This is a genomic window from Mesorhizobium captivum, assembly GCF_033977165.1.
In the GTDB taxonomy this organism is placed as follows: domain Bacteria; phylum Pseudomonadota; class Alphaproteobacteria; order Rhizobiales; family Rhizobiaceae; genus Mesorhizobium; species Mesorhizobium captivum.
This window is the reverse complement of the sequence record NZ_JAVIJB010000014.1, coordinates 114,916-156,620: the sequence shown is the minus strand read 5'-3', so window position 1 is coordinate 156,620 and position 41,705 is coordinate 114,916. Positions and strand designations below refer to the sequence as shown.

Below are 41,705 nucleotides of genomic sequence, written 5' to 3'. Positions count from 1 at the left end.
GAGCGCGACGTCCGGCTCGTGATCTCTACCTCACCGCACGGGCCCATCCCGCGCAGCGGGTTCGTTCTCCGGCCCCATTTCGGTCGTTTTGAGCCTTGCCCACGTGAGCAACGCTCAACCTTCATTTTTGAAGCTCGTTCGCCGGAAACTGGCGTTTCGCACTGCTTTACCCGAAAATCTGCGGAATCTGGCGGCATGGTTTTGCCTAAACTCCGATTCTCAGCGCTTACGCCGCTCGGCCCTGAAGGACTTCAGGTAAGCCAAGTGTAGGGCTAACTACCTGCTACGCAATGAGAAATTGGCGCACCCGACAAGATTCGAACTTGTGACCTCTGCCTTCGGAGGGCAGCGCTCTATCCAGCTGAGCTACGGGTGCTTCCCGGGAAACCGGAAAACGAACCAACCGGTGAGCCGGCCAGCCACGGCTTCTTAGCGGAAGCCGGGGCGAGCTTCAACGGCCAATTGGCGATTGTGCGGCGCTCCCCCTCTCCGTCTCGGCTTCGCCGAGCTACCTCTCCCCACTTTGTGGGAGCGAGGAACCCAAACTCCTAGCTCCTCATCCCTCCACCTCGCTCTTCGCCACCCTGCGCTGCACCCCGCGCGTCGTCCGCTTCTGCTTCTTCGCGGTCAGCTCGTGCATGGCGTCGAGCTGCATTTGCTGCATTTCGGCCAGCCGCTGCCACTGGCGCGAGATCAGGTAATCGAGCTTCTCGTGCAGGTGCCGCACCTCCAGCTCCGCCTTGAGGTTCACCCGGTAGTCGTTGAAGGAGCGCAGCCGGTCTTTGGCTTCCTGCCGCTTCTGGCTCATCATGATCACCGGCGCCTGGATGGCGGCGATGCAGGAGAGCATCAGGTTGAGCAGGATGAACGGGTAGGGGTCGAAGGCGCCGCCCACCGCGCCCTCGGCGAGGTTCAGGCCGATCCAGATCAGGAGCACGGCCGCGAACGAGATCAGGAACCACCAGCTGCCGCCGAACTCGGCCATCGAGTCGGAGACGCGGTCGGCGAAGGAGCGGTGCTCCTCGAACTCCTCTTCCGAGTTTTCGGAGATCGTGTCTTGTCTCGCGATCGATTCCACCACCTGGCGGTCGAGCTCGGAGAATTCGCCGTGCTCCTGCTGCAGCAATTCCTCCATGTAGCGCATGCGGTAGCGGGCGAGCTCGGCGCGGCTGACGCGCGCGCCGCGCGGCAGGTCCGGATGGTCGGCGCGGATGCGGTCGGCGAGGCTGGGCCTGAGATCGTCGATGCGCACCAGGTCGCGCTTGCGGAACTTTCTGCCGCTGATCGCCGACGGCTTCTTCTTCGGCTTGACCCTGCCGGGCACGTGCGGTTCCGAATCCGGCACCTCCGGCGCTTCGAGGATCTCGTCCGCCGCCTCGTGCGCGTCCTCCGCTAAGGTGTGCGCCTCGAAATATTCGCCGCCGCTTTCGTTCTCGTCGTCGGCTTGCTTCTGCGCCTTGGGGTCGCCGGCCATATTCGGTGCTCCTCTTTTCGGCTTTCCGATACGATACGCCAAGCCGGCGCGGCATATCCATCGCGACTGTGAAGGTCGTGTGACGGAACAAGTTCTTGTGATTGGCTGGATGGGGGCGTGCCTCTTCGCCGGCCTCTAACTGCAATCGCCTATGGCGGCGCAGGCCCCCGCTCCGTCTCGGCGCTGCGCGCCGATCCACCTCTCCCCCGCTTCCGCGGGGGCGAGGAAACCAGGCTTGCGAAGGTCGCGGCCTTCGCGATTGGCGTTTCCTCGCCCCCATGAAATGGGGGAGAGGTGGATCGGCGAAGCCGAGACGGAGCGGGGGACCGCCGTTCGCGATTGTCCGCCGCTTCCGCCATGGGTCTCGGGGAGCCTTTATCGAGCTGCGCATGGGCCTGGAGCAATCGTCTCCGCCGCCTGGCCTTGATCCGGATCAAGCTGCCCTCTGTGGTTGGCCTGCTAGCAAAACTATATCCGCTTCAGGCCTGATCGCAGGCTCCCGCCACCAAGGGCGCGCATCGCCCCGCAGAACAGGGATCGCCACCATGTACAAGCACATCCTGATCGCCACCGACGGTTCGGAGCTCGCCGGCAAGGGCGTCGCCCATGGCCTGGAGCTGGCCAAGGGCCTCGGCGCCACCGTCACCTTCGTCACCGTCTCCGAGCCGTTCCCGGCGCTGGCCTGGGGCGGCGCCATGGCCGGCTATGTCGCCGCCGACGAGCTCACCAATTACCAGGAAAGCGCGCGCAAATATGCCCGCGAGGTGCTGGACAAATGCAAGGCCGAGGCCGACGCGCTCGGCGTCAGCGCGAAGACCCTGCATGTCGAGAACAAGGCGCCCGCCGAGGCCATCCTCGACACCGCCCGCGCGGAAGGCTGCGACTTGATCGTCATGGCCTCGCATGGCCGCAGAGGATTCGGCCGGCTGGTGCTCGGCAGCCAGACGGCGGAAGTGGTGTCGCTGACGCAGATTCCGGTGCTGGTGGTTCGGTAAGGGGGTAGTTCGTCACCCTAGGGTCTGCGCGCGTCGCTTCGCTCCTTGCTCCGCCCTAGGATGACGAGGCCAATAGGTCGCGGCGCACAGGCACAGCCCCTCGAGACCTGCTACTGCGCCGGCAAACCCGGCAACGACGAATCGGGCGCCGCCAAACCAGGCGACGGCAGCCCCGGAAGCGCCGAACCGGCAGGCTCCTGCCCGGCATACATCAGCCTTGGCTGTGCATCCGCCGTCATAGGCCCCAGACTCCTTTGGATCAGCGCCTCGACATGGTCGTTGCGCTGGCGCGCGCTTTGGGCGCCCATCACCACCACGATCAGATGCCTGCCGTCGGCATTGTAGGAGGTGACGATGTTGTAGCCGGAGGCGCGGATATAGCCGGTCTTGATGCCGTCGATGCCGCGCACCCGGCCGAGCATGTCGTTGTGGCCGCGCACCAGGCGGCCGCGGAACATGAAGTCGCTTTCGGAGAAATAGTGGAAATGCTGCGGGAAGCGGTGCTCGAGCGCGATGCCCAGCACCGCCATGTCGCGCGCGCTGGTCACCTGGCCGGCGTCGGGCAGGCCGCAGGCGTTGTGGAAAATGGTGCTCGCCATGCCGAGCTGACGCGCCTTGGCGGTCATCATGGCGGCGAACTGGTCCTCGCTGCCGCCGCCGAGATATTCGCCCACCGCCACCGCCACGTCGTTCGCCGACTTCACCACCATGGCGCGGATGGCGGAATCGATGTCGATCGTCTCGCCGCGCCTAAAACGCAGTTTTGTCGGCGGCTGCGAGGCGGCGTGATCGGAGACCGGGATCTGCGTTTCCTTGGTCACCCGGCCCGAGTCCAGCGCCTCGAACAGCATGTAGAGCGTCATCATCTTGGTCAGCGACGCCGGATAACGCTGCGCCGTCGAGTTGACCTCGAACAAAGTCTTGCCGGTCGAGGCGTCGACCACGATCGCCGCGTATTTCTGCGGCGCGGCCGGGACAGTGAGCACGCTTTCCGGCGGCGCCGCGGTGGTGCAGCCGGCGACGACCACCAAAAAGGCAAGCGCGGCGATCAGTTTCTGGAGGAGCGGAAGGGGACGCGGAGTGGACAAGACTGTTCTTAAGCTGTTGCTGAGATGCCGGGGAAGCTAACGTAACGCACCTGCCGCGTCCATTTGGTTAATGGGCGTAACAAGGCCTTTGCCCAGGTTTCGGAGGCTTGCGCTGCCGGCGACGCTGCCAATCTCCCCCCTTGCGGGGGAGATGCCCGGCAGGGCAGAGGGGGGTGCTGTCCCGCCGGCGTGGCCGCCATGTCCTTAGACGAAGCCCTGATTGACGTTGCTCATGCTGCAGTGCCGCGATCCTTCACACCCCCCTTTGTCCTGCCGGACATCTCCCCCGCAAGGGGGGAGATTGGATGCTGCCTAGGCTTTCGCCAATCGCCGGCGTTGTAGGGCGCGATTTCGACCCGCTTTGCCATCCCCACCCCCTTGCCGCTATGGTGCTTGCGGCTTGGACTTGGGGGGATCGGCATGTCGGAAATCGCCACGGGCACGACCCCGCTGCTGAGGGCCTCGCTCAGCCGCACCGGCAAATGGGCGGGCGGCGTCGCTTTCGTCAGCGGCGCGGTGTCGGATGTGCTGAACCCGCTCGGGCCCTTTGCCGCCTATATCGCGCTGGTCGCCTCGGTCGCAGCCGCGATCATCGCCGTCGCCATGGTGCTGCGCCTGGTGCTGGCGGCCAGGGCCATGCCGGCGCTGATCTTCGCAACAAGCGCCGCGGCGATCGCCGGCGGCGTCTATGGCGTCCAGCAGGAGACCAACTCGCAGAACGGCGTGATCGCCACGCTGGTGCCGGCGGTGGCGCAATTGCAGCAGTCGCTGGGTATCGTCTCGGAGAAGGTGGCGAAGATCGAGCAGACGGTCACGCAGACGCAGAAAACCGTCGAGGCGGTCAAGAAGTCGACCGACACCGTGGCGCAAAAGACCGACCAGATCGCCTCGGCCCAGCAGCAACAGACCGCTCAGGGCGCCGAGACGCAGAAGACGGTCGAGGCGGTCAAGCAGACTATGGATACGCTCGCCGAAGGCCAAAAACAGCAGCAGGCGCAGGCCGAGAAATTGCAGGCGACCACCGAGCAGATCGCCGCCTCCATCGACACGATCGCCAAGGGCTTTGCCCAGCTCGCCCCGCAGGGCGGCGCGATCGCCGATCCAAAGCGTCCCGACGAGTTTTATCACAATGCCCGCGTCTACGAGCTGGCCGGCGACATGCTCAATGCCCGCCGAGCCTATCTCGCCTTTGCCGGCTTCGATGTCGACGCCATCGATCCCTACACGCGCTTCGCCACGCTGCTGAGAGTCCAGGACGGCAAGGCCGGCGCCCGCGAAGTGTTAGGCACGCTCGCCGAAAAGGCCAGGGCGCCGTCGATCAAGCTCGTCCACCTGCTCCAGTTCGACGATGCCCAGCGGCTCGGTAAGTTGAACGCCTTCATAGCGGCCAATCCGGATTATGCGCCGGCTTACTTCCTCGAGGCGCAGGAATTTTCGGAGGATCGTCTCGGCAGCCAGACGCTGGCCGACAAGCGCAGCGAAGCTGAGGCGCTGACCAAATTCGTTTCCTATGAGAAGATGGCGGCCTGCTCAAATATTTCGTCGACCAGACCCAATTGGCCGACTGGCTCGACCGCAGCCGAACCCGGCTGGCAGCACTTGGCGACGTGCTCGACCCCTCGCGCTTCGTGCCGACGCTGACGCCGACGCGCTCGAATGCCGGCTGGTCGATGACGATTTCGCTGCCCGAGCCGGCCACCGCGATTTCCTGGCGGCTCGGCGACAGCGGCCCGTTCACCGACACCGGCTTGCTCGCGACCAACGACCAGCGCACCGGCAAGCCGATGCCCAATCCGAGCTTCGAGCTGCCGGACAGCACCGCGGCAACCAACATCGCGATCAAATATCTCGACACCAGGGGCCGCGAGACCGGCCCGTTCGCCATCCGCTTCGATCCGGATTCAGCGCTCCAGCAGGGCAACAAGCAGATCCTCGACCAGTTCTGGACGTCGTGGATCGCCTTCGATGCCAGCGGCAACCACGGCCTGGTCTATTTCACGCAGATGCTCTCCTTCCGCTGCGCCATCGGGCAAGTCCGTTACAGCCTGAACGGCACCGCGCTCGACAAAGAGATCAAGATGCCGCCTTGCGACGCCAAGGACCCATACGCCATCCCCGCCGACTACCAGCCCTACTTCAAGGTGAGGGACGACGTGAAATCGATGGCGGTGCAGGTAACCTACACGGATGGCACGAAGTCGCCGGTGCGGGAGTATAAGCGGCAGTAGGAGCTCCCACCCTCCCCTTGTGGGGAGGGTCGATCCGCCTAGCGGATCGGGGTGGGGTCGAAAGGATTCTTTTGTTTGAACCCCCACCCCGTCGAGCGGTCTCCGCGTTGCTCCGACCGCTCGCCGACCTACCCCACAAGGGGGAGGGTGGGCGCTGACGCAAAATGCCATTCACCGAGCTTGCATCCTCTGCATGGGTCAGGCTTTGCTGCCTACCTGTAAGAGATTCGAGGCAGAGCCATGGACACCGTCGCGATCAACGCAAAGGACATCTCGGTCTCGCTCGATCTCGCCGTCGGCCATATCGCCGCCATGGAGATCGAGGCCGACGGCCGCCGCTTGAAGCCGCTGCACCGCGCGCCCTGGGTCGGTTCGCCACGCGAAGAACTGCCGGAAAATCTCCCTGAAGGCACGGTGCGTCTGTCCGGCGATTTCCTCTGCGCGCCGTTTTCCACCAGCGATGTCGAGGCAGCACCCCTGCATGGCTGGACGGCCAACAGCGAGTGGGATGTCGTCGAAAACGGCGCCATCGCCGGCGGCTGGCGGGCCGTCTTCCGGCTCCGCCGCAAGGTGATGGGCGCCGCCGTCGACAAGATCTTCACGCTGCGCGACAACCATCCCTTCCTCTACCAGGAGCACGTCTTTTCCGGCGGTACCGGCGCCATTTCCGTCGCGCATCATCCGATGACGGCGATGCGGGATGGTGGACGGCTCGCCTTTTCGCCGAAGCGCCTGGCTGTGACGCCGGCCACTCCGCTGGAGCCAGATCCGGCGCGCGGCCGGTTTCGCCTGGCCTATCCCGCCCGCTCCACCGATCTGACCCATTTCCCGATCGCGGCCAGCGGCACCGCCGATCTCACCGACTACCGCATGGAGGCTAGGGGCGAGGATTTCATCACGCTGGTCGAGGCCGATCATGACGGGCCGGGCTGGACGGCACTAGCGCGGCGCGCCGAGCAGGATCTGGTGCTGGTGCTGAAGAATCCGGCCGAGCTGCCGGTCACCATGCTGTGGTTCAGCAATGGCGGCCGCGACTACGCGCCCTGGAGCGGCCGCCATGTCGGGGTGCTCGGCATCGAGGACGGCCGCGCCGCGGTCGGCCATGCTGCTTCGCTCGGCGACAACTGGCTGAAGCACGAAGGCGTGGCGACGGCCTTCGCCCTCGCCGAAGGGCGCAGCGTCTCCTTCCGCCATGTCATCGGCGCGGTTCCGTTGGCCGATGCCGAGCCGCCGGCCAATCTCGAATCGGCGCCCGACCGGCTGCGCATCCTTGCCGCGGGCGGGGCCACGCGGGAGGTGCCGTTCGATGGCGACTTCTTGCGCATTGGCCGCTCGGTTCCGGCGTGAGGGGTTCGGGCCAGAGCGCCCGAGAGTTCGTCATTCCAGGGCGGAGCAAGGAGCGAAGCGACGCGCGCAGACCACAGGATGACGATGTCGAATGTCGCGACCGCCCTCAAGGGTGTGCGATAGAACCCTTGGCGATAGGGATCATTGTTTGAAATTTCCGCCGACAGCCGCCAAGATGCGGCCGGAGTCGCTAGCAAAGAGGCGCTGATGTCTGACTTGGCCCATATCACTGCCGCCATCTTCAAGCGCGCTGGCAAAGCCAAGCGTTTCGTAGTTGCCATCGCCGGCCCGCCGGGAGCCGGCAAGTCAACGATATCGGGCAGGCTGCATGAATTGCTGCCGGAAGGCACGTCGGAAGTCGTGCCGATGGACGGCTTCCATTTTGACGACATCATCCTCAACCGGCGCGGCCTGCGCGCGCGAAAAGGGGCGCCGGAAACCTTCGACTTCGCCGGCTTCGAGACACTGTTGAAGCGCATCCGCTCCGGCGAACCGGACATTGCCATTCCGGTCTTCGACCGCAACATGGAACTGTCGCGCGCGGCGGCCGAAGTGATCGACGCCGACACCAAGTTCATTCTTGTCGAGGGCAACTATCTCCTCCTCGACGAGGAGCCGTGGTCGCGGCTGGCGCCTTTGTTCGACTTCACCATCTTCGTCGACGCGCCGCGCAATGAGCTCGAGCGCCGCCTGATGGAGCGCTGGCGCGGGCATGGCAAATCCGACGAGGACGCCAGCGCCTGGATCGCCTCCAACGATATGCCGAACATCGAGCGCGTGCTGGCGCGCCGCCGGGAGGCCGATCTGGTGCTTGGTTAACCTGCTCAATTTTCACTATTTTTGGACGGGAACCTTAAGAGTTTCGCGCCGTTATGGCCGTACCGGCGTAAGGGAACCGTCTGATGGCAACCAAGACCAGAAAACCCGCGCCCGCGAGAAGCAGGGCCAATCAATCCAGAACAACGCAATCGAAGGCCGGCGCCGCCGAGGCGACGGCCGCCGAGCGCACCAAGGACGCCAAGCCGACATTCGGCAAGGCGGCGCCCAGGAAAGTGGTGCCGGGCGCGTCGCACAAGGTCGGCGCAAAACCCGTGAAGCCGCATAAGCCGGCGGCGGCGAGGTCCGGCCCGGTTCGCACCGTTGCAAGCGTTGCGGCCGGCGCGGTGGTCGCCACCGCTCGGCTTGCCGCGTCTGTTTTCGGCCGGGGCGGCGCTAAAACCAAAGCCAAATAGAGCGAAATAATGCATGTCGCCCAGAAGTGTGCAGCGGTTCTGGGACAACGACATGCATCAAAACAAAGGCTTAAAGCGCGTCGCCTGAATCCGTTTCAGCGCGACGCGCGCTTTAGCTCCTCGCCGGAATGGTGAGACCCCGCTGCACGGCCGGCCGTGCAAGGCCGCGCTCCAGCCATGCCGCGACGGTCGGGAAATCGTCGAAGCCGACGAGGTCGCGCGCTTCGTAGAAACCGATCAGGTTGCGCACCCAGCCGAGCATCGAGACATCGGCGATGGTGTAGTCGTCATCCATGATCCATTCCCGGCCTTTCAGCCGCGTTTCGAGGACGCCGATCAGCCGCCGCGATTCGTCGCGATAGCGCTCCAGCGGCCGCTTGTCGGCGATCTCGCGCCCGGCGAATTTGTTGAAGAAGCCGACCTGCCCGAAGATCGGGCCGATCGCGGCCATCTGGAAGAACACCCACTGGATCGTCTCGTAGCGCCGGATCGGATCGGACGGAATGAGCTTGCCGGTCTTGTCGCTGAGGTAAAGCAGGATGGCGCCGGATTCGAACAGCCCGATCGGCTTTCCGTCGGGCCCGTTCGGGTCGATAATCGCCGGTATCTTGCCGTTCGGGTTGAGCGACAGGAATTCCGGCGTCCAGCTCTCATTCTTGCCGATATCAACGTAGTGCGGCTCGTAGGGCAGGCCGATCTCTTCCAGCGCGATCGAAATCTTCACGCCGTTGGGCGTCGCAGAGGAATAGAGCTGCAGGCGGTCGGGGCGCTTGGCCGGCCAGCGCTTGGCGATCGGAAAGGCGGACAGGTCGGTCATCGGAGGCTCCGGATGCGGATTGGCGCCGGGCGGCGCTCGTGGCGGGTGGGCAAGAATTAGGATCGTGATCCGCCTGGATCAATAGGCCGGCAATCGGCCCGCCGTGCACGGACGGTCAACCCAAGCAATCCGCCGGAAGTGCATTCCGATGGATGCCTGTTCGTCTCAGATCGCTTTGAAGGCCAGCACCGCATTGGTGCCGCCGAAGGCGAAACTGTTGCTGAGCGCGGCGCGCACCTTGCGCTCGCGCGCCACGTTCGGCGTCACGTCGAGATCGCATTCCGGGTCGGGCTCGCGGTAATTGGCGGTCGGCGGCACGATGCCGTCGCGGATCGCCATCACGCAGGCGATCATCTCCAGCCCGCCCGATGCGCCGAGGCAATGCGCGTGCATCGACTTGGTCGAGGAGACCGAGAGCGCGCGCGCATGCTCGCCGAAGACGCGCTTGATCGCCGCCGTCTCGATCTGGTCGTTGGCCTTGGTGCCGGTGCCGTGCGCGTTGAGATAGTCGACGTCCTCGGGATTGAGTCCGGCATCGACCAGGCAGAAGCGCATCGCCGCCTCCGGCCCCTCGACCGTAGGAGCGACGATGTCGGAGGCGTCGGCGGAAAGCCCGGCGCCGGCGATCTCGGCGAGGATGGTGGCGCCGCGCGCCATGGCATGGTCGTAGCTTTCCAGCACCGCCATGCCGGCGCCTTCGCCGAGCGACAGGCCCTGGCGGTCGGCCGAGAACGGCCGGCAGGTATCGGGCGAAAGCACCCTCAGCGCTTCCCAGCCCTTGAGCACGCCCCATACCAGCGGCGCTTCGGTCCCGCCGGCGACCATGACGTCGGCGCGGCCGAGTCGGATTTGGTCGACCGCAGAGGCAATGGCGTGATTGGCCGACGCACAGGCCGAGGTAGCACCGAACACCGGGCCGCGCAGGCCGAGATTCATGCTGACCTGGCCGGCGGCCGCGCCCGGCATCACCTTCGGCACGGTGAAGATGGCGGCACGGTTGCGTCCATCGATCAGGATCGCGCGGTAATTTTCCTCGATCGTTTCGAAGCCGGCGACGCCGATGCCGACGACGGCGCCCATCCTGTAGGTGTTGTCGGCATGGGCGACCAGCCCCGACTGTTGCATCGCCTCCCGCGCCGCGATCACCGCCAGCAGGCTGAAGCGGTCCATCGACACAACCTGCTTGCGGTCGATGCCGTGATCGGGCAGCGCTTTGATTTCGCTGCCGACCTTGACCTTCAGGTCATGCAGCGAAGGGTTGTCGATCGGGCCGATTGCCGAGCGGCCCTCGCGCATGGCGCTCCATATGGCCGGCACATCGTTGCCGAGCCCGCATATTCCGCCAATGCCGGTGATGACGACGCGTTTCAGCATGCAATCAGGCTTTTTTCGCGATCAGATCGCGAACCGCCTCGACCATGTCGCCGACGTTCTTGAGGTTGCTCCAGGCATCGACCGTGTTCATCTCGATCTCGATGCCGTACTTCTCCTCGAGATCGAAGATGATCTCGGTCAGCTCCAGCGAATGGATGCCAAGCGTGTTGAGATCGGTGCTGGTGGTGATTTCGTCGCCGCCAGTCTCGGCATGGGCCTTGATCTTTTCGATGATTTCGGTCGTCAGCTGGTCAGCCATTCGGTTCCTTCCCCTGTCGTTTTCCGACGCCAACTGATCAGCGCCCCTTCGTCCCCGGATTCGCAAACGCCGTCATCCTTACCTCTCCAGGCATCGCGTGACCGCTCCAAGGTGGCTCCCTCTATAGAAACCGAAACGATGTCAAGCAACAAGCTATATATCGACAAAGCCACCGGAGTGCTTAACGTTGGCGCCGTGGACATGATCGACGATACCCTGGTTCCCCCGCCTGCCGCCCAACGTGTTGCCGGGCGAGGCAGGCTTTTCTGCGGCAGAACAGGCGGCCGGACCAGCATTCGGCGCCTCTACCAGGACGGATCGGCCAAGATTCGCATGCCGGCGGTACATGGCGAGCCGCTCGAGGCCGTGCTGATCAACACGGCCGGCGGATTGACCGGCGGCGACCGGCTTGGCTGGGAGATCAAGGTCGGCGAGGGCGCCTCGGTCTCGATCACCACCCAGGCGTGCGAAAAAATCTATCGCGCCGCATCCGATCGCGCCGAAACGAAGGTCAGCCTGGATGTCGGCGCGGGCGGCCGGATTGCCTGGCTGCCGCAGGAAACCATCGTTTTCGACCAGGCGGCCTTCGCCAGAACGCTCGATGTGGAGCTTGCGGCGGACGCCGAGGTGCTTTTGCTGGAAGCCACGCTTTTCGGCCGGCTGGCGATGGGCGAACGGACGGTCCGGGGCAATTTCCACGACCGCTGGCGGGTTTGGCAGGACGGCAGGCTTATCCATGCCGAGGATTTTCGCGTTGGGCCGGATATTGCAGCCGGCCTCCAGCGCCCGGCTGTGGCCGGCGGCTCAAGCGCAGTTGCAACCATGCTTCTCGTCTCTCCGCGTGCGGAAACCCTGCTGGAGCCGGTCCGCGCGATCATCGGCGACCCGATGATCTGTGGTCCCTCTATCAGTCACCGGGGCGGCGTCAGTTTCTGGAGCGTCGGGCAATCTGGCAAGCTTCTTGCGAGGCTCACCGCCGGCGACGGCTACCAGCTCCGCAAGCGTCTGGTTCCGCTCGTCGAGCTGCTCAACGGGCAGGCTGGTCTGCCCAAATTATGGTCACTCTGACCTTCGAATACTTCGATCATGGATACTGGGAAACCGCATGAATCTGACGCCGCGTGAAAAAGACAAGCTGCTGATTGCCATGGCGGCGATGGTGGCGCGCAAGCGGCTGGAGCGCGGCGTCAGGCTCAATCACCCCGAGGCGATCGCTTTAATCACCGACTTCGTCGTCGAAGGCGCGCGCGACGGCCGCTCGGTGGCCGAGCTTATGGAGGCCGGAGCGCATGTCGTCACCCGCGCTGAGGTCATGGACGGCATTGCCGAGATGATCCACGACGTCCAGGTCGAGGCGACGTTTCCCGACGGCACCAAGCTGGTGACCGTGCACGAACCGATCAGGTGAGGCCCATAAGGCGAAGAGAGGACCGATGCTGGAACTCAGGCCCAATTGCGAATGCTGCGACAAGGATCTGCCGCCCGAGGCGGCGGATGCGCGGATATGCACGTTCGAATGCACCTTCTGCGCCGACTGCCTGGAAAACGTGCTCGACGGCCTCTGCCCGAACTGCGGCGGCAATTTTGCGCCGCGGCCGATCCGGCCGGCGGCAAAGCTGGAGAAATATCCGGCCTCGACCAACCGTGTGCTCAAGGCCGAGGGGTGCGGCCCCCGCAAGGCCGCGTAACCATTTGCTAGATTGGAAGGCAGACCCATGATCTCCGCATCCACGAAACGCAACACACTCGCCGCGATCCTTTTTCTGGCCGCCGCGATGCCGGCCTATGCCCATGTCGGGGCCGGCACGACCTCTTCCTTCACGGCTGGCTTCATGCACCCGCTGTCCGGCCTCGACCATATGACGGTGATGATCGCGGTCGGTCTGTGGGCGGCGATGAAAGGCGGCAGGGCGGTGTGGGCATGGCCGCTCGCCTTCGTCGGCGTGATGCTGGCTGGCGCAACTTTTGGCATGCTGCAGGTGCCGGTGCCCTTCGTCGAACCGGGTATCCTCGCTTCGGTCGTGGCGTTCGGGCTGCTGGTCGCGCTGGCGGTCGATCTGCCGGTCTCGGCGGGCGTGGCCATCATCGGCCTGTTCGCCCTGTTCCATGGCCATGCGCATGGCACCGAAGTGCCGGAGAATGCCGGCGGGCTCGAACATATGGCGGGCTTCGCCGTCGCCACGGCCCTTCTTCATGCCGTCGGCATCGCGGCAGCGCTCGGGCTTGGGCTGCGCTTCCGGAGCATGATACGCGCCGCAGGCGCCGCCTGCGCGGCGGTCGGCGTCGGCCTTGCCTTCGGCATGCTGTGAGGCCGCGATGATCCCGGGCGAAATCATCACGGCAAAGGGCGAGATCGAACTGAACGAGGGCCTGCCGACGGTCACGCTCAAGGTCGCCAACAGCGGCGACCGTCCGATCCAGGTCGGCAGCCATTATCATTTCTTCGAGACCAACGAGGCTCTGAAATTCGACCGCGAGCGCGCCCGCGGCATGCGGCTCGACATCGCCGCCGGCACCGCCATGCGCTTCGAGCCGGGCCAGGAACGCGACGTCACGCTGGTGCCGCTCGGCGGCAAGCGCGAGGTCTATGGATTCCAGCAGAAGGTGATGGGCAAGCTGTGAGGTCTGGCGGCGGGCTCAAATCATTTTGGAGGCTTGGCGGCCGCGTAGATGACGATCTTGCCCGGATTGTCGAATTCGACGGCAAGCACGTCCTCGGCGAGCACGCGGCGCGAATCGATCGCATTGAACAGCAACGCGTTCGCCTCGATCTCCTGCCGCAGTTCCGCGACGTCGTCCTGATGCTGCTTCACCTTGTTCTCGATCGCCGGCGGCGGTCCGCCCTCGCTGCGCGCGGCATCCGTCAGGAACACGATGTCGACAGTGTCGAGCTTGGTCGTCTTGCGCACCGTGCCGATATTCTCGCGCGTGCGGTCGATCGCCGTAATGACTTTGCCGGCTTGCGTCTTCGACAGCGCCTCCTCCTGCCTGACGTCGGAATCGACGATCGTCGCAGCCGGCTTGTTGCTATCCAGCGGCTGCGCCGGGAACGCGGCGTGCGGGGCGGCGGCTATCATAAGCGCGGCCGCGGCCGTAGCTGGAAAAGGTATTTTGACGCCGCCCGTCATCGCTCGCTCCTGGCTGAATTTCCTGTGGGGCGAAAAGAGCGAAACGTCTCTTGCGAGCCGGAAGTTCCCTCAGGCTTGCCGCCGGCGGGCCTGGAACCGGCCCGCCAGGCGGCGCAATCAGCTTGCCTTCTTGGTGATCAGGGTCAGCGCGCCATTGGGCTGCAGGCTGGCGGCGATCACTTGCGCCGAGCTTATTCCTTTGGCCTCGAGCGCGGACTTCACCTTGGGCGTCGCGTCGATCGATTTGCGCAATGTCTGCAGGCCGGCGTCGCCGCGTTGCGCCACGATCTGGTTGACCTGCGTTTGCGTATCCTTGGGAAGTTCGGTGATGTCGACGATGTTGACGCTCTCGATGGTCGGCGGCTTGGGGGTAGCGGGAGCAGGCGCGGCCGGCGCCGGGCTTGGCTGAGGCGCGGGCTGCTGCTGGGCGCTCGCAGCGCCCGCCATCATCAAGGCGGCGGTCGCCGCGAGAAATATCGTCTTGCGCATGGATGTTCCTTCCATCGGGTTGGCAAACGGTGGTTTTGGGCTGACTCGGCCACCTCAACCGCCAAATGGGATCGGAAGGTGTCGCCGGGCGGGTCATTGCGTGACCATTGGATGGCGAGAATGTGCGGCCGGCCTTCAATCAACCTTCATTTCGGGAGCAATCGCTGATGGCTAGAATTTCACGCGCCGCCTATGCGCAGATGTATGGCCCGACCGTCGGCGACAAGGTGCGGCTGGCCGACACCGAGCTCTTCATCGAGGTCGAGAAGGATTTCACCGTGCATGGTGAGGAGGTGAAGTTCGGTGGCGGCAAGGTCATCCGCGACGGGATGGGCCAGAGCCAGGTTTCTCGCGCGCAAGGCGCCGTCGACACAGTCATCACCAACGCGCTGGTCGTCGATGCGCTGACCGGCATCCTCAAGGCCGATATCGGCCTGAAGGACGGCCGCATCGCGGCCATAGGCAAGGCCGGCAATCCCGATACGCAAGATGGCGTCACCATCATCATCGGGCCAGGAACCGAGATCATCGCCGGCGAGGGCAAGATCCTGACCGCCGGCGGCTTCGACGCGCATATCCACTTCATCTGCCCGCAGCAGATCGAGGAAGCGCTGATGAGCGGCATCACCACCATGCTCGGCGGCGGCACCGGTCCGGCCCACGGCACTTTGGCCACCACCTGCACGCCCGGCCCCTGGCACATGGCGCGCATGATCCAGTCCTTCGACGCCTTCCCGATGAATATCGGCCTGTCCGGCAAGGGCAACGCCTCGCGGCCGGCAGCGCTGGAAGAGATGGTGCTGGGCGGCGCCTGCTCCCTGAAGCTGCATGAGGACTGGGGCACGACGCCGGCCGCGATCGACTGCTGCCTGTCGGTCGCCGACGACTACGACGTGCAGGTGATGATCCACACCGACACGCTGAACGAGTCCGGCTTCGTCGAGAACACGGTGGCAGCCATCAAGGGCCGCACTATCCATGCCTTCCACACCGAGGGCGCCGGCGGCGGCCACGCGCCCGACATCATCAAGGTCTGCGGCCTGCCCAACGTCATCCCGTCATCGACCAATCCGACCCGGCCTTACACCGTCAACACCTTGGCCGAGCATCTCGACATGCTGATGGTCTGCCATCATCTGTCGCCGTCGATCCCCGAGGACATCGCCTTCGCCGAAAGCCGCATCCGCAAGGAGACGATCGCGGCCGAGGACATCTTGCACGACATCGGCGCCTTTTCGATCATCTCCTCCGACAGCCAGGCCATGGGCCGCGTCGGCGAGGTGGCGATCCGCTGCTGGCAGACCGCCGACAAGATGAAGCGCCAGCGCGGTTCGCTGCCGCAGGAAACCGGTGAAAACGATAATTTCCGCGTTCGCCGCTACATCGCCAAATACACGATCAATCCGGCCATCGCGCACGGCCTGTCGAAGGAGATCGGCTCGGTGACGGCGGGAAAGCGCGCCGATCTGGTGCTTTGGAACCCGGCCTTCTTCGGCGTCAAGCCGGAGATGGTGCTGGTCGGCGGCTCGATCGCCGCCGCCCCCATGGGCGACCCCAACGCCTCGATCCCGACGCCGCAGCCGATGCACTACCGGCCGATGTTCGGCGCCTATGGCAAGGCGTTGACCAACTCCTCGGTCACCTTCGTCTCGAAGGCCGCCTTCGACACCGGCCTGCAAGGCAGGCTCGGCGTCGACAAGGCGATGGTCGCGGTCGAGAACACGCGCGGCGGCATCGGCAAGCATTCGATGGTGCTCAACGACGCGACGCCGCATGTCGAGGTCGATCCCGAAACCTATGAGGTGCGCGCCGACGGCGAGCTTCTGACCTGCGAGCCGGCGACGGTGCTGCCGATGGCGCAAAGGTATTTTCTGTTTTAGGCGCGATTGCGCCTTTCGGTGAGAGGGCAAATTCCGTTGCGGCTGGAGTGTGGACCCTGCACTATGCGGTTGAGCAACTGCATAGCGGACAACCATGCCCACCGAAATCGCCTCTCCCCACGACATCTTTCCGCATATCCGCATCGTCATGGGCATGGTGATCGGCCTTGGCGTCACTCGGCTCTTGTCCGGGTTTGCCCGCATCGTCCAGCATCCTGGCCAATACAAGCTCTATCCCGTGCATCTGGCCTGGGTCGGCTCGGTTCTGCTGATGCTGGTGCATTTCTGGTGGTGGGAGTTCGGGCTCTACGCCATCGAAAACTGGACCTTCGGCAAGTATCTTTTCATCATCTTCTACGCCATCACGCTGTTCCTGCTCTGCGCGCTGCTGTTTCCGGACTCAATGCTCGATTACACCAGCTACGAGGACTATTTCTATTCGCGCCGGGCCTGGTTCTTCGGCCTGCTTGGCGCGACCTATCTGCTCGACGTGATCGACACGCTGCTCAAGGGGCCGGAGCATTTCGCCCGCTTCGGCATCGAATATCTGTTTCGCACGCCGGTGTTCGTCGCGCTCTGCATCGAGGCGATATTGGTCAGCGACCGCCGCTTCCACATCGCCTTCGTCGCGGCGGCCCTCATCTACCAGATATCGTTCATCCTGCGGCTCTTCGACACGATCGTCTGAGCGGCATTGGGTGGATTGCTGCGATGGTCTAGGGTCCAAGGAAAAGGCAGGGTTCAACCATGTACAAAGCCGTCGGATCGCGAGGCTCCCGCGTCAGCCGCGTGCTCTGGATGCTCGAGGAGCTCGAACAGCCCTATGAGTTCGTCGAGATCAAGCTGCGCTCGCCGGAGGCCTATGCGCTGAACCCTTCCGGCAAAGTGCCGATCCTGATCGACGGCGAGCTGAAGATCACGGATTCGGCGGCGATCTGCGTCTATCTCGCCGACAAGCATTCCGATAGGAATATGGGCGCCGATCCGGGCCTCGCCGGCCGCGCCGAGATGGATTCCTGGATGCATTTCGCCCAGAGCGAGCTTGAAGCGCCGCTGTGGAACAAGCTGCGCCACCGCTTCCTGCTGCCCAAGGAGCTGCGGGTCGATGTCGGCCCTGCCGTCGCGCATGATTTCGCTTCCGAGGTGAAGGCGCTGGACCGACGGCTCGGCGACAAGCCCTTTGCGCTCGGCAACCGTTTTTCCGCGGTCGACGTCCTGCTCGGCGACATGGGCGGCTGGGCGCGCGCCGGCAGGTTTCCGATCGAGTCCGATCGGGTCAACGCCTATTTCGATCGTGTTCTGCAGCGCCCGGCCCGAGCCCGTGCGCAGGCGAATGGAGGAGCCTTCACATGAAGCTCAACATCAATACCGATTTCACCAAGTTTCCGCGCGCCGTCTCGGTACTCCCGGCCGGCGAGGCATCGGCAGCCGCAGCCTACGACAAGGCAGTGCTGGCCCATGACGAACGGCATCTGCGCCGCCGTGCGATAGAGACGGCGGCAGGCGGCAGGGTGCTGGTCGACCTGCCCGAGCCGGTGGCTCTCGGCAATGGCGACCGGCTGGTGCTGGAAGATGGCCGGCAGCTCGAGATCGTCGCCGCCCCGGAAGAGGTCTACGACATCCGCGCCCGCGACGCCGTGCATCTGGCCGAGCTTGCCTGGCATATCGGCAACCGCCATCTCGCGGCGGCGATCGAGGCGGACCGCATCCTCATCCTGCGCGACCATGTCATCAAGGCGATGCTGGAAGGGCTGGGCGCCACGGTCAACGAGGTGCTAGAACCGTTCACTCCGGTGCGCGGCGCCTACTCCGGCCATGGCCACGACCATGACCATCATGGCCACGGCCATCACGATCACGACCATCACGATCATGATCATCACCATCATGACCATGACCACCACCACCATGACTGACCAGCCGTCGCCCATAGCGCTGCTGCGGCTGATGACCTGGCTGTCGCCGTCCTTTCCGGTCGGCGGTTTTTCCTACAGCCATGGCCTCGAACGCGCCGTGCATGAAGGACTGATCGCCGATCGCCAGGATCTCGCCGGCTGGCTGGAGACGCTGGTCGAGATGGGTTCCGGCTGGAACGATGCCGTGCTGTTCGCCGAAAGCTGGCGGCGCGCGCGTGACGGCGGCGATCTCGCGGAAGTCGCCGCGCTTGCCGAGGCGTTCGCCGGGTCGCAGGAGCGGCACATGGAAACCATGCTGCAGGGCGCTGCCTTCCTCAAGGCGGCTTCCGCCTGGCCGTGTCCCGCGCTGGAGCGCTTGCCGGCCGACTGCGCCTACTGCGTTGCCGTCGGCGCCGTTGCCGGGAGCAACGGCATCGGCCTCGCGGAGGCGCTGTCTGCCTCCCTGCAGGCCTTCTTCTCCAACCTCGTGCAGGCCGCGATCCGGCTCGGTGTGATAGGGCAGGTCGACGCAACGGCATTGTTAGCCGGTTTTGAGTCTTTGACTCTTGCGACGGCCGACCGCGCCGCGAATTCTTCGCTCGACGATCTCGGCGGCGCAGCCTCGATGTCCGACATCATGGCGATGAAGCACGAAACCCAATATTCGCGTCTGTTCCGTTCATGACCATCCTTGCCTTCGCCCTCTCTTTCGTCCTGCTCCTGATCACCACGCTGCACGTCTATTGGGGCATCGGCGGCATCTGGCCGGGCAGGGATGCAAAATCCTGCGCTCACGCCGTCGTCGGCTTTCGCGGCGTCGACGAAATGCCCTCGCCGGTCGCGAGCTTTGCGGTCGGTGGGTGCCTGGCTCTTGCTACACTGTGGCCGCTGGCGCTTGAAGGCGTCTTCGCGGCGCCCTTTCCAAAGGAAGGGCTGGCAGCCACCGCATTGCTCTTCGGCCTCGTCTTCCTTAGCCGCGGTGTCGCCGGCTTCACGCCCTGGTGGCGCCGGCTGACGCCGGAGCAGCCCTTCGCTCGGCTCGACCAAAGCCTCTATTCGCCGCTCTGCCTGCTTATCGGGGCGAGCTTCGCCATCCTTGCCATCACGGAGTTTCCGGCATGACATCGAAAAACGGTCCCCTTCGCATCGGCATCGGCGGCCCTGTCGGCTCCGGCAAGACGACGCTGACCGAAAAGCTCTGCAAGGCGCTGCGCGGCGACTTCTCGATCGCCGTCGTCACCAACGACATCTACACCAAGGAAGACGCCATGATGCTGGCCCGCCTGCAGGCGTTGCCGGAGGAGCGCATCGTCGGCGTCGAGACCGGCGGCTGCCCGCACACCGCCATCCGTGAAGACGCCTCGATCAACCTGCGGGCGATTGCCGAGCTGAACAAGAAGTTTCCCGACCTCGACATCGTCTTCATCGAATCCGGCGGCGACAATCTTGCCGCCACCTTCTCGCCGGACCTTGCCGATCTCACCCTCTATGTCATCTCGGTCTGCCAGGGCGAGGAAATACCGAGGAAGGGCGGCCCGGCCATCACCCGCTCCGATTTCCTGATCATCAACAAGAGCGATCTCGCGCCCTATGTGAACGTCAACCTCGACGTGATGGATCGGGACGCCACCCGCATGCGCGGCAAGCGGCCGTTCGGCTTCACCGATCTGTCGCGCGGCAAGGGCCTCAAGGAGGTGATCGACTTCATCGTCGAGCATGGCGGGCTGCAATCGGCGCGGCCCGCGGCCTGACCGATCGTTTGGCCTGACCCACCAGTTTACGGTTGCTGGCCACGGCCATGCACGGCATTCTGGAGCAATTCCAGGAAAAGTGCGTAGCGGTTTTCCGTCCGGAATCGCGTAACGGCAGAACCGCCAAAACCGGAGGATTTTCGATGAGCGTCGCCCGCTTGCAGAAGGAAACCCTGACCAATCTTCCTTACTATGAGGAGCGGGTCGATCTCGCCGCCGCCTTCCGCTGGACGGCGCGGCTCAATATGCACGAGGCGGTGGCCAATCACTTTTCGCTGTCGGTCAACGAGGACGGCACCAAATTCCTGATGAACCCCAACCAGGTGCATTTCTCGCGCATAAAGGCGAGCGACCTGCTTTTGATCGACGCCAACGATCCCGACACGCTATCCGGTCCCAACGCGCCCGACCCGACCGCCTGGGGCCTGCACGGCGCCATCCACCGCAACGTGCCGCATGCGCGCTGCGCCATGCATGTGCATTCCATCCACGCCACCGTGCTTGCCTCGCTGGCCGACTCGACGCTGCCGCCGATCGATCAGAACTCGGCCATGTTCTTCAACCGCCATGTCGTCGACGCTCACTATGGTGGGCTGGCTTTCGAGGAGGAGGGCGAGCGCTGCTCGCAGCTTCTGACCGACCCCAAGGTCAAGGTGATGGTGATGGGCAATCACGGCGTGATGGTTGTCGGCGACACCGTTGCCGACACTTTCAACCGCATGTTCTATTTCGAGCGCGCCGCAGAAACCTACATCAAGGCACTTTGGACGGGGAGGCCGCTGCGCACGCTCTCCGATGCGATTGCCGAAAAGGCGGCAAGCGAGATGGACGACTATCCCGGCCAGGCCGAGCGCCATCTTTCCGAACTCAAGGCGATCCTCGACGAGGAAGAGCCGGTCTACAGGAACTGAGACTTTTTTTCCTTCTCCCCGTTACTATACGGGGAGAAGGTGCCCGAAGGGCGGATGAGGGGCAGCGCCGACGTCTGCGGTTAGCTCAGAGCCCCAATTGCGCCCGCAATTCCTCGGCGCTATTGATCACGATCGCGCCGGGCGGTCCTTCCATTGGCGCCTCCGGCCAGAAGATCGTCTTCATGCCCGCAGCCAGCCCGGCCATGGCGCCGGTGTGGCTGTCGTCGATCGCAATGGCGTCGGCCGGATCGACGCCGGCGAGATACGCGGCGCGCAGGAACGGTTCCGCATGCGGCTTGCCTAGCCGCACGTCGTTGCGGCTGACCGTGTGCATGCCGGGATAGACGAGACCGACCGCGCCGAGATTGGCGTCGACGATCAGCCGGTCGGAATTGGAGACCACCGCCTGCTCGACGCCCAATGCCCGCAATTCGTTGAACACCTCGATCGCGCCCAGGCGCGGCTTCAGCGTCTCGGCCATCGGCAGGTAGTGATCGTACTTGCGCACGATCCAGTCGTCGAACGGCAGGGAGAGGCTGAACTCGTCGCGCAGCATCTCATAGACCGGCCATGCCGCGATGCCGAGCACGCGCTCGTGCAGGTTGGTCGGCGGCGCGATGCCGACGCTGCGCAGGGCCGCCACCAGCGCTGCCTCATGCAGCGGCTCGCTGTCGACCAGCGTGCCGTCCATGTCCCAGAAAACCGCTTTCGGCGTCATACAAGGCTCCTTTTGCCGATCCCCTTAATGCGTTTGCACGCCGAGATAAACCGCCTCGCAGGCAAATGGCTACGGAATTGGTCAAATCATGGCAGATAGTCATCGCAGGCAATTGCTCTTTCGATAGACAATTGCGCATAGCCGCTTTCGCTGTAATCTATAGCGCCCGCCCATGCGGGCTGGGGAGGCAGGATGTGAACTCGCGACAGGAAACCGGCAACACCAGATTGGACGACGCCGCGCGCGCCGGCTGGCTCTATTACGTCGCCGGCAACACGCAGGACCAGATTGCCGCCAAGCTGGGCATTTCCCGGCAGACGGCGCAGCGGCTGGTGTCACTGGCGATGTCGGAAGGCCTAATCAAGGTCCGCGTCGATCATCCGATCGCCAACTGCCTCGACCTTGCCGCGCGCCTGAAATCGCGCTTCGCGCTCGATCTGGTCGAAGTGGTGCCGAGCGATCCGACCTCGTCCTCGACGACGACCGGTATCGCCGAGGCCGCCGCGGCCGAGATCGAGCGGCGGCTGCGCTCGGCTGCGCCCATCGTCATGGCGATCGGCACCGGGCGCACGCTGAAGGCGGCGATCGAGCAGCTGCCACCGATGGAGTGTCCGCAGCACAAGGTCGTCTCGCTCACCGGCAACATCTCGCCCGACGGTTCGGCCGCTTTCTACAACGTCATCTTCACCATGGCTGACCGCGTCAAGGCTCGCTCCTTCCCGATGCCGCTGCCGGTCATCGCCTCCTCGCCGGAAGAGCGCGACATGCTGCTCAGCCAGCCGATGATCCAACCGACGCTGGCGCTCGCCGCGGAAGCGGACGTCACCTTCGTCGGCATCGGCGATCTTGGCCCGAAGGCGCCGCTCTATGAGGACGGCTTCATCTCGGAAGGAGACCTGAAAGCGCTGCAGAAGGCCGGCGGCGTCGCCGAGATCGTCGGCTGGGTGTTCGACCGCGAAGGCCGCATGATCGAAGGCATCACCAATGACCGCGTCTCGTCGGCGGCGCTGCCGTCGCGCGAGAAATCGCTGGTCATCGCGCTTGCCATGGGCGATCGAAAGCTGCCGGGCATCCTCGCCGCAGTGAACCGGCGGCTTGTCAACGGCCTCATCACCGATGAGCGGACGGCCGCGGCACTTCTCCGCGCCGCATGACCGGAGCCGGAGGCCCGGAAGGATTGATGTGTCGCGATTAGAGTCGCTCGCCGATAAAAGAGAGCCGGGCTATTCGTAGCGTTCGCGCGGATCGTTGCCGTCGAGGAAACCCATGTCCCGCTGCAGATGCGGCGACAATTCCCGGACATCGACATAACCGCGCTTGCGGCTGGCGAGCCATGAAAATTCCCGCGCCAGCAGCGAAATCCAATTGCGTGCCGGGGTCGAAACGAATTTTTCCTGAATCGTGGTCATGATCGTCAGCCTTCGCCATGCTTGAACTGTATTGATCTTCGACCCCAAATATCGGGCTGATTGGCAGGTGCTTCCAATCAAACGTCGATCATGACCCATAAGGAGGCCTTATGCCCGATCTGAGCTCCCGGCAGAATGTCCAACTCCCGCCGCTGCAGGCGATCCGAGTCTTCGAGGCTGTGGCCAGGCACCTCTCCTTCACAAAGGCCGCCGAGGAGCTCGGCATGACCCAGGCCGCCGCGAGTTATCAGATCAAGCTGCTCGAGGAGCGCATCGGCGCCCCGCTGTTCCTGCGCCGGCCCAAGCAGATCGAGCTGACCGAGCCCGGCAAGCGCCTGGCGCCGGCCGTCAGCGAGGCGTTTGCGCTGTTGAGCGGCGCCTACTCGGCCGCCCGAGCCGGAGCAGATGGCATGCTTTGCGTTTCCACCTTGCTTACCTTCGCTTCCAATTGGCTGGCGCAGCACCTGGGCTCTTTCCAGGTCGCTCATCCCTCGCTTGCCGTGCGTGTCGATACCTCGAATCGTGTCGTCGATTTCGCCCGCGAGGATATCGACATCGCCATCCGTTCCGGCGGCGGCAAATGGCCGGGCGTGGAAACGCATATGTTGTTCAGGGCCGACTTCACCCCGGTGCTCAGCCCCAGGCTTGCCGCCAGCATCGGCGGCGTCAAGGAGCCGGCCGACCTGCTCAAGCTGCCGATCCTCGATCCGGGCGACATCTGGTGGCAGGAATGGTTCGCGCTTGCCGGTCTGCCGGCGGAAGAGCTTGCCAGCCGCCCCGGTACCAGCATGGGTGCGCAGGCCTATGAGGCTAATGCCGCTATGGCCGGCCACGGCGTGGCGATCCTGACCAGGGCCCTGTTCAAGAACGAACTCGCCGACGGCAGGCTGATCCAGCCCTTCGACTTGGTCGGCGACGACGGCCATGCCTACTGGCTGGTCTATCCCACGGCCCGGCGCAACGTGCCGAAGATCCGTGCCTTCCGCGACTGGATCCTCGCCGAGATCGCCTGCCAGTAGACCGGCGTCCCTCAATCTCCGTTCCGAATGACCTGACCGCGTTCCCCGGCAGGGTCACGTTGCGTCATTTCTGCTGCGCTGCAGCATCGATTCCGGCTTGACATAATTCACGCAAAGTGAGTAATTGCCCACAGCCAAGGCAAATGCTCATCTTGGTTTATGGGAGGAATTGATGAAACTTCGCACGCTCACCCTGGGCCTATTGTCGGCCAGCGCCCTTGCATTCGCCGCGCATGCCGAATCCATCACCATCGCCACCGTCAACAATGGCGACATGGTCCGCATGCAGAAGCTGACGGACGACTTCACCAAGGCTAACCCCGACATCAAGCTCAACTGGGTCACCCTGGAAGAGAACGTTCTGCGCGAGCGCGTCACCACCGATATCGCCACCAAGGGCGGCCAGTACGACGTGATGACCATCGGCACCTATGAGGTTCCGATCTGGGCCAAGCAGAGCTGGCTCTTGCCGCTCGACAAGCTCGGCGACGACTACGACGTCAAGGACATCATCCCGGCCATCGCCGGCGGTCTCTCGGTCGACGGCAAGCTCTATGCCGCGCCCTTCTACGGCGAGAGCTCCTTCGTCATGTACCGCAAGGACCTGATGGAGAAGGCCGGCCTCAAGATGCCCGACGCCCCGACCTGGGACTTCATCAAGCAGGCCGCCGACAAGATGACCGACCGCGCCAACGGCGTGAACGGCGTCTGTCTGCGCGGCAAGGCCGGCTGGGGCGAGAACATGGCCTTCCTCACCGCCATGTCGAACTCCTTCGGCGCGCGCTGGTTCGACGAGAACTGGAAGCCGCAATTCGACCAGCCGGAATGGAAGAACACGCTGCAGTTCTATGTCGACCTGATGAAGGCCGACGGTCCCGAGGGCGCTTCGTCCAACGGTTTCAATGAGAACCTGGCGCTCTTCCAGCAGGGCAAATGCGGCATGTGGATCGACGCTACCGTCGCCGCCTCCTTCGTCTCCGATCCGAAGGCCTCGCAGGTTGCCGACAAGGTCGGCTATGCGCTGGCGCCCGACACCGGTCTCGGCAAGCGCGGCAACTGGCTGTGGGCATGGTCGCTGGCCGTTCCCGCCGGCACGCAGAAGGCCGATGCCGCCGAGAAGTTCGTGTCGTGGGCAACCAGCAAGCACTATGCCGAACTGGTTGCCTCGAAGGAAGGCTGGGCCAATGTTCCGCCGGGAACGCGCTCGTCGCTCTACGCCAATCCGGAGTATCAGAAGGCCGCTCCCTTCGCGAAGATGACATTGGACTCCATCAACGCCGCCGATCCGACGCATCCGACCGTCAAGCCGGTGCCCTATGTCGGCGTGCAGTTCGTGGCCATTCCTGAATTCCAGGGCCTCGGCACCACCGTCGGCCAGCTCTTCTCGGCCGCCCTCGCCGGCCAGTCGAGCGTCGACGATGCGCTGAAGCAGGCGCAGGACGCGGCGACCGCCGCGATGACCGAAGGCGGCTATATCCAGTAAGGCTCCTCCCGGTGCCGAACGCCGGTAGCGCATCATGACCGGCACTGGCCGCCCGAAACCCAGTTCGGGCGGCCACCTTTGCAATCAGGAAATTTGGCACGACTCTGAAATCCGGCCGACTATTGGAGGGTGACCGTCATGGCTACTCAGCAAACCCGTTCGCTTGCCCGTTTCATGATGGCGCCATCGGTGATCCTGCTGTTCATCTGGATGATCGTGCCGCTGGTCTTTACGATCTGGTTCTCGTTCCTCCAGTACAACCCGCTCAATCCGATCCGCGACGGGTTCGTCTGGTTCTCCAATTACAAGCTCTTTTATTCCAACCCGGCCTTCCTGCAGTCGATTCTCAATACGCTGACCATCGTCGTCAGCGTGCTGGTCATCACGGTGATCGGCGGCATCCTTCTGGCGCTGCTCCTCGACCAGCCGATCTGGGGCCAGGGGTTCGTGCGCATTCTCGTCATCTCGCCGTTCTTCGTCATGCCGCCGGTCGCGGCACTGGTGTGGAAAAACATGATCATGCACCCGCAATATGGCGTCTTCGCCGATATTGCCCGCTTCTTCGGCGCCAACCCCATCGACTGGTTCGGGCAGCACCCGCTGACGGCGGTCATCCTCATCGTCGCCTGGCAGTGGCTGCCCTTCGCGACGCTGATCCTGCTCACATCCCTGCAATCGCTCGACGCCGAGCAGAAAGAGGCGGCCGAGATGGACGGCGCCGGCTTCCTCAGCCGTTTCTGGTACCTGACGTTGCCGCACATGTCGCGCGCTATTACCGTCGTCATCCTGATCCAGACGATCTTCCTGCTCTCGATCTATGCCGAGATACTGGTCACCACCAATGGCGGCCCGGGCTATGCCTCCACCAACCTGCCGTTCCTCGTCTACCAGAAGGCGCTGTTGGAATTCAAAATCGGCCAGGCGTCCGCAGGTGGCGTCATCGCGGTCATTCTCGCCAACATCGTCGCCTTCTTCGTCATGCGCGCCGTCGGCAAGAACCTGGACAGGTGAAGGAGGAGACGATGCTGCGTGCGCTGAACCACCCCCACTCCGTCCCGCTGCGCGGGACACCTCTCCCCCTGCCCGGGGGAGAGGAAACGCCTACATCGAAGCCGCGCCCTTCCTCTACCCCGTCGATCGGGGGAGAGGTGGTTTGCGCAGCAAACCGGAGTGGGGGTCGACCCTGCCGCCAACATCGCCGATACGGGAGGACCTGACCATGGCACGCGCAGTCACCACCCAGCACAAGACGATCGCCACGGCCGCAGCCTGGATCGTCGCGCTTTTGATCTTCTTCCCGATCCTTTACACGATCATCACCTCGTTCAAGTCGGAGCAGGAGGCGATCCAGGGCTTCGCCCTGATCCCGTCGGGCACCACCGAAAGCTATGCCGAAGTGCAGGCGCAGAGCAGCTATTTCAAGTTCTTCCTGAATTCGGTGATCCTGTCGGTCGGCTCGACCATCCTGGCTCTCGTCATCGCGATACCGGCGGCGTGGTCGATGGCCTTCTCGCCGACCAAGCGGACCAAGGACATCCTGATGTGGATGCTCTCCACCAAGATGATGCCGGCCGTCGCCGTGCTGTTCCCGATCTACCTGATCTTCCGCGACACCGGCCTGCTCGACAGCCGCATCGGCCTCACAGTGATGCTGATGCTGATCAACCTGCCCATCGTGGTCTGGATGCTCTACACCTACTTCCGCGAGATCCCGGGTGAGATCCTCGAAGCGGCGCGCATGGACGGCGCCTCGCTGTGGAACGAGATCATCTATGTGCTGACGCCGATGGCGGTCCCAGGCATCGCGTCGACCATGCTGTTGAACATCATCCTGGCCTGGAACGAAGCGTTCTGGACGATCCGGCTGACCACCACCGACGCCGCGCCGCTTACCGCCTTCATCAGCTCCTTCTCAAGTCCGCAAGGCCTGTTCTGGGCCAAGCTCTCGGCGGCCTCGACACTGGCGATCGCCCCGATCCTGATCATGGGCTGGTTCAGCCAGAAACAACTGGTGCGCGGCCTGACCTTTGGCGCCGTGAAGTAAGATTCGCAAGCGGCGGACGAAATCCCCGGGAGGAAACCATGGGAAATATCACGCTCAAGAACGTCTCCAAGTCCTTCGGGTCGACGACGATCATTCCGAACATCGACCTTAAGATCGAGGACGGCGAGTTCGTCGTGTTCGTAGGCCCGTCGGGTTGCGGCAAGTCCACGCTGCTCAGGCTGATCGCCGGCCTCGAGGACACCAGCGGCGGCACCATCAGCATCGATGGCCGTGACGTGACCGGCGAGGCGCCGGCCAAGCGCAAGCTTGCCATGGTCTTCCAGTCCTACGCGCTCTACCCGCACATGACGGTCGCCAAGAACATCGCCTTCCCGCTGAAGATGGCCGGCGAAGACCAGGCGACCATCGACAAGAAGGTCAAGGACGCAGCGCGTATCTTGAACCTCACCAACTATCTCGAGCGTCGTCCGGGCCAGCTCTCCGGCGGCCAGCGCCAGCGCGTCGCCATCGGCCGCGCCATCGTGCGCCAGCCTTCGGCCTTCCTGTTCGACGAGCCGCTGTCGAACCTCGACGCAGCGCTTCGCGGCACCATGCGGCTGGAGATCAGCGAGCTGCACCATCAGCTGAAGACGACGATGGTCTACGTCACCCACGACCAGGTCGAGGCCATGACCATGGCCGACAAGATCGTGGTGCTCAACGCCGGCAACATCGAGCAGGTTGGCTCGCCGATGGAGCTCTACCGCACGCCGAAGAACCTCTTCGTCGCCGGCTTCATCGGCTCGCCCAAGATGAACCTGATCGAAGGCGCGCCGGCCGACAAATACGGCGCCAAGACCATCGGCATCCGGCCCGAGCACATCAACATCTCGACCACGGCGGGCGACTGGAAGGCGACGGTCGGCGTTGCCGAGCATCTCGGTTCCGACACCTTCCTGCATGTCCAGACGGACGGCATCGGCACGATCAACGTGCGCGCCGACGGCGAGGTCGCCGTCAAGCATGGCGACACCGTCTATCTGACGCCCGACAAGACCAAGCTCCATCGCTTCGGCGCCGACGGCAAGGCGCTGGCCCAGTGAGGACGGGACAGTGAGGCTGAAAGGCAAATCGGCGCTGATCACCGGGTCGGCGCGCGGCATCGGCAGGGCCTTCGCCGAAGCCTATGTGCGCGAAGGCGCCACGGTGGCGATCGCCGACATCAATCTCGGAGCGGCGGAGGCGACGGCGAAGGCGATCGGTCCGGCCGCCCATGCGGTCGGGCTCGACGTCACCGACCAGTCCTCGATCGAGGCCGCGGTGAAAGCGGTCGAGGCGAAGGCCGGCGGCTTGGACATCCTGATCAACAACGCCGCCCTGTTCGATCTGGCGCCGATCGTCGAGATCAGCCGGGCGAGCTACGACAAGCTGTTCTCCGTCAATGTCGCCGGCACGCTGTTCATGCTGCAGGCAGCCGCGCGATCGATGATCGCGCGCGGGAAGGGCGGCAGGATCATCAACATGGCGAGCCAGGCCGGCCGCCGCGGCGAGCCGCTGGTCGCGGTCTATTGCGCCACCAAGGCCGCCGTCATTTCGCTCACCCAGTCGGCCGGGCTCGACCTGATCAAGCACCGCATCAACGTCAACGCGATTTCGCCGGGCGTCGTCGACGGCGAGCATTGGGATCACGTCGATGCGCTGTTCGCCAAATACGAGAACCGGCCGAAGGGCGAGAAGAAGCGCCTGGTCGGCGAGAGCGTGCCCTACGGCCGCATGGGCCGGGCGGAAGACCTGACCGGCATGGCGGTTTTCCTCGCCAGCGACGAGGCCGAATACATTGTCGCCCAGACCTACAATGTCGATGGCGGCCAATGGATGAGTTGATGGGCATGAGTTGAGGGGGAAGGCGCGTCTCCCTTCCTCCGGGAGCATGCGCCGAGGGGCAGGTGAGGGGCGGCACGGAACAGCCGGCGCCGTCCCTCACCGCTCTCCCTGGGGGCGGGAAAAGACGGAATTGTCGGGCCGCGTATCGGCCAAAGGGTAAAAGCAGATGACCGTGAAACTCTCTTCCTCGAACCTCGCAAAGCTTCCTTCGAAGGTTTCCGGACCGAAGTACGACCGCTCCTCTTTGAAAGCCGGCATCGTGCATTTCGGCGTCGGCAATTTTCACCGGTCGCACCAGGCCGTCTATCTCGACGACCTGTTCAATTCCGGACTCGGCCATGACTGGGCGCTGATCGGCGCCGGCGTGTTCGAGGGCGAAAAAGTCGGGCGCTCGAAGCTCGAGGAGCAGGACTGGCTGACCACTGTCGTCGAGCAGGATTCTGGCCATATGAGCGCCCGCGTCACCGGCGCCATGATCGACTTCCTGATGCCAGGCCATGCTGAGGCAATCATCGAGCGGCTTGCCGATCCGGCGATCAAAATCGTGTCGCTGACCATCACCGAAGGCGGCTATTTCATCGATCCGGCTTCCGGCAAGTTCAACCCGGCCCATCCCGACATCGTCGCCGACGCTCAACTGGGCGCTGCGCCGAAAACGGTGTTCGGCATCATCCTTGCCGGGCTGGTGCGCCGGCGCGCCGACGGCATCGTGCCCTTCACCGTCATGTCCTGCGACAACATTCCCCACAACGGCCACGTCACCTCCGACGGCGTCATCGGCCTTGCGCGGTTGATCGACGAGGATTTGGCCAACTGGGTGAGGGACAATGTCGCTTTCCCGAACGGCATGGTCGACCGCATCACGCCGGCAACCACCGACCGCGAGCGCGGCATCCTGGCGAGCGATTTCGGGCTTGAGGACAACTGGCCGGTCTTTTGCGAGCCGTTCAAGCAATGGGTGCTGGAGGATCATTTCACCGCCGGCCGACCGCCGCTCGAAAAGGCCGGCGTGCAGTTCGTCAAGGATGTCTCGCCCTACGAACTGATGAAGATCCGCATCCTCAACGGCGGCCATGCGGCAATCGCCTATCCCGCCGGGCTGATGGACATCCATTTCGTGCATGAGGCAATGCAGGAGCCGTTGGTGCGCGGCTTCCTCGCCAAGCTGGAGCGCGACGAGGTCATCCCGACCGTCCCGCCGGTGCCGGATACGATGCTGGAGGATTACTACCAGCTCATCGAGCGCCGCTTCTCCAACCCGAAGATCGGCGACACCATCCGCCGGCTTTGCCTCGACGGCTCCAACCGGCAGCCGAAATTCATCATCCCGACCATCGCCGACCGGCTGAAGGCGGGCAAGGGCGTCGCCGGCCTGGCGCTGGAATCGGCGCTCTGGTGCCGCTACTGCTTCGGCACCACCGACAGCGGCGCCGTCATCGAGCCGAACGATCCGAGCTGGGACCGTATGCAGGCGACCGCGAAAGCGGCAAAGGACAAGCCCGGCGCCTGGCTTGCCATGGACGACATCTATGGCGATGTCGGCCGCTCGCCGGTTTTCACGCAAGCCTTTGCCCATGCGCTCGACGTGCTTTGGGCAAACGGTGCGCGCGAAACCTTGACGCGCTATCTCGCCGGTAAGCTCTAAGCCACTGGAAGCCCCGGTATGACGCCCGAACTGGTCATCTTCGACTGTGACGGCGTGCTGGTCGACAGCGAGGCGCTTTCCGTCTCGGCGCTGCTCGGCATGATCGAGCTTGCCGGCGGCACCGTCAGCGAGGACGCCGCCTACGAGCATTTCCTTGGCAAGAGCATGAAGAGCGTGCGCGAGATCCTCGGCCGCGATTTCGGCATCGAGATCAGCGACCAGCATCTCACCGCCATGCGCGCCGAGCTGATGCGCAAGTTCCGCGAGGAACTGAAGCCGATCCCCGGCATCAAGGAGATCCTGCCAAGGCTGGGATTGCCCTGTTGCGTCGCCTCTTCCGGCACGCTTGAGCGCATCCGCTACGCGCTCGAGGTCACCGGCCTGCTGGGCTGGCTGGAGTCCAACCTCTTCAGCGCCGCCATGGTCAAGCGCGGCAAGCCGGCGCCGGACCTGTTCCTCCATGCCGCCGCCGCCATGCGGGCAAACCCGCGCGAATGCCTGGTCATCGAGGACAGTCCGGCCGGCATCGCCGCGGCGCGGGCGGCGGGCATGCGCGTCTTTGCCTTCACCGGCGGCTCGCACGCGAACAACCCCGTGCTGAAGGCGCGGCTTGCGTCGACCGAACCGGACTTTATATTCGCTGACATGCTGCAATTGCCCGATCTGATTGCAGGCCTGGGAGCGAGAGTAAAAGCATCTTGAGGAGTTTCGTTTGCGCGGTCGATGTCGGCACCGGGAGCGCTCGCGCGGGCATTCTCGACGCTCGGGGCAATCTGCTCGGCCGCGCCGAGCGGCCGATCGCCATGCACCAGCCCAAGCCCGATCACGCCGAGCATGATTCGGAAAATATCTGGTCGGCCGTCTGCGCTGCCGTGCGCGCCGCGCGTGAGAAGGCGAACGTCGCAGCCGCGGATATCGTCGGCGTCTCCTTCGATGCCACCTGCTCGCTGGTGGTGCGCGACAGGCAGGGCGGCCAGCTCAGTGTCTCGGTCACCGGCGAGAAGCGCTGGGACACCATAGTCTGGCTCGATCATCGCGCCATCGCCGAGGCCGACGAATGCACCAGAAGCGGCCACGCCGTGCTCGATTATATCGGCGGCGTGATGTCGCCGGAAATGGAAACGCCGAAGCTGATGTGGCTGAAGCGCAACCTGCCCGGGACATGGAACGAAGCCGGCTATCTGTTCGACCTCGCCGATTTCCTGACCTGGAAGGCGACCGGCTCGCTCGCGCGCTCGCAATGCACGCTGACCGCCAAATGGACCTATCTCGCGCATGAGGAGACGGGCTGGCGGCGCGATTTCTTCGAGCTCGTCGGCCTCGGCGATCTTTTCGAGCACGGCAACCTTCCGGAAAAGGCCAGCCCCGTCGGTGCCGATATCGGCCCACTGACGGCCAATGCGGCGGCAGATCTCGGCCTTACGGAAAAATGCCGGGTCGGCGCAGGCGTCATCGACGCCTATGCCGGCGCGCTCGGCGTGCTCGGCGGCTTTGCCGGCGACGAGACGGACATCAGCCGGCACCTGGCGCTGATTGCCGGCACATCATCCTGCGTCATGGCGATGTCGCCGGATCCGCAGCCTTTCGCCGGCGTCTGGGGTCCATACTATGGCGCGGCGTTGCCAAAACTCTGGCTGTCGGAAGGCGGCCAGTCGGCGACGGGCGCGCTGCTCGACCACATCATCCGCTGGCACGGCGCTGGCGGCGAGCCGGATGCAGCGATGCATGCGAAGATCGCCAAGCGCGTCGCCGAACTGCGCGCCGTGGAGGGCGATGCGCTGGCGGCAAGGCTGCATGTGCTGCCGGATTTCCATGGCAACCGCTCGCCGCTCGCCGACCCGCATGCGGTCGGCGTCGTCAGCGGCCTGACGCTGGACTCCTCCTTCGACAGCCTGTGCAAGCTCTACTGGCGCACCGCCGTCGGCATCGCGCTCGGCGTGCGCCATGTGCTGGAGGCGCTGAACGAGAACGGCTATTTGATCGACACGCTGCATGTCACCGGCGGCCACACCAAGAACCCGCTGCTGATGGAACTCTATGCCGACGCCACCGGCTGCACCGTCATCGAGCCGCTGGCCGACGAGGCGGTGCTGCTCGGCACCGGCATGGTGGCGGCGACCGCGGCCGGACTCTACCCCGACCTCAACGCGGCCTGTGTCGCCATGCAGCAGGGCGGCAAGACGCGCGCTTCGAACCCGGCTGCCGGTGCCCGCTTCGACCGCGACTACCGCGTCTTCCTCGAGATGCACCGCCAGCGGCGGGCGTTGGATGAGATAGGATAGACTGGCCCGAGCTATTGTTTGCGAAGCGACATACCCGTCGCCGCGTCGAACAGATGGATGCTTTCTACGTCGAAGGTGTAACGCACGGGCGCGCGCAGCTCAGGGCATTCGCGGGCCGGCACCAGCGCGCTGATCTCCTTGCCGCCGGAGCCTAAAGTCACCAGCGCGTCGTTGCCGTGGAATTCGATGAGGTCGGCCGTGCCGAGCAAGAGATTGCTGACCGCATCGGCGTTCGCCGTCTTCAGGTCCGGAGGCCGGATGCCGAGAACGGCGCGATCGCCATGCTGCAGATGGAAGCCCCGGCCCTCGATCGAAAGAACCGTTCCGGCGCCGTTCAGCGTCCAGCCGTTTCCGGACCGGCCGACCGTCACCTCGACAAAATTCATGTTCGGCGTGCCGATGAAGCCCGCCACGAACATGTTTTTGGGCCGGCGATAGATCTCGGCAGGCGAGCCGATCTGCTCGATCACGCCGTCCTTCAAGAGCACGATGCGGTCGGCGAGAGTCATCGCTTCGAGCTGGTCGTGGGTGACATAGACCGTCGTGGTTTTCAGCGACTGGTGCAGCCTGGCGATCTCGACGCGCATATGGTTGCGCAGCTTGGCGTCGAGGTTGGACAACGGTTCGTCGAACAGGAACACTTTCGGCGTCTTGATCATGGCGCGCGCGATCGCAACGCGCTGCTGCTGGCCGCCGGAAAGCTCGGTCGGCTTGCGGCCGAGATAGGGCTCGAGCCCAAGCGTCCTGGAAACCGCCTCGACCCGCTTCTTGATGTCCGTCGCCGGTACCTTTTGTCGCCTCAGTCCGAAGGCGATGTTGTCGAAGATCGTCATGTGCGGATAGAGCGCGTAGTTCTGGAACACCATGGCGATGCCGCGGTCGCCGGGCTCGAGATCATTCACCACCTTGCCGCCGATCGAAACCTCGCCGCCGCTGATATCCTCCAGCCCGGCCAGCATCCTGAGCAGGGTCGACTTGCCGCAGCCGGAGGGGCCCAGGAACACGACGAATTCGTGCTCCTCGATCGCAAGGTTGAGGTCGCGGATGACGGTCGTGGCGCCATAGGCCTTGTCGACATGGGAGCAAACGATCGCGGACATGGGTCAGCCCTTCTCGCCGGTGAGCAGGATTTGCAGCTTGACGTCTTGCGGGTTGCCCTGCGCCGCCCGCTCGAATGCCTTGATGCTGTCCAGGAAATCATAGGTGCCGGTGATCAGCGGCTTGAGGTCGACCTTGCCGGAGGCGATCAATTGCAGGGCACGGTCGAAGATGTTGGCGTAGCGGAACACCGTCTCGATGCGCACTTCCTTGGAGATCGCCGCCGGCACGTCGAGGCTGACCGGCTCGACCGGCAGCCCGACCAGCACCAGCGCGCCGCCCGGCCGCATGACGTCGAACAGATTGGCGAAGGCCTTGGGGCTGCCGCTCGCCTCGAACACGATGTCGGCGCCCCACCCGTCGGTGGCCATGCGTACCGCCTCGACCAGCGACTGCTCGCCGATATTGACCGGCACGATGCCCGGATACTGCGAGGCGATCTTGAGCTTGGGTGCGGAGAAGTCGGAAATCAGCACTTTCGAGCATCCGCCCGCCAGCGCAGCCAGCGCGATCATGATGCCGATCGGGCCGCAGCCGACGACGACGGCGACATCGCCGGGAACGATGCGTGCCCGGGCGGCCGCCTGCATGCCGATGGCGAAGGGCTCGACCATCGCGCCTTCGGCGAAGGAGACATTGTCCGGCAATCTGTAGGTAAAGGTGGCCGGGTGAACAGCGTAGGGCGCCAGCACGCCATGCACGGGCGGCGTCGCCCAGAAGCGCACGTCCGGATCAACATTGTAGATGCCGAGCTTCGTCGCGCGCGACGACAGGTTCGGCACGCCGGGCTCCATGCAGACGCGGTCGCCGACCTTCAGGCTCGTGACATTGGCGCCAACCTCGACGATCGTTCCCGACGCCTCATGGCCAAGCACCATCGGCTGGCGCACGATGTAGCTGCCGATGGCGCCATGCGTGTAGTAATGCACGTCGCTGCCGCAGACGCCGACAGTGTGGATGGCGATCCTGACTTCGTCCGGTCCGACATCGAGCGGCAGCGCGATCTCGCGCAGCGACAGTTCGCCTTTTTTCTCAAGCACCAGTGCCCGCATCGGGTATCCTCGCATCATCTTTTCTTTTGCCGGAAAACGGAATTCAGGAAGCCGCTCAGCACGCCGAGGAACAGCAGCGGCGGCAGCGAGAGCAACACCACCGAGGCGTTGAGGATCCCCCAGGGCACGTTCATGCCTTGCTGGGACAGTTCCGAAGCGACGATCGGCAAGGTCTTGGCATTGGAGCTCGACAGCATCAGCGCGATCAGGAACTCGTTCCAGACCAGAACGAAGCTGAAGGCGATGGCGCCGGCGAGCGAACGCGCCGCGACGGGGAGCGCAATCCGCCAGAACACCGAATAGGCGCCGTAGCCGTCGACGAAGGCCGCTTCCTCGACCTCCTTCGGCACGCCCTGGAAGGCAGGGATCGCCAGCCACATGATCACCGAGATGGTGAGCAGCGAATAGGTGACGATCAAAGCCGACAAAGTGTCGTAGAGACCGACCTGCAGCCAGATCACCATCAGCGGAATGGCCACCGCCACCGGCGGCAGGAAGCGCAGCGACAGCACGAAGAACTGGATGTCGCCGGCGAAGCGGTTGGGATAGCGCGCCACCGCATAGGCGGCCGGCAGGCCGAGCGCGACGCCGATCAGCACCGCCGAGCCGCAGGCGACGATTGAGTTGTAGAGCCCGGTCAGCACGCTGTCGCGGCCGAGGATGTAGCCGATATTGGCGAGCGTCGGCGAAAACACCAGGCGCGGCACGCGGGTGATGATGTCGACATTGTTCTTCAGCGCGTTGAGCGCCGTCCAGACGAGCGGGAACACGGCCAGGAAACCGGCCAGCGCCAGTATTGCCTTTGCGATCAGGCGGCCCAGTCTTATCGGATATGGCCTCATGCCTGCACCCGCTTCCAAAGCATGGTGAAGGTGATGACCGTTGCCACCATCATCAGCACCGCCATGGCCGATGCGTAGGAGACCTTGCCGGACTCGATGAAGCCCTGCGAGAAGGCGTACATGTCGAGTGTCTCGGTCGCGACGCCAGGTCCGCCGCGCGTCATCACATAGATCAGGTCGAACGAGCGCAGCGATTCGATCATCTTGACGAACATCAGGCTGATCAGTGGCGCCTTGAGCATCGGCAGGGTGACATAGGCGTGGATCTGCCAGCGCTTGGCATGGTCGAGCCGCGCCGCCTCGATCGGCTGCGGCGGCAAGGTCTCGAGCAGCTTGAGCACGATGACTGCGAAGAACAGGCCCCATTGCCAGACGTCGACCGACGCGACGGCGAACAGTGCCGTCGAGGCCTTGGACAGCGGGTCGAAGATCAGCCCGCCGGTGATGAGCCGGTAGGGATAGGTGGCGATGCCGTAGAGCGGGTGGTAGGCGAACTTCCACACGAAAGCCGCCGAGACGCGCGGCAGCAGAACCGGGATGATGAACAGCAGGCAGTAGACGTTGCGCAAGCGCGGCGAAGCGACCTCGAACATCAGCACGCCGAGCCCGATCGCCACCGCCATCGTCGCCACGACGGTGACGATCTCCCATTTCACCGAAACCCAGACGGCGTTGAGGAAGCGGCGGTCGAGGAAGAGATCGGCGAAGTTCGAGAACCAGACCCAGGAATAGCCAGGCGCGCTCAATTCGCGGTTCTGCAGGGCAATCACAATGGCATAGAGCGTCGGCACCATCGACAGCACGAGCAGGATGGCGAGCGTCGGAACGAGAAAGATGACGGGCAGGGAAGAGCGTCGGCGCATTGCCTATCCTTGGTATATCGCGGATGCACTGGAATCGCTGGCGTGAACCCGCGGCGCACGGGTCCGGCATTCCGACGAATGCCGCCGACCCTGCGCCGCGGGCGGGAGGATTACTTCTTCTTCACCAGCTCGTTGGCGTAGGCATCGAGCTCGTTCAGGCCGCCCTTGATGTCGGTGCGGGTGCCGGTGACCAGCTCCTCGAGGATGATGCCCCAGCGGTCGCCGAGATCGGGCCAGCGCGGATCCTGCCAGAAGTTCACTGCCGTCACCTTGCCGGTGTCGGCCAGCGCCTGGCCGAGATCGGAGCCGTAGATGTCGGCGAATTCCTTGCTGGAGAGGATGCTGGTGCGGTTGAGCTCGCCGAACTGATGCGCGTCGAGCCGGCGCTTCTCGTTCTCCTTCGACGTCGCCCAGGCGATGAACAAGCCGGCGCATTTCTTCGAGGCGTCGTCTTGGTTGGCCTTGGTGCCGATGGCGAGCCCGTGGCCGTAGCCGCCTCCGGGCAGCGGCGAAGGCGGCGGCAGGAAGCCGACCTTGCCGACGACCTGCGAGGTCTTCGGATCGACCGCCATGCCGGACAGCGGCGTCGATTCGACGAGGATGGCGACCTGGCCGGAGAGGAAGGCGCCGGTCGATTCATCCCAGCTGCCGGTCTGCGTGCCGGGAGCCGAGTCCTTGAACAGCTTGAGATAGGTCTCGGTCGCCTTCACGGCCGCGTCCGAATTGAAAGCCGGCTTGTCGCCGTCGAACCACTTGCCGCCATAAGCCTTGAAGAAAGGCATCCAGCGCCACACATTGGCGCCCGAGCCGCGCGCGCCGCGCAGCGCGATGCCGTACATGCCCTTGTCGGGGTCGTTCAGCTTCGCCACGTTGGCGATCAGCTCGTCCAGCGTCTTCGGCGGTTGGACGCCGGCGGCCTCCAGCACGTCCTTGCGGTAGACCATCAGGTCGCCGCCGCCGGTCAGCGGTGCGAACCAGACCTTGCCGTCATAGGTGGCGACCTTCTGGCGGCCCGGATCGAAATCGGCGAAGTCGTATTCAGCCGGATAATAATCGGTCAGCGGCGCGATCCAGCCCGAGGACGCGAACAGCGCCACATTGGCCTCGTCGACATAGTAGACGTTGTAATTGCCGACGGTGGAGGCATCGGCGCGCGACTTGGCCCGCCGGTCGTTCTCGTTGAGATAGTCGATCTGGAAGGAAGCGCCGGAGAGCTTCTTGAACTCGTCCTTGGAGTCCTCCAGAAGCGTCAGCCCGTCGCGCGGCTGTGCCAGCACCTTGACGGGCGCAGAGCAGACCGGCGCCTGCGCCAATGCTGCGGTTGATACGGAAGCGGTAAGCACGAACGCTGCGCCGAGGCCGGCAGCGAGCCGATTTGATTTCATTGGTTTTTCTCCTCCAGGAACACTCGCAGGAAGCGGAGGTCCTCGGGCTAAGCGACCCTCACCGTCGCCCGGGCGACCTGCCACCCGTCGCCAAAATGAGGAGTTGAACAGGGCGAGACTAGAAGCCTTGTTGCGACAAACCTGTACTTTTATGCATTGTGCGGCGCAAAAAATGGCACACGCGGAGTCTGTCTGTCACACGAGTATCAGTGCCGTCAGAGAGAGTCGATCTTCGCCCGATCAGGCCCGCAGTGTCAGCCGCTGTCGCGACAGCTTGCGGTAGGATGACGGCGTCATCTTGTGCTTGCGCAGGAAGGCGCGGTTGAAGTTGGAGATGTTCATGTAGCCGACCTGGAAGCAGATGTCGGTGATCGGGATGTCGGTGTCGGCAAGAAGCTTGCAGGCCTGCCAGAGTCTTAGCTTGGCGACGTGGTCGCTGAAGCTGTTGCCGGTGTTCTTCTGGAAGAAGCGAGAGAAAGTGCTTTCGCTCATTCCAGCAAGTGCGGCCAGCTCCGGCAGCTTCAAATCTTCGGCGAAGTGCTGGAAGAGTTAGGTCAACGTGCGCTGGATGATGTCCAACGAGGCGGCGTCGAGCACCGGCGAGAAATCCGGCGACGACAGGAGCTCGTACTCGTCGGTCCTGGCCAGCATATCGACCAGTTCGAGGAACAGGCGGAAGCGGGTGAGCCCTTGCACGGTGCCCATCCGCTCCATCAGCTCGGCGCCGTCGATCGCGGTGCGACCATGGAAGACCGTGCCGCGCAGCGAGCGCTCCAGAAACGGCTCCAGCTCGCGCAGTTCCGGCAGCAGCCCGGCCGAACCTCGTAGTCGCTCCGGGTCGAACTGCAGCACGATATCGCGGCCCTCGATCAGCTCGCCCGGCTGCACCGCCGTCACCCAGTCGTGCGGCAGGCCGGCACCGACGATCGTCAGATAGCCCGGCCCGAACTCGCCGATATGGTCGCCGACCAGCACTACGCCCGAGGACTTCCTGAGCAGATGGATCTCGTATTCGGGGTGAAAATTCCAGACATTGCGCTCCCACGGATAGTCGTCCAGCCGCCACAGGAAGCTCTCGCTCGCCTCGGTGACGATATGCTCGAAGGCCGGCGCCGTTCGCGGGATCGCGGCCGTGTTCTTTCTGCGCCTGAACGGCATCCATTCCTCCCGGCATGTTTCGCCGGCTCTGCGTATCGTCGCACATCCGTAGCAGCCACGGGCCGGCAAGTGAACGCGGTCGCCGGCTTGCCGCTGGATCAACGACTGGCCGCTCCTCCTCCCTTGCCAACATGTCGCATTTCGTTCAATAGACGGCGCAAACGGCGCGAATTTTCGCCGTTGCGTGCGGCTTCCGGGCCTCGTCCCGACGTGCCGCGATCTGAAAGAGCGGAAAATGTCTGCGATCGAAGCCGGCGCTCGCGCGCCGGAAAATCTTTGGCGTCAGGAAATCAGGGCAACGCTGGCGCTCGCCTGGCCGATGGTGCTCACCAATCTCGGCCAGACCGCCATGACCGCGACCGACGTCATGATGATGGGCAGGCTGGGGCCGGATACGCTCGCCGCCGGCGCGCTCGGCTCCAACCTCTATTTCATGCCGCTGATCTTCGGGCTCGGCTTGATGCTGGCGACCTCGCCGATGATGGCGACCGAGCTTGGCCGTCGCCGCCATTCCGTGCGCGACCTGCGCCGCACCGTGCGCCAGGGTCTGTGGCTGGCGGTCCTCGTCTCGATCCCGATCTGGCTGTTCCTCTGGCACGGCAAAGAGGTGCTTTTGGCCATGGGTCAGAAGCCGGAGCTCGCGCATCAAGCCGGCATCTACCTGCGCTGGCTGCAATGGGCGGTGCTGCCCTTCTACGGCTATATCGTGCTGCGCTCCTTCATCTCGGCGCTGGAGCGGCCGGGCTGGGCGCTGATCATCGTGTTCGTCGCAGTAGCCTGCAACGCCTTCTTCAACTGGGTGTTCATGTTCGGCAATCTCGGCGTATCGGCCATGGGCATCGCCGGCTCGGGCCTTGCCACCTCGCTATCGAGCATCCTGATGTTTGCCGGTCTGACCGCCGTGGTGTTGCTTGAGAAAAAATTCCGCCGTTATCGCCTGTTCGGTCGCTTCTGGCGCTCCGACTGGCCGCGTTTTCGCGGCCTGCTCAGGCTCGGCCTGCCGATCGCCGGCATACTTGCCTTCGAGGTGACGATCTTCAACGCGGCAGCACTCCTGATGGGCCTGATCGACGCGGATTCGCTTGCCGCCCATGCCATCGCCATCCAGATCGCCTCGATCTCCTTCATGGTGCCGCTCGGCCTCAACCAGGCGGTCACCGTCCGCGTCGGGCTCGCTCATGGCGCCGGCAATCCCGAAGGCGTCTCGCGCGCCGGCTGGACCGCCTTTGTCATCGGCGTTTCGTTCATGGCGCTGATGGGACTGGTGATGATCCTGTGGCCGCATCTGTTGATCAGCGCCTTCATCGACCTTGCCGATCCGGCCAATACCAGGGTGATCGGGCTTGCCGTCTCGTTCCTGGCCTTTGCCGCACTTTTCCAGATTTTCGACGGCGCGCAGGCGGTGGCCGCCGGCATGCTGCGCGGCCTGCACGACACCAAGGTGCCGATGATCTATGCCGCGATCGGCTATTGGGGCGTCGGCCTGCCGCTCGGCGTGCTGCTCGCCTTCCATTTCGGCTTCCACGGCGTCGGCATCTGGATCGGCCTGGCGTCGGGGCTGGCCGTGGTGGCGGCGCTTCTGCTCGCGCGCTGGCTGCGGCGTGATCGCATCGCGCCGGCGCTGTCCTTCAGCCATTGAGAGACGGCCGCCGGCTCCAGCGCGGCGGCCGTATCGGTTAGAGCAATTCCAGGAAAAGTGAGACGCGGTTTAGGCTTGGCGACTTCGCCATAGCTTCCGTCCGGAATTGCGTGAAAATAAAAAGACGTCAGCCCTTCTTGATGGCCGGGCTGAACACCATCAGGCTCAGAATCTCGAACAGGACCTGGGCGCCGACATGGGCGGTGTTGGTGGTCGCGTCGTACTGCGGCGCCACCTCGACGACGTCGCCGCCGACGATGTTCAAGCCTTTCAGACCGCGCAGCAGCTCGAGCACTTCGCGTGTCGTCAGCCCGCCGACTTCAGGCGTGCCGGTGCCCGGCGCGAAGGCCGGATCGATGCTGTCGACGTCGAAGGA

Annotated in this window: 43 protein-coding genes, 1 tRNA gene and 2 pseudogenes (1 of these 46 running past the window's edge); 29 read left to right on the top strand and 17 right to left on the bottom strand. The window is 64.3% G+C overall.

The genetic code is table 11. The annotated features are described in order from the left end of the window. Positions 1 to 299 precede the first annotated feature (299 nt). Together RFM40_RS14725 and RFM40_RS14720 are read right to left on the bottom strand one after the other, a co-directional pair. Positions 300 to 376: transfer RNA gene (locus RFM40_RS14725), tRNA-Arg, on the bottom strand. Positions 377 to 556: 180 nt separating this feature from the next. Further along, a complete protein-coding gene (locus RFM40_RS14720; protein WP_320225120.1) occupies positions 557 to 1,474 on the bottom strand; it encodes a DUF1003 domain-containing protein in 918 nt (305 codons plus the stop codon). A 545-nt stretch (positions 1,475 to 2,019) separates the two neighbouring features. Here RFM40_RS14720 and RFM40_RS14715 point away from each other — a divergent pair. Beyond that, on the top strand, positions 2,020 to 2,469 hold the full coding sequence (locus tag RFM40_RS14715; protein ID WP_320271868.1) for a universal stress protein: 450 nt from the start codon (positions 2,020 to 2,022) through the stop codon (positions 2,467 to 2,469). Positions 2,470 to 2,579: 110 nt separating this feature from the next. Here the strand turns inward: RFM40_RS14715 and RFM40_RS14710 are convergent, their stop codons facing one another. Further along, the gene (locus tag RFM40_RS14710; RefSeq protein WP_320277716.1) at positions 2,580 to 3,557 is read right to left on the bottom strand and encodes a D-alanyl-D-alanine carboxypeptidase family protein; all 978 of its coding nucleotides are present in this window, start codon (positions 3,555 to 3,557) and stop codon (positions 2,580 to 2,582) included. A gap of 420 nt (positions 3,558 to 3,977) precedes the next feature. On the opposite strand from RFM40_RS14710, the pseudogene RFM40_RS14705 reads away from it, so the two are divergent. The 4 genes and pseudogenes from RFM40_RS14705 to RFM40_RS14690 all read left to right on the top strand — a co-directional run bounded on the left by RFM40_RS14705 (position 3,978) and on the right by RFM40_RS14690 (position 8,364). Next, positions 3,978 to 5,785: pseudogene (locus RFM40_RS14705) on the top strand (methyl-accepting chemotaxis protein). A gap of 240 nt (positions 5,786 to 6,025) precedes the next feature. Then, entirely contained in the window at positions 6,026 to 7,132 is a 1,107-nt protein-coding gene (locus tag RFM40_RS14700) for a hypothetical protein (protein WP_320277715.1), read from the top strand. Positions 7,133 to 7,339: 207 nt separating this feature from the next. Then, positions 7,340 to 7,951 carry a nucleoside triphosphate hydrolase gene (locus RFM40_RS14695; RefSeq protein ID WP_320225115.1) on the top strand — a complete coding sequence of 204 codons (612 nt, stop codon included), beginning with the start codon at positions 7,340 to 7,342 and terminating at the stop codon, positions 7,949 to 7,951. Positions 7,952 to 8,034: 83 nt separating this feature from the next. Beyond that, entirely contained in the window at positions 8,035 to 8,364 is a 330-nt protein-coding gene (locus tag RFM40_RS14690; protein ID WP_320225114.1) for a hypothetical protein, read from the top strand. 112 nt (positions 8,365 to 8,476) lie between these two features. Here the strand turns inward: RFM40_RS14690 and RFM40_RS14685 are convergent, their stop codons facing one another. From RFM40_RS14685 to RFM40_RS14675, 3 genes are all read right to left on the bottom strand, one after another. After that, the gene (locus RFM40_RS14685) at positions 8,477 to 9,181 is read right to left on the bottom strand and encodes a glutathione S-transferase family protein (RefSeq protein ID WP_320225113.1); all 705 of its coding nucleotides are present in this window, start codon (positions 9,179 to 9,181) and stop codon (positions 8,477 to 8,479) included. A 165-nt stretch (positions 9,182 to 9,346) separates the two neighbouring features. Next, positions 9,347 to 10,555: a beta-ketoacyl-[acyl-carrier-protein] synthase family protein gene (locus tag RFM40_RS14680; RefSeq protein WP_320225112.1), complete on the bottom strand. Its 1,209-nt coding sequence runs from the start codon at positions 10,553 to 10,555 to the stop codon at positions 9,347 to 9,349. 4 nt (positions 10,556 to 10,559) lie between these two features. Further along, entirely contained in the window at positions 10,560 to 10,814 is a 255-nt protein-coding gene (locus RFM40_RS14675; RefSeq protein ID WP_320225111.1) for an acyl carrier protein, read from the bottom strand. 195 nt (positions 10,815 to 11,009) lie between these two features. Here RFM40_RS14675 and RFM40_RS14670 point away from each other — a divergent pair, with 195 nt between their 5' ends. Genes RFM40_RS14670 through RFM40_RS14650 form a run of 5 tightly spaced genes read left to right on the top strand, consistent with a single transcriptional unit; the run spans position 11,010 to position 13,436 of the window. Continuing rightward, a complete protein-coding gene (locus RFM40_RS14670) occupies positions 11,010 to 11,882 on the top strand; it encodes an urease accessory protein UreD (RefSeq protein WP_430691674.1) in 873 nt (290 codons plus the stop codon). A 37-nt stretch (positions 11,883 to 11,919) separates the two neighbouring features. After that, positions 11,920 to 12,222, top strand: a complete 303-nt coding sequence (locus RFM40_RS14665; RefSeq protein WP_320225110.1) for an urease subunit gamma — start codon at positions 11,920 to 11,922, stop codon at positions 12,220 to 12,222. Positions 12,223 to 12,247: 25 nt separating this feature from the next. Beyond that, on the top strand, positions 12,248 to 12,502 hold the full coding sequence (locus RFM40_RS14660) for a DUF1272 domain-containing protein (RefSeq protein WP_320225109.1): 255 nt from the start codon (positions 12,248 to 12,250) through the stop codon (positions 12,500 to 12,502). Positions 12,503 to 12,529: 27 nt separating this feature from the next. Next, a complete protein-coding gene (locus RFM40_RS14655; RefSeq protein WP_320225108.1) occupies positions 12,530 to 13,123 on the top strand; it encodes a HupE/UreJ family protein in 594 nt (197 codons plus the stop codon). Between the two features lie 7 nt (positions 13,124 to 13,130). Beyond that, the gene (locus RFM40_RS14650) at positions 13,131 to 13,436 is read left to right on the top strand and encodes an urease subunit beta (RefSeq protein WP_320225107.1); all 306 of its coding nucleotides are present in this window, start codon (positions 13,131 to 13,133) and stop codon (positions 13,434 to 13,436) included. 20 nt (positions 13,437 to 13,456) lie between these two features. On the opposite strand, the gene RFM40_RS14645 is transcribed toward RFM40_RS14650, so the two are convergent. Next, positions 13,457 to 13,942, bottom strand: coding sequence for a hypothetical protein (locus RFM40_RS14645; protein ID WP_320225106.1), 486 nt, complete (start codon positions 13,940 to 13,942; stop codon positions 13,457 to 13,459). Between the two features lie 117 nt (positions 13,943 to 14,059). Further along, positions 14,060 to 14,431, bottom strand: coding sequence for a hypothetical protein (locus RFM40_RS14640; RefSeq protein WP_320225105.1), 372 nt, complete (start codon positions 14,429 to 14,431; stop codon positions 14,060 to 14,062). 167 nt (positions 14,432 to 14,598) lie between these two features. Here RFM40_RS14640 and ureC point away from each other — a divergent pair, with 167 nt between their 5' ends. From ureC to RFM40_RS14600, 8 genes are all read left to right on the top strand, one after another. After that, the gene (gene ureC / locus RFM40_RS14635) at positions 14,599 to 16,311 is read left to right on the top strand and encodes an urease subunit alpha (RefSeq protein WP_430691673.1); all 1,713 of its coding nucleotides are present in this window, start codon (positions 14,599 to 14,601) and stop codon (positions 16,309 to 16,311) included. 94 nt (positions 16,312 to 16,405) lie between these two features. Then, positions 16,406 to 16,999, top strand: coding sequence for a hypothetical protein (locus RFM40_RS14630; RefSeq protein WP_320277714.1), 594 nt, complete (start codon positions 16,406 to 16,408; stop codon positions 16,997 to 16,999). Positions 17,000 to 17,058: 59 nt separating this feature from the next. Next, positions 17,059 to 17,664 carry a glutathione S-transferase family protein gene (locus RFM40_RS14625; RefSeq protein ID WP_320225103.1) on the top strand — a complete coding sequence of 202 codons (606 nt, stop codon included), beginning with the start codon at positions 17,059 to 17,061 and terminating at the stop codon, positions 17,662 to 17,664. Then, positions 17,661 to 18,227, top strand: a complete 567-nt coding sequence (gene ureE / locus RFM40_RS14620; RefSeq protein ID WP_320225102.1) for an urease accessory protein UreE — start codon at positions 17,661 to 17,663, stop codon at positions 18,225 to 18,227. The genes RFM40_RS14625 and ureE overlap by 4 nt, the downstream gene beginning before the upstream one ends. Further along, positions 18,220 to 18,891 (top strand): urease accessory protein UreF, encoded by a 672-nt coding sequence (locus tag RFM40_RS14615; RefSeq protein ID WP_320225240.1) that lies wholly within the window; start codon positions 18,220 to 18,222, stop codon positions 18,889 to 18,891. Before ureE ends, RFM40_RS14615 begins: the two co-directional genes overlap by 8 nt. Further along, a complete protein-coding gene (locus tag RFM40_RS14610) occupies positions 18,888 to 19,328 on the top strand; it encodes a DUF3995 domain-containing protein (RefSeq protein ID WP_320277713.1) in 441 nt (146 codons plus the stop codon). Before RFM40_RS14615 ends, RFM40_RS14610 begins: the two co-directional genes overlap by 4 nt. After that, positions 19,325 to 19,957, top strand: a complete 633-nt coding sequence (gene ureG, locus RFM40_RS14605; RefSeq protein ID WP_320277712.1) for an urease accessory protein UreG — start codon at positions 19,325 to 19,327, stop codon at positions 19,955 to 19,957. Before RFM40_RS14610 ends, ureG begins: the two co-directional genes overlap by 4 nt. A 143-nt stretch (positions 19,958 to 20,100) precedes the next feature. Further along, positions 20,101 to 20,868 carry a class II aldolase and adducin N-terminal domain-containing protein gene (locus RFM40_RS14600; protein ID WP_320225099.1) on the top strand — a complete coding sequence of 256 codons (768 nt, stop codon included), beginning with the start codon at positions 20,101 to 20,103 and terminating at the stop codon, positions 20,866 to 20,868. 85 nt (positions 20,869 to 20,953) lie between these two features. Here the strand turns inward: RFM40_RS14600 and RFM40_RS14595 are convergent, their stop codons facing one another. Further along, the gene (locus RFM40_RS14595) at positions 20,954 to 21,586 is read right to left on the bottom strand and encodes an HAD family hydrolase (protein WP_320225098.1); all 633 of its coding nucleotides are present in this window, start codon (positions 21,584 to 21,586) and stop codon (positions 20,954 to 20,956) included. A 194-nt stretch (positions 21,587 to 21,780) separates the two neighbouring features. Between RFM40_RS14595 and RFM40_RS14590 the strand changes: the two genes are divergently transcribed. Beyond that, positions 21,781 to 22,740 (top strand): sugar-binding transcriptional regulator, encoded by a 960-nt coding sequence (locus RFM40_RS14590; protein WP_320277711.1) that lies wholly within the window; start codon positions 21,781 to 21,783, stop codon positions 22,738 to 22,740. Between the two features lie 69 nt (positions 22,741 to 22,809). On the opposite strand, the gene RFM40_RS14585 is transcribed toward RFM40_RS14590, so the two are convergent. After that, entirely contained in the window at positions 22,810 to 22,995 is a 186-nt protein-coding gene (locus RFM40_RS14585) for a hypothetical protein (protein ID WP_320271854.1), read from the bottom strand. Positions 22,996 to 23,105: 110 nt separating this feature from the next. On the opposite strand from RFM40_RS14585, the gene RFM40_RS14580 reads away from it, so the two are divergent. The 9 genes from RFM40_RS14580 to RFM40_RS14540 all read left to right on the top strand — a co-directional run bounded on the left by RFM40_RS14580 (position 23,106) and on the right by RFM40_RS14540 (position 33,292). Continuing rightward, positions 23,106 to 24,014 (top strand): LysR substrate-binding domain-containing protein, encoded by a 909-nt coding sequence (locus RFM40_RS14580; protein WP_320277710.1) that lies wholly within the window; start codon positions 23,106 to 23,108, stop codon positions 24,012 to 24,014. Positions 24,015 to 24,186: 172 nt separating this feature from the next. Beyond that, on the top strand, positions 24,187 to 25,497 hold the full coding sequence (locus RFM40_RS14575; RefSeq protein WP_320225094.1) for an ABC transporter substrate-binding protein: 1,311 nt from the start codon (positions 24,187 to 24,189) through the stop codon (positions 25,495 to 25,497). A gap of 138 nt (positions 25,498 to 25,635) precedes the next feature. Continuing rightward, complete coding sequence (locus RFM40_RS14570; protein ID WP_320225093.1) at positions 25,636 to 26,508, top strand: carbohydrate ABC transporter permease; 873 nt, start codon at positions 25,636 to 25,638, stop codon at positions 26,506 to 26,508. Between the two features lie 208 nt (positions 26,509 to 26,716). Then, positions 26,717 to 27,541 (top strand): carbohydrate ABC transporter permease, encoded by an 825-nt coding sequence (locus RFM40_RS14565; protein WP_320225092.1) that lies wholly within the window; start codon positions 26,717 to 26,719, stop codon positions 27,539 to 27,541. Between the two features lie 38 nt (positions 27,542 to 27,579). After that, entirely contained in the window at positions 27,580 to 28,584 is a 1,005-nt protein-coding gene (locus tag RFM40_RS14560) for an ABC transporter ATP-binding protein (protein WP_320225091.1), read from the top strand. A gap of 10 nt (positions 28,585 to 28,594) precedes the next feature. Continuing rightward, entirely contained in the window at positions 28,595 to 29,365 is a 771-nt protein-coding gene (locus RFM40_RS14555) for an L-iditol 2-dehydrogenase (protein ID WP_320225090.1), read from the top strand. 166 nt (positions 29,366 to 29,531) lie between these two features. Then, positions 29,532 to 31,010: a mannitol dehydrogenase family protein gene (locus RFM40_RS14550; RefSeq protein ID WP_320225089.1), complete on the top strand. Its 1,479-nt coding sequence runs from the start codon at positions 29,532 to 29,534 to the stop codon at positions 31,008 to 31,010. Between the two features lie 18 nt (positions 31,011 to 31,028). Beyond that, positions 31,029 to 31,712, top strand: coding sequence for an HAD family hydrolase (locus RFM40_RS14545; RefSeq protein ID WP_320225088.1), 684 nt, complete (start codon positions 31,029 to 31,031; stop codon positions 31,710 to 31,712). After that, positions 31,706 to 33,292, top strand: a complete 1,587-nt coding sequence (locus RFM40_RS14540; protein WP_320225239.1) for an FGGY-family carbohydrate kinase — start codon at positions 31,706 to 31,708, stop codon at positions 33,290 to 33,292. The genes RFM40_RS14545 and RFM40_RS14540 overlap by 7 nt, the downstream gene beginning before the upstream one ends. A gap of 11 nt (positions 33,293 to 33,303) precedes the next feature. Here the strand turns inward: RFM40_RS14540 and RFM40_RS14535 are convergent, their stop codons facing one another. From RFM40_RS14535 to RFM40_RS14510, 6 genes and pseudogenes are all read right to left on the bottom strand, one after another. Then, positions 33,304 to 34,392, bottom strand: coding sequence for an ABC transporter ATP-binding protein (locus tag RFM40_RS14535; protein ID WP_320225087.1), 1,089 nt, complete (start codon positions 34,390 to 34,392; stop codon positions 33,304 to 33,306). 3 nt (positions 34,393 to 34,395) lie between these two features. Next, complete coding sequence (locus RFM40_RS14530; protein WP_320225086.1) at positions 34,396 to 35,442, bottom strand: NAD(P)-dependent alcohol dehydrogenase; 1,047 nt, start codon at positions 35,440 to 35,442, stop codon at positions 34,396 to 34,398. 14 nt (positions 35,443 to 35,456) lie between these two features. After that, positions 35,457 to 36,284: a carbohydrate ABC transporter permease gene (locus RFM40_RS14525; protein WP_320225085.1), complete on the bottom strand. Its 828-nt coding sequence runs from the start codon at positions 36,282 to 36,284 to the stop codon at positions 35,457 to 35,459. Next, positions 36,281 to 37,147: a carbohydrate ABC transporter permease gene (locus tag RFM40_RS14520; protein ID WP_320225084.1), complete on the bottom strand. Its 867-nt coding sequence runs from the start codon at positions 37,145 to 37,147 to the stop codon at positions 36,281 to 36,283. The genes RFM40_RS14525 and RFM40_RS14520 overlap by 4 nt, the downstream gene beginning before the upstream one ends. A 110-nt stretch (positions 37,148 to 37,257) precedes the next feature. Beyond that, on the bottom strand, positions 37,258 to 38,532 hold the full coding sequence (locus RFM40_RS14515) for an ABC transporter substrate-binding protein (RefSeq protein WP_320225083.1): 1,275 nt from the start codon (positions 38,530 to 38,532) through the stop codon (positions 37,258 to 37,260). 240 nt (positions 38,533 to 38,772) lie between these two features. Then, positions 38,773 to 39,690, bottom strand: a pseudogene (locus tag RFM40_RS14510) (AraC family transcriptional regulator). A gap of 235 nt (positions 39,691 to 39,925) precedes the next feature. Here RFM40_RS14510 and RFM40_RS14505 point away from each other — a divergent pair. Beyond that, entirely contained in the window at positions 39,926 to 41,329 is a 1,404-nt protein-coding gene (locus RFM40_RS14505; protein WP_320225081.1) for an MATE family efflux transporter, read from the top strand. A gap of 127 nt (positions 41,330 to 41,456) precedes the next feature. Here RFM40_RS14505 and speB read toward each other — a convergent pair whose 3' ends face one another. After that, positions 41,457 to 41,705: the 3' portion of an agmatinase gene (gene speB, locus RFM40_RS14500; RefSeq protein WP_320225080.1), read on the bottom strand. It continues 807 nt past the right edge of the window; 249 of the gene's 1,056 nt are visible here — the last part of the coding sequence; the start codon falls outside the window, past its right edge — the gene reads right to left on this strand; it ends in the stop codon at positions 41,457 to 41,459.

Bases quoted from the DNA above. Each gene is read 5' to 3' on its own strand.
- RFM40_RS14695 (WP_320225115.1), top strand. From the start codon at position 7,340: ATGTCTGACTTGGCCCATATCACTGCCGCCATCTTCAAGCGCGCTGGC.
- RFM40_RS14655 (WP_320225108.1), top strand. From the start codon at position 12,530: ATGATCTCCGCATCCACGAAACGCAACACACTCGCCGCGATCCTTTTT.
- RFM40_RS14625 (WP_320225103.1), top strand. From the start codon at position 17,059: ATGTACAAAGCCGTCGGATCGCGAGGCTCCCGCGTCAGCCGCGTGCTC.
- RFM40_RS14640 (WP_320225105.1), bottom strand. From the start codon at position 14,431: ATGCGCAAGACGATATTTCTCGCGGCGACCGCCGCCTTGATGATGGCG.
- RFM40_RS14505 (WP_320225081.1), top strand. From the start codon at position 39,926: ATGTCTGCGATCGAAGCCGGCGCTCGCGCGCCGGAAAATCTTTGGCGT.
- RFM40_RS14560 (WP_320225091.1), top strand. From the start codon at position 27,580: ATGGGAAATATCACGCTCAAGAACGTCTCCAAGTCCTTCGGGTCGACG.
- RFM40_RS14570 (WP_320225093.1), top strand. From the start codon at position 25,636: ATGGCTACTCAGCAAACCCGTTCGCTTGCCCGTTTCATGATGGCGCCA.
- RFM40_RS14685 (WP_320225113.1), bottom strand. From the start codon at position 9,181: ATGACCGACCTGTCCGCCTTTCCGATCGCCAAGCGCTGGCCGGCCAAG.
- RFM40_RS14565 (WP_320225092.1), top strand. From the start codon at position 26,717: ATGGCACGCGCAGTCACCACCCAGCACAAGACGATCGCCACGGCCGCA.
- RFM40_RS14700 (WP_320277715.1), top strand. From the start codon at position 6,026: ATGGACACCGTCGCGATCAACGCAAAGGACATCTCGGTCTCGCTCGAT.
- RFM40_RS14585 (WP_320271854.1), bottom strand. From the start codon at position 22,995: ATGACCACGATTCAGGAAAAATTCGTTTCGACCCCGGCACGCAATTGG.
- ureC (WP_430691673.1), top strand. From the start codon at position 14,599: ATGGCTAGAATTTCACGCGCCGCCTATGCGCAGATGTATGGCCCGACC.
- RFM40_RS14645 (WP_320225106.1), bottom strand. From the start codon at position 13,942: ATGACGGGCGGCGTCAAAATACCTTTTCCAGCTACGGCCGCGGCCGCG.
- RFM40_RS14660 (WP_320225109.1), top strand. From the start codon at position 12,248: ATGCTGGAACTCAGGCCCAATTGCGAATGCTGCGACAAGGATCTGCCG.
- RFM40_RS14575 (WP_320225094.1), top strand. From the start codon at position 24,187: ATGAAACTTCGCACGCTCACCCTGGGCCTATTGTCGGCCAGCGCCCTT.
- RFM40_RS14630 (WP_320277714.1), top strand. From the start codon at position 16,406: ATGCCCACCGAAATCGCCTCTCCCCACGACATCTTTCCGCATATCCGC.
- RFM40_RS14535 (WP_320225087.1), bottom strand. From the start codon at position 34,392: ATGTCCGCGATCGTTTGCTCCCATGTCGACAAGGCCTATGGCGCCACG.
- RFM40_RS14680 (WP_320225112.1), bottom strand. From the start codon at position 10,555: ATGCTGAAACGCGTCGTCATCACCGGCATTGGCGGAATATGCGGGCTC.
- RFM40_RS14650 (WP_320225107.1), top strand. From the start codon at position 13,131: ATGATCCCGGGCGAAATCATCACGGCAAAGGGCGAGATCGAACTGAAC.
- RFM40_RS14665 (WP_320225110.1), top strand. From the start codon at position 11,920: ATGAATCTGACGCCGCGTGAAAAAGACAAGCTGCTGATTGCCATGGCG.
- RFM40_RS14550 (WP_320225089.1), top strand. From the start codon at position 29,532: ATGACCGTGAAACTCTCTTCCTCGAACCTCGCAAAGCTTCCTTCGAAG.
- ureG (WP_320277712.1), top strand. From the start codon at position 19,325: ATGACATCGAAAAACGGTCCCCTTCGCATCGGCATCGGCGGCCCTGTC.
- RFM40_RS14595 (WP_320225098.1), bottom strand. From the start codon at position 21,586: ATGACGCCGAAAGCGGTTTTCTGGGACATGGACGGCACGCTGGTCGAC.
- RFM40_RS14580 (WP_320277710.1), top strand. From the start codon at position 23,106: ATGCCCGATCTGAGCTCCCGGCAGAATGTCCAACTCCCGCCGCTGCAG.
- RFM40_RS14675 (WP_320225111.1), bottom strand. From the start codon at position 10,814: ATGGCTGACCAGCTGACGACCGAAATCATCGAAAAGATCAAGGCCCAT.
- RFM40_RS14610 (WP_320277713.1), top strand. From the start codon at position 18,888: ATGACCATCCTTGCCTTCGCCCTCTCTTTCGTCCTGCTCCTGATCACC.
- RFM40_RS14515 (WP_320225083.1), bottom strand. From the start codon at position 38,532: ATGAAATCAAATCGGCTCGCTGCCGGCCTCGGCGCAGCGTTCGTGCTT.
- RFM40_RS14530 (WP_320225086.1), bottom strand. From the start codon at position 35,442: ATGCGGGCACTGGTGCTTGAGAAAAAAGGCGAACTGTCGCTGCGCGAG.
- RFM40_RS14715 (WP_320271868.1), top strand. From the start codon at position 2,020: ATGTACAAGCACATCCTGATCGCCACCGACGGTTCGGAGCTCGCCGGC.
- RFM40_RS14545 (WP_320225088.1), top strand. From the start codon at position 31,029: ATGACGCCCGAACTGGTCATCTTCGACTGTGACGGCGTGCTGGTCGAC.
- RFM40_RS14690 (WP_320225114.1), top strand. From the start codon at position 8,035: ATGGCAACCAAGACCAGAAAACCCGCGCCCGCGAGAAGCAGGGCCAAT.
- RFM40_RS14525 (WP_320225085.1), bottom strand. From the start codon at position 36,284: ATGAGGCCATATCCGATAAGACTGGGCCGCCTGATCGCAAAGGCAATA.
- ureE (WP_320225102.1), top strand. From the start codon at position 17,661: ATGAAGCTCAACATCAATACCGATTTCACCAAGTTTCCGCGCGCCGTC.
- RFM40_RS14600 (WP_320225099.1), top strand. From the start codon at position 20,101: ATGAGCGTCGCCCGCTTGCAGAAGGAAACCCTGACCAATCTTCCTTAC.
- RFM40_RS14720 (WP_320225120.1), bottom strand. From the start codon at position 1,474: ATGGCCGGCGACCCCAAGGCGCAGAAGCAAGCCGACGACGAGAACGAA.
- RFM40_RS14615 (WP_320225240.1), top strand. From the start codon at position 18,220: ATGACTGACCAGCCGTCGCCCATAGCGCTGCTGCGGCTGATGACCTGG.
- RFM40_RS14520 (WP_320225084.1), bottom strand. From the start codon at position 37,147: ATGCGCCGACGCTCTTCCCTGCCCGTCATCTTTCTCGTTCCGACGCTC.